Source organism: Aminobacter carboxidus, from assembly GCF_014863355.1.
Taxonomy (GTDB): Bacteria; Pseudomonadota; Alphaproteobacteria; order Rhizobiales; family Rhizobiaceae; genus Aminobacter; species Aminobacter carboxidus.
Genome location: NZ_JACZEP010000003.1, coordinates 230,687 through 286,601 on the forward strand (window position 1 = coordinate 230,687; position 55,915 = coordinate 286,601).

53 protein-coding genes (1 of these 53 only partly in view) are annotated in these 55,915 nt (G+C 63.5%); 22 read left to right on the forward strand and 31 right to left on the reverse strand.

What is annotated here, in order from left to right:
• Window positions 1-469, forward strand: partial view of an aldehyde dehydrogenase family protein gene (locus IHE39_RS12970; RefSeq protein WP_192566739.1) — the end only. Its footprint begins 941 nt before the window's first position; 469 of the gene's 1,410 nt are visible here — the last part of the coding sequence; its start codon lies beyond the left edge, outside the window; the stop codon is at window positions 467-469.
• 120 nt (window positions 470-589) lie between these two features.
• On the opposite strand, the gene hpaI is transcribed toward IHE39_RS12970, so the two are convergent.
• Genes hpaI through IHE39_RS13000 form a run of 6 tightly spaced genes read right to left on the reverse strand, consistent with a single transcriptional unit; the run spans window position 590 to window position 6,002 of the window.
• Window positions 590-1,396 carry a 4-hydroxy-2-oxoheptanedioate aldolase gene (gene hpaI, locus IHE39_RS12975; protein ID WP_192566740.1) on the reverse strand — a complete coding sequence of 269 codons (807 nt, stop codon included), beginning with the start codon at window positions 1,394-1,396 and terminating at the stop codon, window positions 590-592.
• Between the two features lie 10 nt (window positions 1,397-1,406).
• Complete coding sequence (gene hpaH, locus IHE39_RS12980) at window positions 1,407-2,213, reverse strand: 2-oxo-hept-4-ene-1,7-dioate hydratase (protein ID WP_192566741.1); 807 nt, start codon at window positions 2,211-2,213, stop codon at window positions 1,407-1,409.
• A complete protein-coding gene (locus tag IHE39_RS12985) occupies window positions 2,210-3,082 on the reverse strand; it encodes a fumarylacetoacetate hydrolase family protein (protein ID WP_192566742.1) in 873 nt (290 codons plus the stop codon). Before IHE39_RS12985 ends, hpaH begins: the two co-directional genes overlap by 4 nt.
• Before the next feature lie 8 nt (window positions 3,083-3,090).
• On the reverse strand, window positions 3,091-4,071 hold the full coding sequence (hpaD, locus tag IHE39_RS12990; protein ID WP_192566743.1) for a 3,4-dihydroxyphenylacetate 2,3-dioxygenase: 981 nt from the start codon (window positions 4,069-4,071) through the stop codon (window positions 3,091-3,093).
• A gap of 15 nt (window positions 4,072-4,086) precedes the next feature.
• Window positions 4,087-5,604, reverse strand: a complete 1,518-nt coding sequence (hpaE, locus tag IHE39_RS12995) for a 5-carboxymethyl-2-hydroxymuconate semialdehyde dehydrogenase (protein WP_192566744.1) — start codon at window positions 5,602-5,604, stop codon at window positions 4,087-4,089.
• A gap of 11 nt (window positions 5,605-5,615) precedes the next feature.
• Window positions 5,616-6,002, reverse strand: coding sequence for a 5-carboxymethyl-2-hydroxymuconate Delta-isomerase (locus IHE39_RS13000; protein ID WP_192566745.1), 387 nt, complete (start codon window positions 6,000-6,002; stop codon window positions 5,616-5,618).
• A 221-nt stretch (window positions 6,003-6,223) separates the two neighbouring features.
• On the opposite strand from IHE39_RS13000, the gene hpaR reads away from it, so the two are divergent.
• Window positions 6,224-6,622, forward strand: a complete 399-nt coding sequence (hpaR, locus tag IHE39_RS13005) for a homoprotocatechuate degradation operon regulator HpaR (protein ID WP_184770589.1) — start codon at window positions 6,224-6,226, stop codon at window positions 6,620-6,622.
• Window positions 6,623-6,688: 66 nt separating this feature from the next.
• Window positions 6,689-7,606 carry a DUF6929 family protein gene (locus IHE39_RS13010; protein ID WP_192566746.1) on the forward strand — a complete coding sequence of 306 codons (918 nt, stop codon included), beginning with the start codon at window positions 6,689-6,691 and terminating at the stop codon, window positions 7,604-7,606.
• Here the strand turns inward: IHE39_RS13010 and IHE39_RS13015 are convergent, their stop codons facing one another.
• Genes IHE39_RS13015 through IHE39_RS13050 form a run of 8 tightly spaced genes read right to left on the reverse strand, consistent with a single transcriptional unit; the run spans window position 7,607 to window position 15,477 of the window.
• Window positions 7,607-8,557, reverse strand: a complete 951-nt coding sequence (locus tag IHE39_RS13015) for an FAD-binding oxidoreductase (RefSeq protein WP_192566747.1) — start codon at window positions 8,555-8,557, stop codon at window positions 7,607-7,609.
• A 9-nt stretch (window positions 8,558-8,566) separates the two neighbouring features.
• Window positions 8,567-9,118, reverse strand: coding sequence for a pyridoxamine 5'-phosphate oxidase family protein (locus IHE39_RS13020; protein ID WP_192566748.1), 552 nt, complete (start codon window positions 9,116-9,118; stop codon window positions 8,567-8,569).
• Window positions 9,119-9,130: 12 nt separating this feature from the next.
• Entirely contained in the window at window positions 9,131-10,453 is a 1,323-nt protein-coding gene (locus IHE39_RS13025; protein WP_192566749.1) for an aspartate aminotransferase family protein, read from the reverse strand.
• Entirely contained in the window at window positions 10,450-11,232 is a 783-nt protein-coding gene (locus IHE39_RS13030) for an N-formylglutamate amidohydrolase (protein WP_192566750.1), read from the reverse strand. The genes IHE39_RS13025 and IHE39_RS13030 overlap by 4 nt, the downstream gene beginning before the upstream one ends.
• Window positions 11,232-12,554 (reverse strand): glutamine synthetase family protein, encoded by a 1,323-nt coding sequence (locus IHE39_RS13035; RefSeq protein ID WP_192566751.1) that lies wholly within the window; start codon window positions 12,552-12,554, stop codon window positions 11,232-11,234. Before IHE39_RS13035 ends, IHE39_RS13030 begins: the two co-directional genes overlap by 1 nt.
• Window positions 12,551-13,198, reverse strand: a complete 648-nt coding sequence (locus IHE39_RS13040; RefSeq protein ID WP_192566752.1) for a cysteine hydrolase family protein — start codon at window positions 13,196-13,198, stop codon at window positions 12,551-12,553. Before IHE39_RS13040 ends, IHE39_RS13035 begins: the two co-directional genes overlap by 4 nt.
• Window positions 13,195-14,127 (reverse strand): MurR/RpiR family transcriptional regulator, encoded by a 933-nt coding sequence (locus IHE39_RS13045; RefSeq protein WP_192566753.1) that lies wholly within the window; start codon window positions 14,125-14,127, stop codon window positions 13,195-13,197. Before IHE39_RS13045 ends, IHE39_RS13040 begins: the two co-directional genes overlap by 4 nt.
• A gap of 27 nt (window positions 14,128-14,154) precedes the next feature.
• A complete protein-coding gene (locus IHE39_RS13050; protein ID WP_192566754.1) occupies window positions 14,155-15,477 on the reverse strand; it encodes a M20 family metallopeptidase in 1,323 nt (440 codons plus the stop codon).
• A 258-nt stretch (window positions 15,478-15,735) separates the two neighbouring features.
• Between IHE39_RS13050 and IHE39_RS13055 the strand changes: the two genes are divergently transcribed.
• From IHE39_RS13055 to ocd, 6 genes are all read left to right on the forward strand, one after another.
• Window positions 15,736-16,977 carry an ABC transporter substrate-binding protein gene (locus IHE39_RS13055; protein ID WP_192566755.1) on the forward strand — a complete coding sequence of 414 codons (1,242 nt, stop codon included), beginning with the start codon at window positions 15,736-15,738 and terminating at the stop codon, window positions 16,975-16,977.
• A gap of 70 nt (window positions 16,978-17,047) precedes the next feature.
• On the forward strand, window positions 17,048-17,806 hold the full coding sequence (locus IHE39_RS13060; protein ID WP_192566756.1) for an ABC transporter ATP-binding protein: 759 nt from the start codon (window positions 17,048-17,050) through the stop codon (window positions 17,804-17,806).
• Window positions 17,803-18,531: an ABC transporter ATP-binding protein gene (locus IHE39_RS13065; RefSeq protein ID WP_192566757.1), complete on the forward strand. Its 729-nt coding sequence runs from the start codon at window positions 17,803-17,805 to the stop codon at window positions 18,529-18,531. The genes IHE39_RS13060 and IHE39_RS13065 overlap by 4 nt, the downstream gene beginning before the upstream one ends.
• Window positions 18,528-19,412 (forward strand): branched-chain amino acid ABC transporter permease, encoded by an 885-nt coding sequence (locus IHE39_RS13070; RefSeq protein WP_246485469.1) that lies wholly within the window; start codon window positions 18,528-18,530, stop codon window positions 19,410-19,412. Before IHE39_RS13065 ends, IHE39_RS13070 begins: the two co-directional genes overlap by 4 nt.
• Window positions 19,409-20,440, forward strand: a complete 1,032-nt coding sequence (locus tag IHE39_RS13075) for a branched-chain amino acid ABC transporter permease (protein WP_192566758.1) — start codon at window positions 19,409-19,411, stop codon at window positions 20,438-20,440. Before IHE39_RS13070 ends, IHE39_RS13075 begins: the two co-directional genes overlap by 4 nt.
• Entirely contained in the window at window positions 20,437-21,540 is a 1,104-nt protein-coding gene (gene ocd, locus IHE39_RS13080) for an ornithine cyclodeaminase (protein ID WP_192566759.1), read from the forward strand. Before IHE39_RS13075 ends, ocd begins: the two co-directional genes overlap by 4 nt.
• 27 nt (window positions 21,541-21,567) lie before the next feature.
• Here the strand turns inward: ocd and IHE39_RS13085 are convergent, their stop codons facing one another.
• Window positions 21,568-21,981 carry a VOC family protein gene (locus IHE39_RS13085; protein WP_192566760.1) on the reverse strand — a complete coding sequence of 138 codons (414 nt, stop codon included), beginning with the start codon at window positions 21,979-21,981 and terminating at the stop codon, window positions 21,568-21,570.
• A gap of 91 nt (window positions 21,982-22,072) precedes the next feature.
• Here IHE39_RS13085 and IHE39_RS13090 point away from each other — a divergent pair, with 91 nt between their 5' ends.
• Window positions 22,073-22,942, forward strand: coding sequence for a LysR family transcriptional regulator (locus IHE39_RS13090; protein ID WP_192566761.1), 870 nt, complete (start codon window positions 22,073-22,075; stop codon window positions 22,940-22,942).
• Between the two features lie 2 nt (window positions 22,943-22,944).
• Here IHE39_RS13090 and IHE39_RS13095 read toward each other — a convergent pair whose 3' ends face one another.
• Genes IHE39_RS13095 through IHE39_RS13110 form a run of 4 tightly spaced genes read right to left on the reverse strand, consistent with a single transcriptional unit; the run spans window position 22,945 to window position 26,871 of the window.
• Window positions 22,945-24,132: a hypothetical protein gene (locus tag IHE39_RS13095; protein ID WP_192566762.1), complete on the reverse strand. Its 1,188-nt coding sequence runs from the start codon at window positions 24,130-24,132 to the stop codon at window positions 22,945-22,947.
• Window positions 24,133-24,152: 20 nt separating this feature from the next.
• Window positions 24,153-25,166, reverse strand: a complete 1,014-nt coding sequence (locus tag IHE39_RS13100; protein ID WP_192566763.1) for a succinylglutamate desuccinylase/aspartoacylase family protein — start codon at window positions 25,164-25,166, stop codon at window positions 24,153-24,155.
• Window positions 25,167-25,177: 11 nt separating this feature from the next.
• The gene (locus IHE39_RS13105; RefSeq protein ID WP_192566764.1) at window positions 25,178-25,522 is read right to left on the reverse strand and encodes a RidA family protein; all 345 of its coding nucleotides are present in this window, start codon (window positions 25,520-25,522) and stop codon (window positions 25,178-25,180) included.
• Window positions 25,523-25,566: 44 nt separating this feature from the next.
• Entirely contained in the window at window positions 25,567-26,871 is a 1,305-nt protein-coding gene (locus tag IHE39_RS13110) for an alanine racemase (RefSeq protein ID WP_192566765.1), read from the reverse strand.
• Window positions 26,872-26,957: 86 nt separating this feature from the next.
• Here IHE39_RS13110 and IHE39_RS13115 point away from each other — a divergent pair, with 86 nt between their 5' ends.
• On the forward strand, window positions 26,958-27,902 hold the full coding sequence (locus tag IHE39_RS13115; RefSeq protein ID WP_192566766.1) for an amidohydrolase family protein: 945 nt from the start codon (window positions 26,958-26,960) through the stop codon (window positions 27,900-27,902).
• Here IHE39_RS13115 and IHE39_RS13120 read toward each other — a convergent pair.
• The 10 genes from IHE39_RS13120 to IHE39_RS13165 all read right to left on the reverse strand — a co-directional run bounded on the left by IHE39_RS13120 (window position 27,870) and on the right by IHE39_RS13165 (window position 40,140).
• Complete coding sequence (locus tag IHE39_RS13120) at window positions 27,870-28,802, reverse strand: ABC transporter permease (protein ID WP_192566767.1); 933 nt, start codon at window positions 28,800-28,802, stop codon at window positions 27,870-27,872. The two genes, IHE39_RS13115 and IHE39_RS13120, sit on opposite strands and share 33 nt — an antisense overlap.
• Window positions 28,803-28,840: 38 nt before the next feature.
• On the reverse strand, window positions 28,841-29,812 hold the full coding sequence (locus tag IHE39_RS13125; protein ID WP_192566768.1) for an ABC transporter permease: 972 nt from the start codon (window positions 29,810-29,812) through the stop codon (window positions 28,841-28,843).
• On the reverse strand, window positions 29,809-31,317 hold the full coding sequence (locus IHE39_RS13130) for an ATP-binding cassette domain-containing protein (RefSeq protein ID WP_192566769.1): 1,509 nt from the start codon (window positions 31,315-31,317) through the stop codon (window positions 29,809-29,811). Before IHE39_RS13130 ends, IHE39_RS13125 begins: the two co-directional genes overlap by 4 nt.
• A 19-nt stretch (window positions 31,318-31,336) precedes the next feature.
• A complete protein-coding gene (locus tag IHE39_RS13135; protein WP_192566770.1) occupies window positions 31,337-32,386 on the reverse strand; it encodes a substrate-binding domain-containing protein in 1,050 nt (349 codons plus the stop codon).
• Between the two features lie 441 nt (window positions 32,387-32,827).
• On the reverse strand, window positions 32,828-34,633 hold the full coding sequence (locus IHE39_RS13140) for an aminopeptidase P family protein (RefSeq protein WP_192566771.1): 1,806 nt from the start codon (window positions 34,631-34,633) through the stop codon (window positions 32,828-32,830).
• A gap of 34 nt (window positions 34,634-34,667) precedes the next feature.
• Window positions 34,668-35,681, reverse strand: coding sequence for an ABC transporter ATP-binding protein (locus IHE39_RS13145; protein ID WP_434781311.1), 1,014 nt, complete (start codon window positions 35,679-35,681; stop codon window positions 34,668-34,670).
• Complete coding sequence (locus tag IHE39_RS13150; RefSeq protein ID WP_192566772.1) at window positions 35,678-36,691, reverse strand: ABC transporter ATP-binding protein; 1,014 nt, start codon at window positions 36,689-36,691, stop codon at window positions 35,678-35,680. The genes IHE39_RS13145 and IHE39_RS13150 overlap by 4 nt, the downstream gene beginning before the upstream one ends.
• A 1-nt stretch (window position 36,692) precedes the next feature.
• A complete protein-coding gene (locus tag IHE39_RS13155) occupies window positions 36,693-37,562 on the reverse strand; it encodes an ABC transporter permease (protein WP_192566773.1) in 870 nt (289 codons plus the stop codon).
• Window positions 37,559-38,500, reverse strand: coding sequence for an ABC transporter permease (locus IHE39_RS13160; protein WP_192566774.1), 942 nt, complete (start codon window positions 38,498-38,500; stop codon window positions 37,559-37,561). The genes IHE39_RS13155 and IHE39_RS13160 overlap by 4 nt, the downstream gene beginning before the upstream one ends.
• 65 nt (window positions 38,501-38,565) lie before the next feature.
• The gene (locus IHE39_RS13165) at window positions 38,566-40,140 is read right to left on the reverse strand and encodes an ABC transporter substrate-binding protein (RefSeq protein ID WP_192566775.1); all 1,575 of its coding nucleotides are present in this window, start codon (window positions 40,138-40,140) and stop codon (window positions 38,566-38,568) included.
• A 227-nt stretch (window positions 40,141-40,367) separates the two neighbouring features.
• Here IHE39_RS13165 and IHE39_RS13170 point away from each other — a divergent pair, with 227 nt between their 5' ends.
• Window positions 40,368-40,988, forward strand: a complete 621-nt coding sequence (locus IHE39_RS13170) for a helix-turn-helix domain-containing protein (protein WP_184770473.1) — start codon at window positions 40,368-40,370, stop codon at window positions 40,986-40,988.
• Between the two features lie 3 nt (window positions 40,989-40,991).
• Here the strand turns inward: IHE39_RS13170 and IHE39_RS13175 are convergent, their stop codons facing one another.
• Window positions 40,992-42,023 carry a trans-3-hydroxy-L-proline dehydratase gene (locus IHE39_RS13175; RefSeq protein WP_192566776.1) on the reverse strand — a complete coding sequence of 344 codons (1,032 nt, stop codon included), beginning with the start codon at window positions 42,021-42,023 and terminating at the stop codon, window positions 40,992-40,994.
• Window positions 42,024-42,265: 242 nt separating this feature from the next.
• Between IHE39_RS13175 and IHE39_RS13180 the strand changes: the two genes are divergently transcribed.
• The 8 genes from IHE39_RS13180 to IHE39_RS13215 all read left to right on the forward strand — a co-directional run bounded on the left by IHE39_RS13180 (window position 42,266) and on the right by IHE39_RS13215 (window position 52,873).
• Window positions 42,266-42,940 carry a GntR family transcriptional regulator gene (locus IHE39_RS13180; RefSeq protein ID WP_192566777.1) on the forward strand — a complete coding sequence of 225 codons (675 nt, stop codon included), beginning with the start codon at window positions 42,266-42,268 and terminating at the stop codon, window positions 42,938-42,940.
• 110 nt (window positions 42,941-43,050) lie between these two features.
• Complete coding sequence (locus IHE39_RS13185; protein ID WP_192566778.1) at window positions 43,051-44,400, forward strand: ABC transporter substrate-binding protein; 1,350 nt, start codon at window positions 43,051-43,053, stop codon at window positions 44,398-44,400.
• Window positions 44,397-46,304 carry an ATP-binding protein gene (locus IHE39_RS13190; RefSeq protein WP_246485470.1) on the forward strand — a complete coding sequence of 636 codons (1,908 nt, stop codon included), beginning with the start codon at window positions 44,397-44,399 and terminating at the stop codon, window positions 46,302-46,304. Before IHE39_RS13185 ends, IHE39_RS13190 begins: the two co-directional genes overlap by 4 nt.
• Window positions 46,301-47,641 carry a sigma-54-dependent transcriptional regulator gene (locus IHE39_RS13195; RefSeq protein ID WP_192566779.1) on the forward strand — a complete coding sequence of 447 codons (1,341 nt, stop codon included), beginning with the start codon at window positions 46,301-46,303 and terminating at the stop codon, window positions 47,639-47,641. Before IHE39_RS13190 ends, IHE39_RS13195 begins: the two co-directional genes overlap by 4 nt.
• Window positions 47,642-47,905: 264 nt before the next feature.
• Window positions 47,906-49,225, forward strand: coding sequence for an ABC transporter substrate-binding protein (locus IHE39_RS13200; protein ID WP_192566780.1), 1,320 nt, complete (start codon window positions 47,906-47,908; stop codon window positions 49,223-49,225).
• A gap of 123 nt (window positions 49,226-49,348) precedes the next feature.
• Window positions 49,349-51,058: an ABC transporter permease gene (locus IHE39_RS13205; protein WP_192566781.1), complete on the forward strand. Its 1,710-nt coding sequence runs from the start codon at window positions 49,349-49,351 to the stop codon at window positions 51,056-51,058.
• 20 nt (window positions 51,059-51,078) lie between these two features.
• The gene (locus IHE39_RS13210; RefSeq protein ID WP_192566782.1) at window positions 51,079-52,179 is read left to right on the forward strand and encodes an ABC transporter ATP-binding protein; all 1,101 of its coding nucleotides are present in this window, start codon (window positions 51,079-51,081) and stop codon (window positions 52,177-52,179) included.
• Between the two features lie 61 nt (window positions 52,180-52,240).
• The gene (locus IHE39_RS13215; RefSeq protein WP_192566783.1) at window positions 52,241-52,873 is read left to right on the forward strand and encodes a histidine phosphatase family protein; all 633 of its coding nucleotides are present in this window, start codon (window positions 52,241-52,243) and stop codon (window positions 52,871-52,873) included.
• On the opposite strand, the gene IHE39_RS13220 is transcribed toward IHE39_RS13215, so the two are convergent.
• Window positions 52,857-53,327, reverse strand: a complete 471-nt coding sequence (locus IHE39_RS13220; RefSeq protein ID WP_395446550.1) for an Lrp/AsnC family transcriptional regulator — start codon at window positions 53,325-53,327, stop codon at window positions 52,857-52,859. The genes IHE39_RS13215 and IHE39_RS13220 overlap by 17 nt on opposite strands.
• 108 nt (window positions 53,328-53,435) lie before the next feature.
• Here IHE39_RS13220 and IHE39_RS13225 point away from each other — a divergent pair, with 108 nt between their 5' ends.
• Both IHE39_RS13225 and IHE39_RS13230 read left to right on the forward strand, forming a co-directional pair.
• Window positions 53,436-54,917, forward strand: a complete 1,482-nt coding sequence (locus IHE39_RS13225; RefSeq protein WP_192566784.1) for an aminotransferase class V-fold PLP-dependent enzyme — start codon at window positions 53,436-53,438, stop codon at window positions 54,915-54,917.
• Between the two features lie 3 nt (window positions 54,918-54,920).
• Entirely contained in the window at window positions 54,921-55,799 is an 879-nt protein-coding gene (locus IHE39_RS13230; protein ID WP_192566785.1) for an MBL fold metallo-hydrolase, read from the forward strand.
• Window positions 55,800-55,915 lie beyond the last annotated feature (116 nt).

Consider the following 55,915-nt stretch of genomic DNA (forward strand, 5'->3'; position numbering starts at 1 on the left):
GTTCGGTCCTTTGCAGAACAAGGCGCAGTTCGATCTGGTGCGCGCGCTCGCCGACGATGCCAGGGCCAATGGCGGGCGCTTCCTGGCAGGCGGCGAAGCCTCTGGCGAAGGCGGCTACTTCTTCCCGCTGACAGTCGTCACCGAGGTGACCGACGGCATGCGTATCGTCGACGAGGAGCAGTTCGGCCCGATCCTGCCGATCGTGCGTTACAGCGACGTCGACGATGCGATCGCGCGCGCCAACGCCAGTGAAAATGGCTTGGGCGGCTCGATCTGGTCGTCTGATCTCAAACGGGCTGAAGAACTGGCGCGGCGCCTCGAATGCGGAACCGCCTGGGTCAACGACCACAGCTCAATATCGCCGGCAGCACCTTTTGGCGGCGCAAAACAGTCGGGCATCGGCGTCGAATTCGGCCATTGGGGGCTCGAAGAGTACATGCAGATGCAGACGGTCCATATCACGCGCTGAGCGAGCGCCGGCTTCGGCTGTGCGATGCGGTTGCGGCTGGCGCCGGATGATCGCAGGGCAGCAAAACGAAAGGGCGGCTCCTGGAGCCGCCCTTTCTGCATTTCAGATGGGAGGGCCGGCTCAGTAGCCGGAGCCTGGTGCCCGAGTGTCGTCGCCGCCACCCACCTTGAACTTTGCCGCTAGTGTACTCGTTGCCTGCGCCAGCAGGCCGACATCGTTGCCCACTGCGACAAATGCCGCACCGAGCTCCAGATATCGCTGCGCCAGACTGGCGTCGGAGGTGAGGATACCGGCAGCCTTGCCTGATATGCCGATGCGCCGGATTGCATCCTCCACAGCTGCCTGCACCTCCGGCGCACCGGGCTTGCCGAGGTAGCCCATGTCGGCGGCGAGATCGGCCGGCCCGATGAAGATGCCGTCGACGCCGTCGACGGCAGCGATGGCTTCAAGCTCGGCGAGCCCAGCCCGGGTCTCCAGCTGCACCAGCAGGCAGGTCTGGTCGTTGGCGGTGGCCAGATAATCGGGGATGCGGTTGAAGGCGGAGGCGCGGGCAAGTGCAGCGCCCACGCCGCGCACGCCATGAGGCGGGTAGCGCATGGCCTTGACGAGTTCGCGCGCCTGGTCGGCGGTTTCGACCATCGGCACCAGGATGGTCTGTGCGCCGATGTCGAGCAACTGCTTGATGATCCAAGTTTCCCCGATCGGCGGGCGCACGACCGGATGTGAGCCGGAGGCGGCGATGGCCTGCAACTGCGCCGCCATGACGGGTATGTCGTTCGGTGCGTGCTCGCCGTCGATCACCAGCCAGTCGAATCCGGCGCCGGCGCAGATCTCCGCCGTATAGGCATTGGCAAGGCCGAGCCACAGGCCGATCTGGGCGTCGCCGTTCAGCAGGGCGGCCTTGAATTTGTTGCGTGGTGCGGGCATGACGATGTCCTCAGGCGAAGTAGGCGCTGACGGTTCCGAATGGGCCAAAGTCGGCCATGATAGTGTCGCCGTGGCGTGCCTCGACGGGACGGATGAACGAGCCTGAGAGCACGACGTCGCCGGCTGAGATCGAACCGCCGAACATGGCCAGCCGGTTGGCCAGCCAGGCGATGCCGGCTGCCGGATGGTTGAGCACGCCGGCACCCAGGCCGGTTTCTTCGACCTCGCCGTTTCGTGACACGATGGCGCCAATCCAGCGCATGTCGGCCTCGGTCGGGCGCATCGGCCGTCCGCCGGTGATGATGCCAGCATTGGCGGCATTGTCGGAGATGGTGTCGACGATGGTGCGGGTGCGGCCCGTTGCCGGGTCGCTGCGCAGGATACGCGTGTCGAGGATCTCGATGGCCGGCGCAATGAAATCGGTGGCGTTGAGCACGTCGAACACCGTCGTGTTCGGACCCTGCAGCGGCGCCTTCATGACGAAAGCGATCTCGGCCTCGATGCGCGGCTGGATGAAGCGGTCGGCCGGGATGGTCGCGGCATCGGCGAACATCATGTCGTCGAGCAGTACGCCTGAATCGGGGATGTCGATGTTGAGCGCATATTGCATCGCCTTGGACGTCAGGCCGATCTTCCAGCCGATCCGGCGGTTGCCCTGGGCAAGCTTGAGCTGTACCCACTGGGCCTGGACGGCATAGGCGTCCTCCATGTCCATCTCTGGGTGATCGAGCGACAATAGCCCGATCTGCTTGCGCTGCTTTTCGGCCTGGTCGAGCCGCTGCGCGGCAGCCTGATGCTGTTGGGGCGAGAGCTTCATGGTTGCTCGTCCATGATCGTGTTGCGCAATGTGCCGATGCCTTCGGCTTCGACTTCCACGATGTCACCCGGCACCAGCCAGCGCGGTGGATCGAAGCGCGCGCCGGCGCCAGTCGGTGTTCCGGTGACGATCACATCGCCTGGAACAAGTGTTGTGAAGGTCGATATGTAGCTGATCAGCTTGCGGAAGCTGAAGATCATTCGGCTGGTGCGGTCGTCCTGCCGCAACTCGCCATTGACCCTGGTCGTCAGGCGAATGTCGGCAAGCTGGGATTCGTCGGTATAGGGCACGAGCCAGGGGCCGATGGCGCCGGTGGCGTCGAAGTTCTTGCCCTGGGTGACGTTGAACTTGGCGTGCCGCACCCAGTCGCGGATCGTGCCTTCGTTGCACAGCGACAATGCTGCGATGTGGTCGAGCGCATCGCCTTCAAAAATGCGACGTCCGCCTTTGCCGATGACGATGACGATCTCGCCTTCATAGTCGAGTTGCGGCGATTCCGGCGGCCGTACGAGGGCTGTGCCATGTCCCACGAAGGAACGCGGAAAACGGATGAACAGCGACGGATTGCCGGGCGCAGCCTGGCCGTCCTTGTACTCCTCATTGCGGTCGGGGAAGTTGACCCCGACGCAGATCAGCTTCTCCGGCGTGGAGATCGGGATCTGATAGCTGACCCCGGCTTCGGCAATGTCGGCCGCGCGCTTCGATGCGGCTTCCGCCAGTCGACTAAACCCGTTGTCCGCGATGACCTCGCGCAGCGTTGGCCATTGTGGGAAAAGGGGGGCGAGGTCGACAATGCCTTGGTCGGTTACAGCACCGTAGCTGGTCCTGCCGGCGTGGGTATAGGTGGCGAAACGCGGTCGCTCGGTCATGTCACTGCTCACGGTGCGATAATCGGCGACGCGGCGAGTGCCGATGGCCGTGGCTCGGTGCCGGCGAAGGTGCTGCCTTCCTCGAACCACGAGCGTGGGGCAGGGGCGCCCCACAGCGTCTGGCGCTGTGGATCCTTGAGGTCCCACTTGATCGGCTCAAGGTCGGGATCGACCGTCTGGTAGTCCGAGCAATAGATCTCGATGCGGTGACCGTCAGGATCGCGGATGTAGAGGAAGAAGGCGTTGGAGATGCCGTGACGGCCGGGGCCGCGCTCGATGTTGCCGACGTAACCCGTGGTTGCCATCAGGTCGAGCAGGTCGATGATGTTGAGCGGCGTCGGCACCCAGAAGGCGACGTGATGCAGGCGCGGGCCGAGGCCGTTGGTGAAAGCGATGTCGTGCACGCCGCCCTTGCGGTGGGTCCATGCCGCCCACAGGCGGCCGGTCTCTGCATCCTCGGTGAATTCGGTCACGCGGAAGCCGAGTTCATTGTAGAAGGCGACCGACTGGTCGACATCGGGCGAGAAGCAATTGAAGTGGTCGATGCGCAGGGGCTTCACGCCCTTGTAGAGTGCGTATTTCTGATGGATCGGCGCCAGCCGATCCATCCGGGAATAGAACTCCAGCGGAATGCCGTGCGGGTCGCGGGTGCGCAACGTGCGTGACTGGTAGGGCCGCTCGACCCATTCGACCGGCAGATCCTTGGCCTTGAAGAAGTGCTCGGCCTTGTCGAGATCTTCGTCTGAAAATACCTTGAAGCCGAGGTCACGGGCTTCGGCGTGGTCGCTCTGCTTCAGCACGATGCAATGATGGCCACGCTCTTCCATGGCGCGCAGGTAGATCGTATCAGCGGTCTCGTCAGTGACCTGCAGGCCGAGCGTGTCGACATAGAACGCACGGGACTTCGCCAGATCCGTCACGGCCAGCTCGACATGGCTCAGCCGTACGATGTTGAAGGCGGGATAGAGGTTGGGTGTGGGCAATGGCATGATGTCTGTTCCCGCTCAGCCGCCGAGCTTCTGGATGTTGTGGGCCGTCGTGGCGAAGGCGATGTTCTTGGTTTCCATGTAGAAATCGAACGACCAGTCGCCGCCGTCGCGACCGATACCTGAGTTCTTGACGCCGCCGAATGGCGCCGGCAGGTGGCGAACGTTCTCCGAGTTGACCCAGATCATCCCCGCTGCCAGCCCTTCGGTGAAGCGCAGGGCGCGCGTCACATCAGATGTCCACAGATATCCGGCAAGACCGTATTGGGTGTCGTTGGCGATCGAAAGGGCTTCGGCCTCGTTGTCGAACGGGATCGCCGTCAGCACCGGCCCGAAGATCTCCTCCTGGGCGATGCGCATGTCGTTGCGCGCGCCGGTGAACAGCGTTGGCGCGACGTAGCAGCCACCTCCCGGAGCCTCGACCTTGCTACCGCCAGCAGCAATGGTTGCGCCTTCCGAACGGGCGAGCTCGATGTAGGACAGCACCTTTTCCTCATGGATCGGGTGGATCAGCGGACCGACGACGGTCTGCGGATCGAGCGGATGGCCGACACGGATGCGCTTGGCCTTCTCCGCCACGATGGCGGTGAACTTGTCGTAGATCGAAGCTTCGACAAGCAGGCGCGAGGACGAGGTGCAGCGCTCGCCGTTGAGCGAGTAGATCATGAACACAGCGGCATCGGCGGCACGTTCGAGGTCGGCGTCGGCGAAGACGATCACCGGGTTCTTGCCGCCGAGCTCGAAATGCACGCGCTTCAGCGTTTCGGCGCCCTGGCGCATGATCATCGAGCCGGTGCGGCTTTCTCCAACGAAGCCGATCGCCTTGATGTCAGGGTGTTCTGTCAGCGCCTTGCCGGCATCTTCGCCCAAGCCGTTGACCAGGTTCCACACACCCTTCGGCAGGCCAGCCTCTTCGGCGATCTCGACAAGCAGCCGCGCGGTCAGCGGCGAGAACTCAGCCGGCTTGTGGACGATGGTGCAGCCGGCGGCGAGCGCCGGCGCGATCTTCCACGTCGAGAGCATGAAGGGCGTGTTCCACGGCGTGATGACGCCGACCGGGCCGATCGGCACGCGGGTGGTGATGTTCAGCTGGCCGGGCGCCTGCAACGTGCGGCCGTCGCGTGCTTCGGGTGCCTTGTCGGCGTAGTAGCGGAAGTTCTCTGCGCCGCGCAGGGCTGCCTTGGCCATGAATTTCAGCGACTGGCCGGTATCCATGCATTCGATGAAGGCGATTTCCTCTGCCCGCTTGACGATGGCGTCGGCGATCGCGTGCAGCACCTTCTTGCGGGCATCGCCCGACTGGGCGGCCCAGGCGGGGAAGGCTGCCTTGGCTGCCTTGGCGGCCATGTGGATGTCCGCCGCCTTGCCGTGTGCCACCCGGGCGAGCGGCTTGAGGTCGACAGGGGAGATGGTCTCGAAGGTCGTGCCGTCGAGCGCCGGAACCGCCTCGCCATTGATGTGGTTGCTGACCCCACCGGATTTGAAGCGTTCAAGATAGGCTTCAGCCTTGCGCAGGTTGTTTTCGAAATCTGACATTGAGGTTTCCGTCACTTGTTCCGCAGGCGCGGGTGGATGGCGTTGTTTTTCCAGCTCAGCTCGGCATCGATCTCGCGGATCTCGAGTGAAAGCGCGAAATGAGGCGTGGCAAAAAGAGGTGCGAGAGACGCGTTCGCGGCGGCGAAGATCGCTGCGCCGGCCTGTTTCTTTTCTTCAGTGGAGCGGCCTGCGCCGATTCTGAAGCTCATGTCGATGAAGCCGTTTTCGGGTAGGCGGTCGGCAATCGCATAGGCGTCGCAGCGCAGCGCCCGCACCCTGACTGCGCCGTGTTCGAACAGGCCGGTGTCGAGGATCGCCTGCGACAGCTCTCCGCACAGCGCCGGCATGTCGACGCGGCCGTCGAGATTGGCGGAATATTCGAGCGTGAGGTGAGGCAAGGTTTGTCTTCCTGCACAGGTGGCGCTTTGATATTTAACATGTTAAATAGTTTTGCCGATCGCTGTCAAGGCGCTTATGTCGTCAGAATTTGGCTGATTGCCGCCGCGCGGCGTTGATCCGTCGGGGCGCGGGTATTATCGAAAAGAAGTGGAATGCCGGCCAAGCCGCCACCTGCCATCAGGAGTTGCCCTTGCTGCAAAGCACCCGACGCTCGTTGCCGATGTCACTGCTGCGCGCGCGCGAGGTGGTGATGGCCCAGTTCCGCCCCATACTCGCCCAGCATGGCGTTTCGGAGCAGCAATGGCGTGTTATCCGCGTGCTTGGAGAACAAAGCCCGCTCGACGCGACGGAACTTGCCGAACGGGCCTCGATCCTGGCGCCGAGCCTGACGCGGATCATCAAGGCGCTGGAGGAACGCAAGTTGATCACCCGCGGCAAGGTCGAAGGCGATGGCCGCCGTGTGATACTGTCCATCGCGCCGAAAGGGCAGGTTCTGATCTCGCAAGTGTCGCCGGAGAGCAGCGCCATCTATGACGAAGTCCAAAGGCGCATCGGTCACGAGCGCTACGAACAGCTGCTCGACCTGCTGGAGGGGCTGATCGATCTCGAAAAGAAATGACGGTCGCGTGGCGGCAATGTCCCGGCAGGTAGGAGCCATTCGCGCACAAGCTGCTATGACTACCGCATGATCGCCCTAAAGAAGCTGCGCGAATTGACCCTGACGGCTGCGACAAGTGCTGAGCGGCCATTGCATCTCAGCGCCGCAAGCGGCCTCGTCTGCCTCGCTGCGACGATGTATGTCATCGCCGACGATGAACTCCATCTTGGTATCTTTTCGACCACCGACGACGGCCCTGGCCGGCTGGTCAGGCTGTTCGACGGTGTGCTGCCGGAGGAGAAAGCCGCGCGCAAACGGCAAAAGCCCGACCTCGAAGCACTGACCTTTCTGCCTGCTTTCGAGGATTTTCACCATGGCGCACTGCTCGTTGTCGGCTCGGGCTCGGGGCCTAACCGGCGCCGGGGTGCCCTGCTCGGACTTGATCCGTTGGGTCGCATTTCAGGCGAGCCGCGAAGCCTTGACCTGTCGGCCATGCTTGTTCCGCTTGCCGCCGCCTTCGCCGAGGTCAATGTCGAAGGCGCCGTTGTTGCCGGTGACGAACTGTGTCTGTTCCAGCGTGGTAACAAGCAGCACGCGGACAATGCAATCATCCGCTATCGCCTTGCTGAGGTCGTCGAAGTCGTGACCGGCCGTCGTACCGATGTGCTCCGGTCTGTGAAGATCGGCAGGCTCGATCTCGGCCATGTCGAAGGTGTGCCGCTGTGCTTTACGGATGCCACAGCGCTGCCCGGTGGCGACATGGTGTTCAGTGCGGTGGCCGAAGACACGGACGATGCCTTCAACGACGGCGCATGTGTCGGGGCTGCCATCGGCATCGTCGGGAACGACGGGCGGCTGCGTTTCGTTCGCCGGCTCGATCGGCCGTACAAGATCGAGGGCATTCACGCTGAGCTCGACGGCAACCGCCTCGACCTGCTGGTAGTCACCGACGCCGACGATCCGGACATTGCAGCTGCGCTCTATGCGGCGACGATCGCGATCTGATCACGCCGGTGGCGACTGGTGCACGAACTCTTCGTTGAAGATGTCGTCCTGGCGCAGGCCAAGCTCGCGCAACGCCGTTCGCGCCGCGCCCACCATGCCGGGAGGACCGCAAAGATAGGCTTCGGTGCCTTCCTGCAACGGCACAGCGGTGACATGACCGATGCCGGCAACCGGATTTCCCATCTTGCCTGACCAACCTTGATTTGCCGTATCGGCCGTCAGTACGATTTCGAGTGGCAGTTCGGTCGCCAGTGCCTTCAGTTCGTCGATCGCATAGGCGTCCTGTGCTTCGGCGAAGCCCACGACAAGGCTCAGCGGTGGTGCTGAAGACCGGTCGATGCCGCGCAGCATGGCGATCACCGGCGCAAGTCCCGTACCGCCGGCGACGAACAATTTCGGTTTCGGGTTGGCACGTAGATAGAAGATGCCGAAAGGACCGCGCACGGTGAACGCGTCCTGTGCTTTGGCGCGTGTCGCCAGATAATCCGCCATCGCCCCGCCGGGAATGTCGCGGACATGCAGGATTTGTTCTGCTTCAGCAGGGCCATTGGCCATGGAGAAGCGCCTGGGACCATCGATGCCGGGGAATGTCGCTTCGACGAACTGGCCCGGCAGGAATGGCAGCGGAAACTGCAGCCGATACCTGATCTCCCAGACCGAGCGGGAGAGCTTCTGGAAGCTGTTGATCTTGGCGCGGCGCAGCGTCGGCGGCGACACGTCGGCCCGGCGATAGGGAACGACCGCCTCAAATCCGCTCTGCGCCGGCTCGACGCAGAGCAACACCTCGTCACCGTTGGGGCGGCGCGCGACACAGGTCCGGCAGGTACCTTCCCGGCAGCTGTGGGCCAGCGCGTTGCCTGCCTGTTCGGCGGAGGTGAGCACCGAGCCGCCAGGCGCCGGTGCAAAACTCATGACCTCGCCATCGGCGAAGGTGATCGAAATCCTGTCCATCGTGCCGGCTTAGAAGTCGTCGGAGACGTAGCCGGTCGACAATCCGTCGATGCTGACGACATTGTTGCTGAGGCGATAGGCTTCGAGATTGTCCTCGCCCTTGGTCTCGGCCCACTCGATCAGCTCGTTGCGTTCCTGCATCTCGCCGATGACGGGGATGCTCCAGCCGCACGATGTCGCCACGCTCTCGACATGGAGCCGGAAGATCTGGCGCGTGCCAGGCAGGCGGGGGAACAGTGCCAGCATGGCGTCCCATTCCGGATGGTCGGGGCGGATCAGATCGGCCTTGCCGTAGAGCCTGAGCGTCATCGCTTCGCCGGTGAAGGCACAGAACAGCATCGTCATGCGGCCATTCTCGGTGACGTGGGCGGCAGTTTCATTGCCGCTGCCGGTGAGGTCGAGATAGGTCACCGTGCGCGCATCCAGCACCCGGAGCGTGTCCAGGCCCTTGGGCGACAGGTTCACCCGACCGTCCATCGGAGCGGTGGCGACGAAGAACAGCTTCTGCGCCTCGATGAAGCTACGGATGTCAGGTGGAATTTCCTTCCAGTTCAGGCCCATTCTGCTCGCTCCTCACCACATCATGAACGAGGCCACGTCCTTGTCGGACACCTTGCCGGCAAGCACGTCCTCGATCGATTGTCCGACGATGGCGACACCTTCGGCGGCCTCGTCCTCGCTCAGCGTCAAAGGCGGCATGAATTCGAGAACGTTCGCCTTGAGCCCGACATAGGTGAAGGCGGCACCCAGCTGATAGCCGCGGTAGATGATCTTGGCGGTGGTCGTGGCCGGCACAGGTTCGCGTGTCTGGCGGTCCGCAACGAGGTCAACACCGACAGCGAGGCCGCGGCCTCTGACGTCACCGATCATCTCGTATTTCGCGCCGAGCGCCCGCAATCCATCGGTGAACAGTTTGCCTGTCCGTGCAGATCTTGCAGCCAGGTTTTCACTGGCGATGGTCTTCAGCACGGCACCGCCAGCGGCGGTGGCGACCGGGTTGCCTGCTGTGGTCAGCAGCGCGAAGGCGGGAGCATGGTCCATGATCTCGCTCGGCCCGACGACCGCCGAAAGCGGCAGCCCGCCGCCGAGTCCCTTGCCGAACACCACGAGATCGGGCGTCAGCCCTTCGTGCTGGAAGCAGTGCATCAACCCGCTGCGACCAAGCCCGACCTTGACCTCGTCGACGACGATCTTGATGCCATGTCGCCGGCAGCGTTCCTGAAGTCCGAAGAGGAAGCCGGGCGGCGGCACGATCAGGCCGCCGTCCGACATCAGCGGCTCGATGAAGATTGCCGCGACCTGGTCGGGCGGGCAGGTGGTCTCGAACTGATAGTCGAGCAGGGCAAGGACGTCGTCGGCGCTGAACTGTGGCCGGAACGGATCGGGATAGGGCAGGAGCACGACACCCGGCCGTGGCAAGGTATGGGTCATCGCCGTATGGCCGCTGATGCCCATCGAGCCCGAAAGGTTGCCATGGTAGGAGCCGATGAACGAGATGAAACGCGAGCGTCGGGTCGCCGCTTGCAGCACGCGCACAGCGCAATCGTTGGCGTCGGAGCCGGAATGCCCAAACCAGACGCGCCGTTCGCCTTCGCCCGGCGTGATCGCCAGCAGTTCCTCCGCCAGCGAGACGGCAGGCTCGTTGGGGTAGAGCAGCAGGCTGGCACCGGCCATGTCGCGGACCGAGCGTTCGACGGCCTCGACGATCGCCGGATGACCATAGCCCAGGATTGCCGGACCGGCCGATCCCGAGAGATCGAGCACTTCGCGCCCGCCTTCCTCGATCAGGCGATTGCCGCGGCCACCGACAAGGCTCAGCGGCGAGAATCTCAGCCTGCCGATCTCGGCGATGACCCTGGCGTCGCGTTCGCGCAGCGAAAGCTCTGACGTGTTCATGCCACCATTTCTCCGCGGAAAGCCGGCAGGGCAGAAACCAGGCGGTTCGCCCATGCGTCGATGTCGTCAGAAGATGTCAGAAGGTCCTGGCGGATCTCGATGAGTACCGCGTCATGGCCGCGGTCGTCGCCGTGGACCGGTATGGCGTAGTCTGAATCGCGGTTGATGACGTAGGGCACGTTGGCATCGACATTGAGCCCTTGGCCATTGTTGCGCAGGCCGTCGACAAGCCTCGTTCCCAGCTCGGTCGCGCCGGCAAACAGCACGCCTGCATGCCAAGGCCGGGATACGCCGAGATAGGTTGGCGTGAAGCTGTGCACGGTGACGATGCGGGTTGGCCTTCCGTCCTTCTCACGGTCGGCGAGATGGCTGCTCACCTTGTCGTGGAAGGGCTTGAACATGATGGCCACGCGGCGCGCCCGTTCGGCTTCGTCGATATCGCTATTGCCGGGAATGGTCGTGTCCTCGGAGAGTGTAGGAATGCTTCCTTCCGATCCGAGTGGCCGGTTGAGGTCGATCAGCAGCCGCGAATAGGTACTGAGGAAGGCTGGAGCGTCGAGCAATGCCGACAGCCGTTGCGTCAACAGGGCAGCGCCAATGTCCCAGGCGATGTGCCGTTTCAGGTCTCTTTCGGTGAGCCCCAGACGGCTGTATTCGGCAGGCATGTGGTTGGACGCGTGCTCGCACAGCAGCACTGTGTCCGAGCGGCCGGCTTCGTTGAGCACGACGACGGCTTCGGGCCAGTCATTAGCCCGGTTATGCAATGCAGCCGATGACATCAGTAAAGCGTCCGGTAGAGCTCGCAGATCGCCGCCGCGTCCTGGCTGGCGAGCCTGGCGATCTCGGCGCGCTTGACGCCGACGAAGGTCTCGATGAACACCGGCGTGAACCAGCCGGTCACCGTAGCGCTGTCGAGCAGCACGTCGAGAGCGGCATCAAGCGTCTGCGGAAGCCTGACGAGGCCGAGCGCCTCCCGCTCGCCGTCACTCATCAGCGTTGGGTCGTCGGAGACGAGCGGCGGTACCGGAAGCTTGTGCGTCATGCCGTCCAGCCCAGCTCGGACGATGGCCGCCAGCGCCAGATAAGGATTGGCGGTGGCGTCTGCCGCGCGGTACTCGATGTTGAACTGCTTGGCTGGATCGCGGCCGCCAATGGTCACGGTCGGGCAGATGCGCAGTGTTGCCTCGCGGTTCTTGTCGGCGAGCCAGGTGTAGGACGAGCTCCAGTTGTGCGGCGTGAGGCGATAATAGGACGGCACGCTGGAAGCGGTCAGGCAGGTGATCGCCGGAAGGTGCTTGACGATGCCGGCGCAGAACGAGCCGGCCGCGGCTGACAGCCCACCTGGGCCGCCCCGGTCGTAGGTGACCGGCTGGCCTGCTTCGTCGACGAAGCTGAAATGAATGTGGACGCCGTTGCCGACGGCGGTCGGTGCCGTCTTGGGTGCGAAGCTGGCGCGCCAACTGAAATTGCGCGCCACTTCCTTGGTGATTTCACGGATCGCCACGGCGCGGTCCGCCGCGCTCAGCGCGTCGGTCGGCGCATGGGTGATCTCGAACTGGTCGCTGCCGAACTCGGCGATGATCACCTCAGGCGCGACGCCGGCCTCCTCGAGTGCTGCCATCAAATTGGGCGCGAAAGGGTCCGTTCGGCGCAGTGCATCGACGGAGAACGAATGCGCGGTCGGGAAATTGGCGCCGAAGATCTGGAACTCCTGCTCGAAGGTCGCCACCACCGACAGGCCGGTTGCCGCCTTGAGTTCGGCAAGGGCCTGCTGCAGCATGGTGCGGGTGCAGCCGAGCCACGGCGTGCCGTCGAGCTCGACGATGTTGCCGGCAACGATATCGAACGGCGTGGCCGAGCCGGTCAGGTCGGTCTTGTAGCGCGCCTTGAGGTCGGGAAGGATTCTCAGGTCGCCTTCCGACCCCCATGGATTTGGGTCGGCGATCGAGTTGAACGGTGTCAGCGACAGGTTGGCCTGGAGCCAGCCGATGCCGGTTTCGGCGACCTTGCCAAGCTTGCTTTCGACGACCGAGCGCCCGCGCGTCACCGCGGCAAGGTCGGTCGTCACAACTGCGACCAGGGGTTCGAAGCGGTTGGTCATGCGTTACGTCCCAAAGCATTGAAGCGAGCGACGACCGTTGCCGTGTCGGCGGTCCAGCAGTAGCCCTTGAAAGCGGAGAGTGCAGTGTCGTGGCGCTGCTGGGTGAAGGATGCGCAGGCGTCGGAAACACAGGTGACGAGGTAGCCCCGGTCGGCAGCGTCGCGCACGGCCATGTCGACGCACTGGTCGGTCATGATGCCGGCAATGACGAGCTGGCGAATGCCGAGATTGCGCAGGACGTAGTCGACATTTGTCGAGTTGAAGATGCCTGAGGAGGTTTTGGGAAGCATGATCTCGTCGCCGACTGGGACGAGGCTCGCAACGGGCAAACCCTCGGCCATGCTTGGCGGCACATGCATCGGGGTCAGCTTGTGGTCGAGCGAGCGGTCACGGCCGTCCTCGGTCAGGCTCTGGATGATGGTGTGCAGGACCTCGACGCCGTTGGCGCGTGCTGCTGCCAGCAGCCGTTCGGCGTTGGGAATGGTCCGCGTCGCGGTCTCGCGATAGAAATAATGGTCGGCGGTCAGGTCGGCATGGTCGGGGTCGCAGCCGGGCTCAAGCCAGATCCGCTGCATGTCGACGATCAGGAGCGCCGTGGCTCCCGACTGATAGGGCGCGTCGCGCCCGGGCAGTGTTTCGGTCATTGCTTGGGTTCTTTCTTCGAATGTTTTGGACCGAACGAGCCGGGGCCGCTGTCGGGCTCGGTTGTGCTGCGTCTTGTGCTGTCGAGGGTGACGGCATTGGCGTGCCGTACGTTTTCGAGATCGACGATGCGGGTACGGTTGGCCTCGCTCATCGTCGAAACGATGTGGGCGACAAGCGCTTCGATCTGGGCAACCGCTGGCGCCATCGAGTCGTAAGGGGACTCGACTTCGAGCTGGCTGACGATGACCACTTCGGCTAGGTCGGCGACCGGCGACAGCCACGGGTCGGTGAAAAGCACGATGCGCACGCCACGGGCAGCCGCTTGCCTGGCGTAGGCGACGACGTCGAGCTGGTAGCGGCGGTAGTCGAGGACGACCAGCACGTCACGCTTGTCGAGGTCGACCAAGGTGTCGAAATCCTGAGCCGAAAGCGATGCCACCTCGCGGATGCCGGGGCGGAACTGCATGAGATAGCCGGCCAGCATGCCGGCGACATGGCGGCTGAAGCGGCCGCCGATCAGGACAACCTGGCCCTTTGCCTCCATGATCAGCTTGGCGGCACGGTCATAGGTCTGCGGCGGTGTCGCCGTGGTCGACTTGTCGACGCAGGCCGTTACCGATTTCAGGTAGGAGATGATGACGCCGTCCCGGCTGCCGTCGGGACTTTTTGCCCCCATCATCTCCAGTGGCGAGTGAAGCCGCGCCTCGACCTCGGCGAGCAGCTTCGACTGGAAATCGGCGATGCCGTCGAAGCCGAGCTTCATCACCAGCCGTACGACTGTCGGGTCGCTCACCCCGGCGCGGCGCGCCAGGCTTGTCGCCGTCCCCAGACCCGACGTTGGATAGTCGGTCAGCAACAGCCGCACGATCTTTTCCTCGGAAGGCGTCAGGGAGAGGTCCTCCCGCATCAGAACGTCTCTAATGGCCATCAATGCCTCCAGCGCTCGACAGCGCGATCAGATTTCGCGCAGGCCGCAGAATTCCGCGATCGTTGCCGCCAGTACCTTGGTGGTTTCGACGAGACTGTCGATCTCTACGTATTCATCGATGCCGTGCAGGCCATCGCCCGCGCAGCCATAGATGACACAGGGAACTCCGGCGCCGGAGTAATGTGCCGCATCGCAGACGCCGGCCATTGCCGAGATCTCGACCGGCAGGCCGAGCGCCTTGCGCTGGCTGACCAGCGACTGGACGATGGCGTGGTCGACGGGCGTGTCGAGCGGCGGGAAATGCAGGCCCTGCAGTTCCCAGATGACGCGCGGCGGGTTCTGTCTGAGGAAGCCGTGCTGCGACGCGAAGGCATGCACAAAAGCTTCGAACTCGGCGCGGACGTTTTCCTTCTTCTCCTGCGGCAGGAATTTCAGGTCGAGATCGACGACGAACGCATCGGGAATGATCGCCGGGTTCGAAAGCAGCGTCGGCTTGCCGTCGGCGTCGGGCGACACGCCGCCGATGACCACGCCGGGATTGATGGTGGTGATGCCAGGTGGCAGCAGCGGGTGGAACTTGTTCATGCCCCATTCGCGCTCGAACTCGCGCAGCGCCATGATGAACAAGGTGCCGAGCTCGATGGCGTTGACGCCAGGTTCGAGCCGCTTCGGGTTGTCGTGGCGCTGCGGGTAGATCGTGTTGTAGCGCCAGCCGGCATGCGCGCTCTTGCCCGGGATGGCAACGCGCACCCATTCGAGACCGCCTGCCGCCGGCAGGATATCACCCCATGTCGGTTCGGTGACGATTCCGGCGCGGGCCTTGGGCATTGTCCTTGCCGCGTGCGCTGCACCGAAACCGCCTGCCTCCTCGTCGACCACGGCGTGGAAATCGATCCGGCCGACAGGGCGATAGCCGGCCTTGCCGATGGCCCGGATGGCGGCGGCCATGGTGGCAATGCCGCACTTCATGTCGATCGCGCCACGGCCCCAGACCCGGCCGTCGCGGATTTCGCCGCCGAACGGATCGACGGTCCATTTGGCTTCGTCGACCACCGGCACGACGTCGACATGGCCATTGAGGAGCAGGCTTCTCTCGTCACTGCCGGCAAGCGTGCCGATCAGATTGGGGCGGTTGGGGAAGACTTCCTGCTGCTGCGTCGTCAGCCCGATTTCTTCCAGCACGCGCGCCAGATGCGCCTGCACCTCGGGCTCGCGGTTGAGCTTTTCGTTCGCCTCGAACTTCGGATTGACGGAGGGAATCCTGACCAGGTCACGTGTCAGGCCGACGACAAAATCGCGTTCCTGCTCAACGACTTGCTGGATGCTCTCGATGGCTTTTTCGATGCTCATGTGTCTCCCCGTTCATGCTCTCAGGCGTATCTGAGCTGTAGCCTAATGACGAAGAGAATTCTACAAGAAAATAATATCTCGTCAATCTTGAAGAGATATTGACATGATCGTGACGATGGTCTTACCTCACGTCAAAGCGAGAACCCGCAAGCAAGAAAAGCCGTCGGCAAAGGCGGCCCCAGCGCATCCAGCACGTCAGATCGCCGGTGGTCTCGACCGTCGGCGTCGCCAATTCTGTTTCAACAATGGGAGAGTGAAATGAGTACCAAACGTCTGATGGCGGCCTTGCTGGCAACATCGATGCTCGTCGGCGGCGTGGTTGCCGGAAATGCTCAGGACAAGACCACCAAGATCGCATTGCTCGCGCCGGTTTCCGGCAAGGCGGCGGCCGACGGCGCCGAGATGGTCAATGGTGCGCGCATGGCGGTGGACGAGATCAACGCCGCCGGCGGCGTCGCCGGATTCAAGCTCGAACTCGTCGTTGGCGACATCCAGGATTCGACGCCCGATGTGGTCACCAGCGTGTTCGAACGTCTGGCCGGCGACCGCGAGGTCAACGCCATGGTCTCGGGCTACACCAGCACGACCAATTTCGAGATCGAACTGATGGCCGAGCAGGAGATGCCCTACATCATCGCCGGCAACACGGCGGAGACGCGGGCCATCATTTCGGCGGCGCCCGACAAGTATCCGACCGTCTGGTCCTATATGCCGACTTACGACGCCTATGAATCGGAGCTGGTCTCCGTTGTCGATGGCCTCGAAAAAGCCGGCAAGCTGCCGCTCGACAACAAGAAAGCAGCGCTGATCTCCTCGGACAATCCCTACTCCAAGACGATCATGGACGGGCTGAAGAAGAACTTCGAGGCTGCTGGCTGGACCGTGACGTCGACGGATCTCCTGCCGTTCGGCGAAATCAACGACTGGCGGCCGTTCCTCGCCAAGGTCCGCGAGGCCAAGCCCGCGGTGATCGTCAACACCGACTACATCTCGGCCAATGCCGCGACCTTCCTGACCCAGTTCCTCGAGCAGCCGACCAAGAGCCTGGTCTTCATCCAGTACGCGCCGTCGGTTCCCGAGTTCATGGAGCTGACCAAGGATAAATCGACCGGCATCATGTACAACATGATCGGCGGGCTCTACGGGACCACTGGCGAAAACAAACGCGCCACCGAGGTGGTGTCCAAGTACAAGGCCAAGTATGGCGCCGAGCCGGGCGGTTATGGTGCCCATCTCTACGAGCAGGTCTACATCTACGCCGATGCACTGGCCAAGGTCGGTGACCCGACCGATCGCCTGGCGATAGGCAAGGCCATCGGGGAGACCGACAAGCAGGTCGCCATCGGCCGCATGGCGTTCGATCCCAAGACGCATCTCGCGCTGCAGGGTGCGGACACGGTGCCGATCCTGTTCTTCCAGCTGTGGAACGGCGAGCGCAAGCTTGTCTATCCGGCCAACCTTGCCGGCGCCGAGTTCCAGACGCCGCCCTGGATGAAGTGATCCGTCACGACGTCCGACGGCCGGTGCTACCATCATGCCCGGCCGTCGCCCCTCATCGAGGAAATGAGACATGAACGCATCGCCAGATCAAAATGGCGCTCTCTTGCAGGCACGCAATGTCACCCGTCGGTTCGGCGAACTGGTCGCCGTCAACGACGTGTCGTTCGACGTGCTCAAGGGCGAGATCTTCGGCATTGCCGGCCCCAATGGCAGCGGCAAGAGCACGCTGTTCAACATCCTGACCGGCATTCCCTTCGGTCCGTCCGCCGGCCGGATCATCTTCATGGGGGAGGAAATCCAGCGCCTGCCGGCCTACCGGATCAGCCAGGCTGGCCTCGTCAGGACGTTCCAGAAGGACGCCGAGTTTCCGACCATGACGGCGCGTGAAAATGTCGTCTGCGGAGCGGTCTATTGCGGCGGATTGCGACGCGATGCCGCCCAGGCCGCCGCCGATGACGCGCTCGACGCCGTCGGTTTCGACAAAAGGCGCCAGTCGCTGCCGGCGATGGACCTGTCGGTTTACGAGCGCAAGCAGCTGATGATTGCGTCCGCCGTTGCGGGCAGCCCGGCGATGCTGTTGCTCGACGAGCCGGCCGCTGGCCTGACCAAGCCCGAGATCAAGGAGCTCGGCGATCTCGTGCTCAGCATCCGCGACCGGGGCGTGACGATCGTTCTCATCGAACACGTCCTGACATTGCTGCTGAAGGTGTCGGAACGGCTGATGGTTCTCAACCAGGGTGCCGTGCTGGCACATGGCGATCCGCACGAAGTGGTGCGCGATCAGCGCGTCGTCGAAGCCTATCTCGGCAAACGGGAGCTCGTCCTATGACGCCAGATCTTGCACTTGAGGTCTCAGGCGTCCGTGCCGGCTATGACAGCTACGACGTGCTGATGGGGGTATCGCTCAAGGTCGGCATCAACGAGCGCGTCGGACTGTTTGGCCCCAACGGCCATGGCAAGACAACCCTGCTGAACGCGATATCAGGCGTCATCAAGCCGCGCGTTGGCAATGTCCGCTTCATGGGCGACGAGATTGCTGGCAAGTCGCCGCAAGCCGTCGTCGATCGCGGCCTGATTCATGTTCCCCAGGCCAACCTGCTGTTCCCGCAGATGGAAGTCATGGAGACGCTTGAGCTCGCCGCTTTCTGCAAGCGGGCCAAGCCGGAGAAGTCGGCCAATCTCGACAAGGTGCTGCAGCTGTTTCCGCGCCTGAAGGAGCGGCGACGCCAGCAATGCAAAACCCTGTCCGGCGGCGAACGGCAGATGCTGTCCATCGGCGTTGGGCTGATGTGTGCGCCGAAGATGCTGATGCTCGACGAGCCGACGCTCGGCCTGTCGCCCAAGCTGAAGGACGAGCTTGCGGTGGCGATCGGTGAAATTTCGCAGACCGGCATTCCGCTCCTGCTCGTTGAGCAGGACATTTCATTCGTCCTGTCGCTCGCCGACCGGATGTATCTCGTCGACCATGGCGAGATCACCCGTGAGGTCAGCAAGGGCCAGGACGTCGACCACGAACAGATAATGCAAATGTATTTCGGCGAGGAGCACGCATGATGAGCCTTGATGCTTTCAGCGCCCTGCTTGTCAGCGGGCTCGTGCTGGGTTCGATCTATGCGATGATGGCCAGCGGCCTGTCGCTGGTCTGGACAACGCTCGGCATTTTCAACTTCGCCCACGGCGTGTTCATGGCGCTCGGCGCTTATGTCGCCTGGACGGTTTCGGACGCCGCCGGCCTCAACCTGTGGCTCGGCTTTGCCATCGCCATGTCGGTGGCCTTCATGGCCGGCCTTGGCATTCTCATCGAGCGCACCGTGGTGCGGCCCTTCTACGGCCAGCGTGACATGCTGCTGATCACTGTGATGACGACACTCGCGGTCATGATGTTCCTGGAAAAGGGCATCCAGATGCTGTGGGGACCGCGCCTCAAGCAGCTGCGCCCGATCGTCGAAGGCAAGGTTTCGCTTCTCGGCATCACGATCTCCGCCCAGGAAGCGTTCATCATCGTCATCGCACCGCTGGTGCTGGCGGCGCTGTGGGCATTCTTGCGCTGGACATCGACGGGCAGGGGCATCCGCGCCGTCGGTCAGAACCCCGATGCAGCCAAGCTGATCGGCATCAACGCCTCGGCGATGTTTGCCGTCACCTTCGCGCTATCTGCCGTGTTGGCCGGCTTCACAGGCATTCTGCTCGGCTCGCTCAGATTGCTGACGCCGGGGCTTGGCGCCGAGCCGCTGATCAAGGCCTTCATCATCGTCATCTTCGGCGGCATGGGCTCATTGGCTGGTACCATCGGTGCTGCCTACATCATCGGCCTTGTCGAAGCGTTCCTGATCACCACGGTTGGCTTCTACTGGGCGCCTTCGGCACTGTTCATCATCCTCATCGCGGTGCTTCTGGTGCGGCCCGAGGGACTGTTCGGAAGGAGGGTCGCATGATCCGCTCGCTCTCTGGCAATCGCGCGTTCGTCCTCGGGGCGGCACTCGTCATTGCGGTGCTGATGCCTTTCGTCGTCCAGGACACCTATTGGCGGCACCTGTTCATCATCGCCTTCATCTACGCGATGGTAGCGTCGAACTGGGATCTCAGCCTTGGTTATGCCGGCATCTTCAATTTCGGCCATGTCGCCTTCTTCGGCGTCGGCGTCTATGCGGCAGCCCTGTCGACCAAGTTCCTCGGCGCCGATCCGTGGATCGCCATTTTTCTCGGCGGTGTTGCTGCTTCGCTCGCCGGCGCGCTTGTCGCGCTGCCGGTGATCAGGCTCAAGGGCATCTACGTCGTGCTGGTGACTTTCGCCTTCGGTCAGCTCGTCCTGCAACTGGTGCTGAGCCAGTCCGAGATCACCGGTGGCACGCAAGGCATCGTTCGCATCCCGGCGCTTGAGGCCTTCGGCTACAACTTCCTGCGCGATTTCAAGTTCGGCTACTACTATGTGGCGCTCGGCCTGCTTGTCATCTCGACGATCTTCCTGCGTTTTGTCGTCAGGTCGGATTTCGGCATGTCGCTGCGTGCTCTGCGCGATAACGAGGAATATGCAGTCGCCCGCGGCATCCCGACCGGGCTGCAGCGCCTCAAGGTGCTGGTTGTCAGTGCCTTCTTCACTGGCGTCGCCGGCGGGTTCTTCGCCATCTACCTGCGTGTCGCCTCGCCTGAGATCTTCGGCTTTCCGGTCCAGTCGTTGGTCCTGTCGATGGTGCTCGTCGGTGGCACCGGTACGATCTACGGGCCGATTGCGGCGGCTGTTATCCTCACATTCGCCTCGGAGATGCTGGGCAGCATCGAAGGGCTCGACGAAGGCCGCGTCATGCTGATCGCCGTGGCGATGATCATTGTACTGCTGTTCTTTCCCAATGGACTGGCATCGATCTGGCGCAGGCGCGCGCAACGCGCAGCGCTCGCAGACAGTGCTGATAAGGCCGTCGCCGAAACCCGCCTGATCGAAAATTCCGCAGGAGCTTCGCGATGATTTCATCCTCCGTTACCCGCCCGGCGCAACCTCCCAAGACGTCCGCGCCGGGCACGCTGGCCATCGTTCCCTTCGTCAGCGTCGACAACATGATGAGGCTGGTGCTGGCCATCGGCGTCGAACGCTTTCTGGTCGAGCTCGCCGGCTACATCGAGGAGGACTTCAAGCGCTGGCCACTGTTCGACAAGACGCCGCGTGTCGCCTCGCACAGCCTGGAGGGCGTCATCGAACTGATGCCGACCAGTGATGGCAGCCTCTACGGCTTCAAATATGTCAACGGCCACCCCAAGAACACGCGCGACGGGCGCCAGACGGTGACCGCATTTGGTGTGCTGTCCGATGTCGGCAGCGGCTATCCGATGCTGCTGAGCGAGATGACGATCCTGACGGCGCTGCGCACGGCGGCAACCTCGGCCGTCGCGGCCAAGTATCTCGCTCCGCAGGATGCCTGCTGCATGGCGCTGATCGGCAATGGCGCGCAGTCCGAATTTCAGGCCCTGGCGTTCCGGGCGCTGCTCGGCACCGACAAGTTGCGCCTCTACGACATCGATCTCGCGGCTTCACAGCGTTGCGCTGCCAATCTTGCCGGGCTGGGGTTTGACATCACCATCTGCGGCTCGGTGCAGGAGGCGGTGGAAGGCGCGCAGATCATCACGACCGTCACCGCCGACAAGCAATACGCGACGATCCTCACTGACAACATGGTCGGCAGCGGCGTCCACATCAACGCCGTTGGCGGCGATTGTCCTGGCAAGACCGAGTTGCACAGGGACATCCTGCTGCGGTCGGGCATCTTCGTCGAATACACCCCGCAGACGCGGATCGAAGGCGAGATCCAGCAGCTCGATGCCGACCATCCGGTGACGGAGCTATGGCAGGTGATCGCGGATCAGGCTCCTGGCCGCACCAGCGCGCAGCAGATCACCCTGTTCGACTCGGTCGGCTTTGCTACCGAGGACTTTTCGGCGTTGCGTTACATCAGAGACCAGCTTGCCGCCACCGGGCTCTATTCAGAGCTCGATCTCATCGCCGATCCTGACGAACCGCGTGACCTGTTCGGCATGCTGCTGCGCATGCAAGGCAACATCGCCGCGCACTGATCGCGGCGATGACCCGGTTGGGTCTGCCTACACGGCGAAGACGCTGTCGAAATCCTTGAAGCCCTTGACCTCAATCGGATTGCCGGAGGGGTCGAAGAAAAACATCGTGCGCTGTTCGCCGGGTTCGCCTTCGAAACGGATGACAGGCGGAATGTCGAACGCAATGCCGCCCTGTTTCAGCCGATCGGCGAGCGCGAACCAGTCGTCGAGCGGAAGCACGATGCCGAAATGCGGCATCATCACGAGGTGAGTGCCGACCTTGCCGGTGCGGGTGACCTCGAACGGCTTGCCGAGATGCAGCGACAGCTGATGGCCGAAGAAGTCGAAATCCACCCAGCTGTCGGTCGAGCGCCCTTCGACACAGCCTAGCACGCCGCCATAGAAGCCACGCGCCGCGTCGAGGTCGGTGACGTGGATGGCGAGATGGAACAGTGATTTCATTGCGGGTCGTTCCTGCTGTTTGACCGACATCTAGAACGTCGGATAGGAAAGGAAAACTACGGAATTCTGTTTCTCAGCCTAAGGAAATCCATTGGACATCCGGTTTCTGCAAAGCCTGGTGGCAGTGGTCGAGACGGGCTCGATCGTTGCCGCTGCGCGGCGGGAGAGGCTGACGCCGGCGGCTGTCAGCCAGCGCATTCAGGCGCTGGAGCGAACCCTCGGCTGCCCGCTTCTCGTACGTGGCGCCCATACCGCGCGGCCGACGGAGGCCTGCCTTTCGCTGCTGCCGCGGGCCCGGGCCCTGGTTCGCGACGCCTCGCTGCTCGTCGATGACCTCGACGCCACCGGCCTGTCCGGAGATCTCAGGGTGGGTGCGATCTCAACCGTCCTGACCGGCCTGGTGCCGGTGGTGCTGGGCAGGCTTACAGAGCGCGCGCCATCGTTGAAACTGCGGCTGACGCCCGGAACGTCCGAACATCTCTACGATCAGAAGCTTGCCGGCCAACTCGACGTCGCCGTTCTCGTTGAACCGCCCTTCGCGCTTCCGAAACTGCTCGCCGCCACCTGCATATCGCGCGAGCCCCTGGTGTATCTGACGCGCGATGACATTGCGCCGGCTGATATCATCGACCACGCGCGGAACACGCCGTTCATCCGCTACGACCCATCGTCCTGGGGCGGTAGGATCGTTGCCGGCTACATGGACAAGGCCGGGCTGTACCCTGACGTACGTTGCGACATGGATGCGCTGGAAACGATCGCGATCCTGGTGGCAAAGGGCATCGGCAGTTCGCTGGTGCCCCGTTGGCCAGGGCTTGTCGCCAATGGGTTCAACATCGTCCCGGTACCGCAGGCTCATGCTCACGAACGCTCGCTGTCGTTTCTGTCGTCGAGCGTTCCGCAAAAGCCCAACGCCATCAGGCTCTTGCACGACCTGTTTGTCGAGGCTGCGAACGCCTGAGCCTAGACGTTGCTTCGCCCGATCGCGGCGCCGATCCAGTCCAGCCGTGCCGCCGGGATCAGGCCGTAATTGTAGAAATTGATGCCGTCGACTTCGGCCGCAAGCGCCGGCGCTACCTTGGCGGCGAGCACATCCGGCCCCGACATTTCGGGGTAGTAGAGCCGGTAGCAGGTGCCGAGAAATTTGTCGGGACCGAGCGCCCGGCGTCCGGTTGCGAGGAGCTCTGGCACTTGGTCGGCCTCCATGCCGTAGGCCGACAGGATGACACCGTCACAGGCCTTGCCGATCGAGGCGAGGTCAGAGCCGCCGAGCCAGCCTTCCTTGAGGTCGATGACGACGACGTGGGTGGCTGGATGGGCAACTTCTCGCAGTTCGGCGACAAGGCTGGTCACCGGTTCGAAGCGCCAGGCGAAATAGGCATGCAGCTGCGGCCAGGGCGCGAAGGTATCAAGACCCCGCGCCGGGAAATCCGGAAAGCGCGGTGAGGGTGTAGCGCGCTCGCAAGCCTCGTTGATCCATTCGCAAACCAGCCGGCGCGCCGCCTCGCCATCGACGCCGGCCTTTGCTGCACCCGCGAGGCAGGACGGGCAAAAGCAGAGCGAGAGCAGGAAATCGTCCTCCGCCATCAGTCCGACACCGTCCTTCTCATGATGGTATTCGTGGGCGAAACCCATGAAGGTCGGCGTTTCGAGCTCGATCATATCAGGCCGATAGCGATGGCTGATGTCTGCGATCAACGCTCTGACATAGGCGCGGGCATCGGCATTGGACGGACACAGGCTGTAATAGTTCGGATCGCCGAAGGCATTCCGGGTGACGGCGCGGGGATGCAACATGCCGAGCCGGGTGTTGTGCAGGCAGACAGTCCAGCACGACACTTTCCGGCCGCTGCCGTCACGCCGCCGGATCAGTTCGGCAAGCACGTCCCCGCCCTCTGAGATGACATCGGCAACCTTTGGCTGGATGGCGAGCCCGTCCCAGCGCTTGGGCGTCGGCTGGAAATAGATGGTGCCGTCTTCGGGAAAATAGGCCTTGCGGCGTGGGCTGCGCGGCTGCAGGAAACGGCCGGCGTGATAGGACGTCGCCAGGCTGATCGTGTTCATGCCGGCGCGCTCGGCGAGTTCGCGTGCGACCGTGTCGTGGCCGATATCCTGGATGTCCCAGGGGTAGGTCCACATCGAAAGCTGCATGGGGTTCCTCGCGGGTTGCGTCATGCCTGCACCGGCTCGGCGACCTGCAACAAGCAGTCGCCGGCTTCGCACATGGTGTGCAGCCGACGCGAGATGACGATGCCGGCCTCGGCAAAATGCAGCGCCTCTTCCGGCAAATCCAGGCGTTCCAGATCGTGATACCAACCGGCCAGCTGTCCCGCCGTGACGCGGTCGCCGAGCCTCGTTGCCGGCTCGAACCAGCCGCGGCGGGTAGCGTAGATACCCTGGCTGTGGCGCGACAACGACAGCAATCGCGTTTCGTCGACTGGCCCGGAGGGCGATGCCAGCACAGGCTCGCCGGTCACGTCGGCCGCAATGAGAAGGTTGTCGATGGCACGCGCGGTAATGGCCATGGAATCGATGGTCGCCGTGCCGCCGCCGCCGAATTCGCCTGAAATGCCGATGGCACCGGCACGTCGCGCAGCGCCCATCGAAGTGGGAGACGCCGCACCATTGTCGGCGATGAAACCGTAGGGCATGCCGAGCGCCTGCATCAGCGCCACGGCGCGCTGGTGACGTGCAGGGTGGTCGGCGTTGCGTTCGACAAGTGCCGTCGGCAGGTGCTCCATCGAGGTGCCGCCCGAATGCAGGTCGAAGACGATGTCGTGGCGCGGGAACAGCTCTTTCTCGAGGAAATGCGCCAGCCGGCCGGTCGGTGTACCCGCCAGGTCGCCGGGAAAGGCGCGGTTGAGGTTGCCGCCGTCGAGTGGCGAGCAGCGTTTGGCCGCCATCACTGCCGGTGTATTGGCCATCGGCAGGATAGTGATGCGCCCCTTGATACGAGCCGCATCGAGCTTGCGGATCAGCCGCGCCAGCGACAGCTCGCCTTCATATTCGTCACCATGATTGCCGGCCATCAGCAGGACCGAAGGCCCCTCGCCATTGCGGACCTGGCAGATTGGCACCTTGACCTGGAAATAGGGTGAGCGGTCGATCGAGAACGGAATGCTCAGATGCGCGAGCGTCTTGCCGTCGCGGTCGAAATCGAGGCTGTGGACGAGGCCGGAATGCATGGACGATCCTCTCAGACGGCAGCGACGGCGGTGATCTCGATCCTGAGATCCGGATCGGCGAGGCGTGCTTCGACGCAGGCACGGGCAGGCAGGCGGTCAGGATCGACCCAGGCGTCGTAGATACTGTTCATCGCCTCGAAATCGCCGATCTGCGGTAGGAATACATTGACGGCAACAAGCTTGGACTTGCTGGTGCCGGCTTCGGCCAGCAACTGGTCGATCTTTGCCAGCACGTCCCTCGTCTGGCTCTCGATGCCAGCCTTGCGGTCGTTTGCGACCTGTCCGGCAATATGGACCATGCCGCCATAAGCGACAGCCTGCGACATGCGCGACCCCGACTGGAAGTATTGTATCATTTCAGGTCCTTTCAGGTTTTCTCGGTTCGGCGTGTCGGGGGCGGTCAGCCGAAATAGGTTGGGAAGGCGTTGCGCACGTGCCCTGTCTCGTCGATGCCGAAGATGACGCGGTAGCGATCGAGGCACGTGCAGGGGTGGGAAATGCCCAACTCGACGACATCACCGACGGCGAGATCACTGTCCGATGCGAGCGAAAGAAACGCATGCTGGTCGTTGAGCTTGGCCACTGTCGGGAGCGAGCCGGTCAGCGGCAACGGCACGCCGGCGCGATAGCGGCCGAGCACGACCGGAAAACCTTGGTCGAAAGACACGTCACGCATGCCCATGCCGCAGATGACGGTGTCGGGTTCGGGGCGTGACAGCACTTCCGCCCAGAGCCGAAGGGCAGGGCGGAACGACTGCCGAGCCGAGACGGCGACACCGTCGAGTGCGAAACCATGGCGCTCATCGATAGCGGCCATGGCGCGGTCGTAGACGCCGTTGTCGTGGAAGAAGATCGCGCCGCTGCGCAGCACGAGCTTGGCGCGGCCGTCGCGGGCAATGACTGGTGCCAGGGCCGAAACGACCTTGTCGAAGAACACCGAACCGCCGGCGCTGAGGATCAAGTGGGCCTCGGCGCCAACCTGCTTGCGCAAAAGTGCAAAGACATTGGCGGTCAGTTCGAGCAGGCCCGAAATCGCCGTGTCGGTCTCGGCCTGGGTCTGTCGTCCGGCTGCACCCTCATAGGTCGCCACCCCTGCGGCGACGAGGCGGTCGCCGCTGCCAATGATCGCGTCGATGATGGCTTCGGCATCGCCGAGCGTGCGCGCGCCGCCTCGCCCGGCGCCGGTCTCTACCAGTACGTGCAGTGGCGGCAGGGCGTCATTGGCGCGCCATGTCGCGGCCAGTGCGTCGACCGCTGCGACAGAATCGACAAAGACATGGAGGTCGGCTTGCGGGTTGGCCGCAATCAGCATGGCGAGCCGACGAGCACCGCCCTCACCGCCGACTTCATTGGCGAGGATCAGCCTGTCGAGCCCGGCCCTCAGCATCACCGCGGCTTGCCTTATGTCGGCGACGGTCGTGCCCCAGGCACCCGCTTGCAACAGCGAGCGCGCCAGATCGGGAGCCATCGGCGTCTTGGCGTGTGGCGCGACCTCGACCCCGGCCTGCCTGGCATACCGGAAGAACAGGTCGCGATTGCTGACGAAAGCCTGTTCGTCGAGGGTCAGCACCGGCAACGACATCGCGCCGTCGGCGGGGTGCCAGCCCTTGGAGCTGACGAGGCTGCTGGCGAACGCCGTTGTGCCTGACGGAACGCCACGGATGCGGTCGTCGAGCATGAAATTTTCGCGGGGGCCTGTCAGCATGGCTGGTGCTTCCGTTTCATCTGGTGCTACCCCTTCGCGCGGCGGGCGCCGGCGCCTTGCCGTTCGGGGCGAAAAAAGGGGCACACGTGGCGCATTATTCCGGTCCGATCATCGATGCCCATCACCATCTGTGGGATCTTGGCATGGACCGTCATCCCTGGCTGGTCCCGGCGACCAATGGGCGCGACAGCCTCGGCGATCTTGGCCCGCTGCGCCAGAACTACCTTGCGGACGACTACCTGCGCGACGCGCATGGACACAATGTCGTTGCCACCGTCCACGTCGAAGCCGGCTGGGCCAGCGACGACACGACTGGCGAGACACGCTGGCTGGAAAGCCTCGACAAAACTGGTGGCGTGGCGGCGCGCTATATCGCGCAAGTGCCGCTGGCCGGCAAATATGTGGAAGCGCGGCTTGAAGAGCAGGCGGCCTTTGCCCGCGTCGTTGGCGTGCGCGACATACTGAGCTGGGACACCGATCCGGCGCGGCGTTTTGCGCCTCGCGATGGCATCATGGACGAGCCCGGCTGGCGTGAGGGCCTGAGGCTTGTGCAGCGCCATGGTTTCGTATTCGACCTGATGGTTTTTCCGCGGCAGCTGGCAGGCGCCGCTCGACTGGCTTCCGAATTCCCAAACCTTCTCTTCGTCCTCAATCATTGTGGCAGCCCGATCGACAGGGATGCCGGGGGCATGCAGGTCTGGCGCGACGGGCTGCGAACACTTGCGCACCTCGACAACGTCGCCATCAAGATTTCGGATCTCGTCGCCTACGATCATGACTGGACGCTCGACAGCCTGTGGCCGGTGGTCATGCACTGCATCGAGTGTTTCAGTCCCGGGCGCGCAATGTTCGGCAGCGACTTTCCCGTTGCCGGCCTGCATGCGACGTTCAGCGAGGTGTATGACAGCTTCAAGGCGATCACCTCGGACCTATCGGCCGCAGAGCAGAGCGCACTGTTCTTCGATACCGCCAAGAGGGTCTACCGGCTTGATGACATCTCATCGGCGGGCGGCCTCGCGGCCGGAGAGTAGCAGAAGACCAAGGATCAGCGAGCCGAACAGGATGCTGCGCCAGCCGGGCGAAGCGTTGACGACGGTGATCAGCGCGGTGATCGTGACCAGCAGGATCGAGCCCGGAATGGTGCCGGCATAGGTGCCGAGCCCGCCGAGGATCGACGTGCCGCCGAGCACCACGGCGGCGATCGAAGCCAAAAGATACGGATCGCCGATGCCGACATAACCCTGGCCGTTCATGCCGAGCACGAGCACGCCGGCGAGCCCCGCGGTCAGGCCGCTTACACCGTAGATGGCGATCGTGGTGGCAGGAACCGGCACGCCCGACAGTTCGGCAGCGCGCGGATTGGCGCCGATGGCAAAGATGCGGGCGCCGAACGGCGTCGCATGCATGACGAACAGTACGATCGCTGCGAGCGCGATCCAAAGCACGACACCTGCCGGGATGCCGAGTGGCCGTGCGTTGCCGAGCCAGCCGACCAGCGGATTCTGCAGCGACACAGCGCTGCCGCCGGCGATGATGATGAGCAGGCCCTGGAGGAAGGTCGCCATGGCGAGCGTCATGATCATCGGGTGGACGCGGAGATAGGCAACGCCAAGTCCGTTCACCAGGCCGATTGCGGTGGTCATCGTCAGCACCAGCAGGATCGCCGACAGTCCGGTCGGATCGGCCGACGAAGAGACCAAAGGCAGGCCGACGGCGGCGACGGTGACGATTGCCGCCACCGACAGGTCGATACCGCCAGCGATGACGACAAAGGTCTGCCCGGCGGCAACCAGCCCGATGACGGCGGCAAGCTCGACCAGGTAGCGCAGATGGCCGAAGGCGCCAAAGCCGCGCGTGGCAAAGCTGGCGACGATCCAGACAGCGGCAACCACCAGCAGCGTCAGGAACGGGCGGCTTCCTAGCACGGTCATGATACGTGCCTTGGGCGACATGGATTGGCTCGCGCTACTCATCTTTGCACCTTGCGGAATTGCGGCAGCGCGACAGCGCCGATGATGATCAGGCCCTGCGCGACATATTGCGCGACCGGGGTGAATCCGAGGAAGAACATGACCGAGATCATCAGGCTGAGCAGCAGAGAGCCGGCGAGCGCACCGCGCATCGTGCCCTGCCCACCGAGGAAACCGATGCCGCCAAGCACGGCGGCGGCAATGGAGTTCAAGGTGAAAGCCGCGCCGATGACCGGATCGCCAGAGCCGGTCTGGGCCGCGACGAACAATCCCGCGCCCGTCGACAGCAGGCCACTGAGCGCATAGGCAGCGATGCGCGCGGCATCGACCGGCACGCCCGAACGATAGGCGCCGACGGGATTTTCGCCGGCTGCATAGAGGCTGAGGCCGAGCGGCGTCGCGAGATAGAGTTTCCACAACAGCACGACCACCACCAGCAGCAGGAATGCCGCCGGGGTATTGCCGGCCAAAAGGTCGGACAGCCATTCGGGCATGGCGCCGCCGGGGCGCGGCAGGATGAGAAGGGCCGCGCCGCCGATGATGAACGAACCGGCGAGCGTCACGACGATGGCCGGCAAACGCAGCTTGACGACGATGAAGCCGGTGATGGCGCCGATGCCGAGACCCGTGGCGGCGACCAGCGCGGATCCGCCGGCGACGCCAAGCGGGCCAACCATCGTCGTCGCCGCGATGACGGCGCCGAGGCTGACTGTCGCGCCGATGGCGAGGCTGATGCCGCCGGTCAGCATCAGCAGGGCTTGTGCCATGGCGACAAGAGCCAGCGGGAACCAGCTCTGGGTGAATTTGGCGAAACCGGCCATGGTGAACAGGCCCGGGAACAGGAAGCCATATGCGACGATAAAGGCGAGCACGACCAGGAAAAGGCCGCGTACGCCGACATTGCGGCCGGCCTGAACCGACCAGTAGAGCCGGCCTGTGCGTTGCCCTGAATTGGATGGGACGACGCTCATGCGGCTACTTTCGGTTTGTCGGCGGCGACGGCTGCGGCAACGATGGCTTCTTCACTTAATGCGCCATGCTCCAGCATGGCGGCGACGCGGCCCTCGCGCACCACCGCGACGCGGTCGCATAGATGCACGAGCTCGGGCGTATCGGAGCTCATCAGCACGACGGCCTTGCCAGCTTGGGCCAGTTGGCGGAGCATGATGTAGATCTCGCGCTTGGTCTCGACGTCGACGCCGCGTGTCGGATCGTTGAGCAGAAGCACCAATGGCTCGTGCGGCATCCATTTTGCCAGTGCCACCTTTTGCTGGTTGCCGCCCGACAGCGCCTGGGCCGCCCGGCCAAGGTCGCCCTTGATACCGAGCTGGGTCGCCAGGCTATGCGCCAGTTCGCGTTCGTTGCCGCGGTTGCGCGGCTTGAGTGCCGGCAGCCGCGCGAAGGCGGGCAGCATCAGGTTGGTGATGATCGGATGGATGAGATGCAGGCCCTCACGCTTGCGGTCGGCAGGCACATAGGCAAGGCCAAGCGCATTGGCCTTGGGCACGCCGCTAGGCAGGGCTTGATTTCCATTGACCATCGCCGAGGCCGCCTTGGCGGGGATCGCGCCATAGAGGCCGAGCAGCAGGTCTTCCTGTCCCTGGCCGACCAGACCGCCAATGCCGAGCACCTCGCCGGTCCTGATGTCGAGGTCGACATCTCGCATCAGCCCGGCCGAAAAGCCGCGAACTGAAACGGCCGCCGCGGTCGATGGCGAGGGCTGCCATTTGGGAAACAGGTCGCCGGGGTCACGGCCAACCATCAAGCGCACGAGGCCTGCCGCATCGGTTCCCTCCAGCGGCTGATCCGACGTCACCGAGCCGTCCTTCAGCACGGTGACATGCTGGCACAGCGCCATCACTTCATTGAGCCGGTGCGAGATGTAGAGGATGGCCGTTCCTTCGCTGCGAAGCCTCTCCAGCAGATCGGTCAGAATACGGGTTTCGGTTGCCGACAATGACGATGTCGGCTCGTCGAGGATCAGTACCCGGGGTTTGCGATAGAGCGCCTTGGCGATCTCGACCATCTGGCGCCGGCCAAGCGAAAGCTCGCCGACCGGCGTCGACAGCGGTTCGTGCAGTCCGACCAGCGCGCATGCCTCGCGGGCCCGCGACGCCAGCTCGGCATAGTCGACGAGGCCGAAGCGGCGCGGATAGGCGCCCAAGCCGATGTTTTCGGCAATCGACAGATTGGCCGTCAGCGAAAGTTCCTGCTGCACGACGGCAATGCCTGCCTGTCGTGCCTCCGGCGGTGTCATGTGCGACACCGCCTTGCCGTCCACTTCGATGGTGCCGCCGTCCGGCCGTAGAGCGCCGGACAGCATGTTGATGAGGGTCGATTTCCCGGCGCCGTTCTCGCCGAGCAGCGCATGCACGCGCCCCGGCAGGAGTGCGATGGAAACGTCGCGCAGGACGGGGTTGCCGAAGAAAGCCTTCGACACCCCCCGCGCGGTAAGAAGCGGAGCCGTATTCGCCACGTCTGGTTGCCCCCGAGACTTACTTGCCGGCCAGGATCTTTTCGAACAGGGCCTGGTCGTAGGGCGAATAGATGTAGCCGTCGGCCGGGAAGTCGGCGGCGCGCGCCAGGTAGTCGCCGATGTTGGCGTTGTCGATCACCGGCAGCGGGATCTTGACAAAGGCCGGCACATCCTTGCCTTCCAGCGCCTGGACGGAAAGCCAGGTGGCGAAGGCACCGAGCCAGTTCGGCTGCATGGTTGCCCAACCCTTCAGGTCCTTTTCCTTCCACAGCTCAAGAAACTGGCGGGCATTTTCGCCGGTAATCGGCACCTGCGTGCGGCCTTGCTTGTCGAGCGCAAGCACGGCACCCGCCGAGAGCGCGCCGCCGAGCGACAGGATGCCGTCGATCTCGGGATTGGCGAAGAGCAGGCTGGTGACGGCTTCCTGTGCCGGGGCGACGTTGTAGGCGGTGTTGGTCTCGGCCAGGATCTTCACATTAGGGTTGGCTTCGAGCACTGGCGTCGCGCCCTTGCGGCGGTCGTCGCTGACCGAAACACCGGCTGGGCCGTTGAGCACCAGGATGTTGCCCTTGCCGCCCATCTGCTCGACCAGGAACTTGGCCGCCTGCTCGCCCCACTGGGCCGAATCCGTGTTGACCTTGGCGGTGACCTGGTCGGTGTCGACGAGGCTGTCGAAGTTGATGATGGCGATGCCCTTGGCGCAGGCATCGGCCAACACGCGTGCCGGAGCCGTCGACGAGCCGGCGATCAGGATGATCGCATCGACGTCGGAATCGATCATCGACTGGATCTGCTGGATCTGGACGTTGGCATCGCCCTGCGCGTCGGTGATGACGAGCTTGTCGACGAGGCCCTGCTTCTTCAGATCCTCGATCTGGGCTTCGAGCGTACCCTGGGTCTGCTTCATCCAGGTCGGAACGGAATAGATGTTGGCCCAGCCGATCGTGTAGGGCGCCTTGCGGTCGCCCTTGATGCAGTTGGCGGCTGCCTCGGCTGCGGACGTCGCGCTAAAGCTGAGTGCCAGGCCCAGGCAAAGGGCGCTCGCGGATGCAAAATATGACAGTTTCATTGTTTTCTCTCCCTCCAAAGATTGTGCCTTGGGGCACCGGCAAAGACAGCTCCGCCCTCCGACTGCCGCGTCGCGGAAGTCGCCGGTCCGTTTGTCTTGTTTGTTCGGTTCGCTCTAAGACCTTGCTTGTCTGCTATATTGGACAGTATTGCTATATAGTGGACAGCAACGCATGCTACACACAGCTGTGGCCAACTTTCAAGCTACTTGGCCTGAGAGGTCGAGAAAAATTCGGAGTTTGGGCAGGGGAGGTTCGATCTGTTCGAACCGCGCGGGCGTGTTGATGCTGTCAGCTTAGGGCAGGGCAACACCTGCTGAAGTAGGGGCAATGTTGGTTCTCTCGGGCGTTTTCTGCTTTGCAGCAACAACAGTCCTGAACGCACACAGGCCTCCGGATGGAGGCCTGTGTCGAGTCATCCGCCAAAAGGGTTGCGACCGGGGTCAGACAGCCTGACAAGGCGCGCACATTCGCTGCAACCATTCGCGATCGTCGGCGGCCAACTTCGGGCTCAGCACCGATCTGACCTCGTCATGATAACAGTCGAGCCAATGCTTTTCCGTCGGGCTCAGCAGCCCGATATCTGCAAGGCTGAGGTCGAGCGGCACCAGTGTCAGGCTCCTGAACGTCATGAAGCCGTCGCCGGCCTCAACCACCTCGACCTGGTTTTCAAGGCGGATGCCGTACTGACCGGCCTTGTAATATCCGGGCTCGATGGTGGTCACCATGCCTGGTTTGAGTGCGATCTCGTTGACGCGCTTGTCGAAGCGCTGCGGCTGCTCATGCACGGACAGGAAATGGCCAACGCCATGGCCGGTGCCGTGGTCGTAGTCGAGGCCGAGCTCCCACAGCGGGCGGCGGGCAAAGGCGTCGACGTGGTGGCCGCAGGTGCCGTTGGGAAATTTTAGCATCAGCATCGAAATCAGCCCCTTGAGCACCGCCGTGTAGGCGCGGCGGATTTCCGGGCTTATGTCGCCGAGTGCGGTCGTGCGCGTGGCATCCGTCGTGCCGGTGAGATACTGGCCGCCTGAATCAAGCAGGTAAACGCCGGCCGAGGTGATCGGTGCATTGGTCGCGGCGGTGGCGTTGTAGTGGCACATCGCGGCGTTGCCGGCGGATGCCGAAATGGTGTGGAAGCTCGGCTCGACGAACAGCCTGCTGTCGCGGCGATAGGTCAGTATGCGCTCTTCCGCTTCCAGTTCGCTCACCGGCATGCCTTGTGCCTCACGGGTTCGACCGTAGCGATCGAGCCAGGCCAGAAAACGCACCCAGGCCGCGCCATCGAGGCGATGACAGTCGCGGAAGCCTTGCAGCTCGATTTCGTTCTTCAGCATCTTGGTTAGCGTCATCGGGCTTCTTGCCAGATGGACCTCGCCGCCTGCCGCCCGAACGGCATGGACCACGGCCGAAGGCGCAAAGCCGGGGTCGACGATCGCCGTCCGCCCCTTGGCCATCGCGCCGATACGTTCGATCAGCGCTGCCGGTTCGGCCATCGCGATGCCGTCCAGTTCGAAATCCGACAGGTCGTTTGGCAGCTTGCGGTGGTCGACAAGCCATTCGGTGCGGCCGTCCTTGTCGAAGATCAGGAAGGAATGCGGCATCGGGTTGAAAGCGACGTCGCGGCCACGCACGTTGAGAAACCAGGCGATGTTGTCGGGCTGCGCCTCGACCAGGAAATCGGCTCCCTGTTGGGCAAGCATGCCGGCGATGCGGCGTTTCTTGTCGGCGACGCTCTCGCCCGCATAGGCGCGCGAAAACGCCACGATTTGCCCAAGCGGCTTTTCCGGCTGGCCGGACCAGATGGCATCGACAAGATCGCCTGGCGTAGCGACCCAGCTGCCGCCGGCCGCCGCCACCGCCTGGCCGCAGTCCTGATCCCAGCTCGAGGGCAGCAGCATGGCATTGAAGCCGATGCGCTGTCCCGGGCGCACATTGTTGGCCAGCCATTGCTTGAGCGGCGCGTCGTGAAAGTGCTCGATGGCGAACATGTCGAGATCGACCTCGTCGCGGACCTGCACCTGGTAGCGGCCATCGACGAAAATCGCCGCTTTGTCGGCCACTACGATGGCGACGCCGGCCGAGCCGGTGAAGCCGGTGACATAGGCCAGCCGGCAATCGTGCGGCGCGCAATATTCGCTCTGGTGTTCGTCGAAGCGCGGGATGACGTAACCGTCGAGCCCTTCCTCCGCGAGCTTGTGGCGAAGCGCTTCAACTCGGCCGGATATGCCCGGCTTGCCGGTCGATGTCATGTCGTCTTTCCCTGAATGAAGATGGTGGCGGCGTTCACGCCGCGGAGATGGTTTCGGCAAAGTGGCAGGCCGCCATGCCGGCGCCGACGGGCCGCAGCATCGGCTTTTCGATGCGGCAGCGCTCGGCTGCATGCGGGCAGCGCACGTGGAACGGGCAACCCGGCGGTATGTCGAGCGGGCTCGGCAACTCGCCTGACAGTGCCGGCGCGCGTTTTCGGTCGGCAGGATCCAGCGACGGCGCAGCAGCGAGCAAGGCCTGCGAATAGGGGTGGCGCGGCCGCGAAAACAGCGCCTCGGACGGACCGACCTCGACGATGGCACCGAGATAGATGACCGCGACGCGATGCGAGACATGGCGCACCAGCCTGAGATCATGCGCGACAAACAGCACCGTCAGCCCGAGATTGTCCTGCAGCTCTAGCAGCAGGTTGACCACCTGCGCCTGCACCGACACGTCGAGTGCCGAGACCAACTCGTCGGCCACCAGGCAGGTCGGCTCGAGCGAAAGCGCCCGGGCGATGCCGATGCGCTGGCGCTGTCCACCCGAGAATTCGTGCGGATATTTGTCCGCTGCGCCCTCCGGTAGCCGCACCAGATCGAGCAGTTCGTCGATGCGCCGGTCGATCGCCGCACCTTCGCGCATCCGGTGTACCGAGATCGCCTCGCGCAGCGTATCGCGCACCGTCATGCGCGGGTTGAGCGAGGTGTAGGGATCCTGGAACATCATCTGCACGCGCCTGTTGTAGGCGCGCCGGTTCGCGCCCTTGAGGCCGATGACGCTTTCACCCTCGAAGCGGATGTCGCCGCTGCTCGGCCGGTGCAGGCCCGCGATGCAGCGGGCGAGCGTCGACTTTCCGCAGCCGGACTCGCCGACGATGCCAAGAGTTTCGGCAGGCATGACGTCGAGATCGACGCCGTTCAGCGCCGACACGATCTGGCGCGGCCTGCCGGCGATCGTGTCGGACAGTGACCGGTTCTTGGCAAACCGCATCGACAGGTCGCGGATGGACAGCAGCGGCGCGGCGGGCTCCATGGTCAGCATGTTCATTGCGCCGCCTCTTGTTGTCTGAAATGCGCAAGCGCCTCGACACGATGGTGGCAGGCCACCTCGTGAAACTGGCCGACGGTTTCAAGCGGCGGCCGCAGGTCGCGGCATTCCGGTCCGGCGACGGGGCAGCGCGTGGTGAAGGCGCAACCTAATGGCAGCGCATTAAGCGCCGGCGGCGCCCCGGGGATTGAGTAAAGCGGCGTGCGCGGCGCGACATCGCGCGGGATCGAGCGCAGCAGCCCCAACGCATAGGGATGGCGCGCGTCAGCGATCACCTGGCTGGTGGTGCCCACCTCGCACAGACGCCCGCCATACATCACTGCCACGCGGTCGCAGGTCTGGGCGACGACGCCCATGTCGTGGGTGACGAGGATCACCGCCATGCCGAGATCGCGGCTCAGCGACTGGATCAGCCTCAGGATCTGGTCCTGGATCGTCACGTCGAGCGCGGTCGTCGGCTCATCGGCCAAGAGCAGTTGCGGGTTCGACGCAAGCGCGATGGCGATCATCACGCGCTGGCGCATGCCGCCTGAGAACTCGTGCGGGTAGTCTCCGAGCCTGTCGCGGGCGCTGGGAATACCGACCATCTCGAGCAGTTCGATCGCCCGCGCCTTGCGGGCTTTGGCATCGAGGCCGGTATGGGCGACAAGGTTTTCCGATATCTGCAAACCGACAGTCAGCAGCGGGTTGAGCGACGACATCGGCTCCTGGAAGATCATCGCGATCTCGCGCCCGCGCACCTTGCGCAGAGCTGCCTCGTCAAGCGCTGCGAGATCGCGACCTTTCCACAGGATCTCGCCGCCGACGCGGCCGCGCGGGCGGACGATGCCCAGGATCGAGCGCAAGGTGATGCTCTTGCCCGAGCCGGACTCGCCGACGAGACCGAGGATTTCGCCTGCCTTCACAGCGAACGAGACGTCGTCGACGGCGACCAGCGGATGCTGGCGCGAGCCGAATTCGGTCCTGAGATGGCGCAATTCGAGCACGGTTTCTTGTTGGGGATTGGCCATCTCAGCGTCCCTTCGGTCGAAGCAGGTCAGCAAGCGCATCGCCGAGCAGGCTGAAGCCGAGGCCGGTAAGCACGATGGCGAGGCCGGGCATCAGGCTCATCCACCAGGCGGTGAGCAGGAAGTTGCGCCCCTCCGAGATCAGCACGCCCCATTCGGCCGCCGGCGGCTGCGCGCCGAGGCCGAGATAGCCGAGCGACGAGCCAAGCAGGATGGCCAGCGCCATGTCGGTCATCCAGTAGACGATGATCGGCGACATCGCATTGGGCAGCAGGTGGCGGAAGATGATGCGGCGGTCGGAATAGCCGAGCACACGACCGGCGGCGGCGTAGTCGTTGGCCTTCTGCGTCATGATCTCGGCACGGGTGAGCCGGGCATAGTAGACCCAGTTCACGATGGTGATGGCGATGTACATGTTGACCAGGCCCGGCCCGAGCACAGCCACGATGGCGATCACCAGCACCAGAAACGGAAAGGTGATGATGGCATCGACGCAACGCCCGAAGATCGTGTCGGCGATGCCGCCATAATAGCCGACGAAAGCCCCCACGGTGACGCCGATGGTCAGCGCGAAGATGGTCGCGAAAAGCGCCATCTGCATGTCGACGCGGTAGGCCCAGATGACCCGCGACAGCACATCGCGGCCGAAATTGTCGGTGCCGAAGGGATGCGCAAGACTCGGTGCCTGCTGGATCGCCGTCATGTCGAAGGCGAGCGGATCGTAGGGTGCGAAGATTTGCGGAAACAGCGCCAGCGCGATCGACATCACGATGATGGTGAAGCCGATGACGAAGGATGGCCGCGAAAAGGCACGGCCGATGAAAACGCGGAAGCGGCCTGGCCGGTGCGGCTGGATCTGGGTAACGACGCTCATGCCTTGCGAAGCCTCGGATCAAGCATTGATTGGACGATGTCGGTGAGCAGGAAGACGACCGACACCAGCACGGCAAAGGTCAGCGTCAGTCCCTGGATCAGCGGATAGTCGCGGGCGAAGATCGCCTCCAGCATCAGCCGGCCAACGCCGGGAATGGCGAACACCGTCTCGGTCACCAGCGTGCCGCTCATCAGATTGCCGATCGACAGCCCGAGCAGCGTGACGGTTGAGACCAGCGCGTTGCGCAGCACGTGGCGGGTCATGATGATCCGAGTAGACAGCCCCTTGGCGCGGGCGAACTGGACGTAATCGGCATCGAGCACCTCGATCAGCGAAGCCCGCAGGTTTCTGAGGATAATCGCCGAGGTGTAGAGCGCGACGCTCAGCGCCGGCAGGATCAGGTGGTGCAAATTGTCGAGGAAGTTTTTGCCGTAGCCGCCAACAGGGAACCAGCGCAACTGCGCCGCCAGCACTGTCAAAAGCACCAGACCGATATAAAACACCGGCATTGACAGCCCGATCTGGAAGACGCTGCGGATGACGACATCGGTCGTGGTGTTGACGCGTGATGCCGCCAGAAAGGCGAGCGGGCCGGCAAGTACAATGGCGAGGACCACGGAATACAGCGCGAGGAAAATCGTCGTTGGCAGCCGGTCGAGAATGACTTCGGTCACCGGCGCCTTCAGCATGATCGAGCGACCGAGGTCGCCGGTCAGCGTGTTCTTGACGAAGATGACGAACTGCACCGGCAAGGGCTGGTCAAGACCGAGATTGTGACGGATCTGCTCGACCTGGGCGTCGGTCGCCTTGGCTTCCGCCATGGCGATGGCGGGGTCTCCGGGCAGCATGCGCACGAGCAGGAAGATGAAGACCATGACCAGTAGAAAGGTCGGGATGATCTGCAACAGCCGCGCCACGAGATATGAAATTGAAGCCATTTGCCAAACCTTGTGCCGGATACCGGGCAGCGCGGGCCGCCCGGTGTCCACCGATCATGCTGACGTCACTTGGCGCGCCATGCGGCCGAGAAATCGTTGGCGCCGAGCGGGGTCTGGACATAGTCCTCGATCGACTTCGACACGGCGACGGCGAAGGGCGTTTCATAGAGGAACAGCAGCGGCGCGTTCTCCGCATAGATTTCCTGCATGCGCTTGTATTCGTCCTTGCGCTTGGCAGGATCGACCTCGGAGTTCGAAGCCTCGAACAGCGTGTTGAACTCGTCGTTGTTCCAGCCGGTGCCGACGGCCTGGCGCTGTTTGTAATAGCCGAGCCAGCCGGTCACCTGCGCCGGGTCGTTGACGTCGTTGGCCCAGCCATAGGTATGGATGTCGAACTCGCCGGAACGGTTCTTGGCGCCGCGTGTCGGGTTGTCGACCTGCTCGACCTTGAGGTTGACGCCGAGAGGCGCCCACATCTGCTGCAGGGCGGTGAACAGCGTCGCATCGTCGGCGCTGCCGGCAAGCGTGGTGAAGGTGATGTCGAGGCCGCCGTCGATGCCGGCTTCGGCGAGCAGTTGCTTGGCCTTTTCCGGATTGTAGGGGTAGAGCGGCTCCGGCCCGTAATGCAGCTGGGTTGCCGCAGACATCAGCGAGGTCATTGGCTTGCCGGTGTCGAAGGTCACCAGCTTGATCAGCATGGTTTTGTCGGTGGCGTAGTTCAGCGCCTGGCGCACCTTGATGTCGGCGAGCGGGTTCTTCGAGCCGTCCTTGCGGGTGTCGCGGGTGTTGATCGGCGCGTAGATGATGCGGGTCGAGGGGAACAGCTCCATCTTCAGATTGGCGTCGCCACGCAACTCGCCGACGCGGGCGAACGGGATGAATTCGGCGACATCGACCTCGCCGGCCTGCAGCTTGAGTATGCGGGTGGCGTCGTCGGGGATGACGACGAAATCGACCTCATCGAGATAAGGCAGCGGCTTGCCGTCTTCACCGGCACGCCAGTAGTTGGGATTGCGCGCGAAGCTCATGCTTGAACCGGCAACCCGGCTCTTCATCGTGAAGGGCCCTGACGTCACCGGGTTGTTGTCGAAATAGGCCTTGGCCTTTTCCTGGTCGTTGGCGCCTGCTGCCTTTTCGAATGCCGCCTTGGAGATGATCCCGGTGTTGAAGGTGGCAAGGATCGAGGGGATGGTTGGATCGGGCTGCTTCAACGACAGCGTGAGCTTGCCGCCTTCGGCCGTCACTTTTTCGACCGAGCCGAGCAGGCCGGCCCAGGGGCCATCGGGGTTGCGGGCGCGGTCGAGCGAAAACACCACGTCGTCGCCCGTGATCGGCGAGCCATCGGAGAATTTCAGGCCGTCGCGCAGCTTGAGCGCAATCGACTTGCCATCGGCGGAGACCTCGTAGCTCTCGGCAAGGCCGGGCTCGATCACACCATCCGCGCCGTTGCGCAGCAGCGTTTCATACAGGCTGGTGATCATCCACAGGTCGGGATTCCGGTCGGCCCAGACCGGGTCGATGATCGACGAGTCGTCATAGCGTGCGAAGCTCATCGAACCACCGCGCTCGATCGCCAATGCCGATGTGGCAGCGCTCAATCCCAGTGCTGCGCCGAGCAAGAACGGCAACAAACGTTTCATGTCTTCTCCTCCTGTTGGCCTGCCGGCAGTGCCGGCGCTACGCCTCAACGGTCAGTTTGGATATTTTATCCAATTTTGCCGGACAATTTTCTTTGCGTCCGGATTGCCGCGAAGGCATTGTGCAGTTCCCCATCAAAGCGGCTGTGCGGCGGCGATCTACGCTTGCGCAACCAACTTTAGCTGGACTAAAGTTCATCGAAATAATGAAGTCAAGCGGAAACACAGTGATGCCCCTCGATATCGATGATGCGGTTGCAGCCGACGGGGATGCATCGCATCCGGACATGCCTGCCGTCGCCTCGATCGGGCAGATGCTGCGGGCACGCCGCAAGCTGATCGGCAAGACGATGAAGCAGGTAGCGGCCGAGGCGGGGCTGACCGAGGGCTTCATCAGCCAGATCGAGCGCGGGATTTCGACGCCCTCGCTGATTTCGCTCTACAATGTCGCCAACGCGCTCGAAACCAGCGTCGACACCTTCCTGTCGCAGCCGCCGGAACATGCCCACTCGATGGTTTCGCACGCCGGCGCGCGCCGCGGCTACAATGTCGAAACCAAGGAACGCGTCTACGAGCTGCTCGAGCGTGGCTTTCCCGGCGCCCAGCTCAATGGCTGCATCACCCACATGCCGCAAGGTTATGCCTCGGAGATCACGACCCATCAGGGCGAAGACTTTCTCTATCTGATCGAGGGCGAGATGCTCTACGAGATCGACGGCAAGGAGTATCTGCTCAAGGCCGGCGACACGCTGCACTTCCCTGCCTCGCTGCCGCACCGCGCCCGCAATGTGGGCCCGGGGCCGGCCCGCGAGCTCTGGGTTGGCACCACGCGCATCATCTCCGAGACCTGACCGCTACTGCTTGCGCGGCCAGGTATCGGCGAGCCGGTAACCGGCCGGCCAGGGATCGTCGGGGTCCAGCATCACTTGGTGCGTGCCGGTGATCCAGGCGCGGCCCGAAATTTCCGGAATGATCGCCGGCCGGCCGGCGACGGTGGTTTCACCGAGGATGCGGCAGTCGAAGGTCGAGTCGATGATCGAATACCCGCTGAAGCGCTGGCCGATGTTCATCAGGCCGCGGGCGTGCAGCACCGCCATGCGCGCCGAACAGCCGGTGCCGGTCGGCGAGCGGTCTAGCTTGGCCGGCTGGATCACGACCGTGTTGCGGCCATGCAGCACGCCACCTCGCTCCTCGATCGGAAGCGCCAGCTGGCAAAAGGAGATATGGTCCCATTCGGGGTTTTCCGGATGCGAAAAGCCGAGCTGCTCGTTGGCGGCGCGGGTGATCCTGATGCCGGTTTCGGCAAGTTCGCGTGCCTCGTCCGGCGTCACCGAAAAGCCCAGCGCCCGCGCATCGGCAATGACAAAGCTGTCGCCGCCATAGGCGGTATCGACCGTCAGCGTGCCCAGGCCCTCGATTTCCAGCTTGGCGTCCAGCTTGTCGGCGAAGGACGGCACATTGGTGACCGCGATCCGCTCTGCCTTGCCATTGCGGCAGGTCGCAACGACGTCGACCAACCCGCCCGGCGCTTCCAGCACAAAACGCGTCTCGGGCTCCTGCATCGGCACGATGCCGGAGTCGAGCAGGACGGTGGAAACGCAGATCGAGTTGGAGCCCGACATCGGCGGGGTGTCTTCCGGCTCCATGATGATGAAGCCCATCGCGGCACTGGGATCCGTCGGTGGCACCAAGAGGTTGATGTGGCGGAACACCCCGCCGCGCGGCTCGTTGAGTACGAAGTTGCGCAGGGCCTTGTCTTCGGCGATGAAGCGGCGCTGCTCCCACAGCGTCTTGCCGGGTGGCGGCGCAACACCGCCGACGATGACGTCACCGACCTCGCCTTCCGCGTGGCACGAAACGATGTGGATCACCTTGCTTGTGCGCATCCTTCGCCTCCTCGCGAACTCGCCATACCCGCGCCAAGACCTTTGCCGGGGTTCGTCCTGCAAGCATTCCGACGCTCCTCGGGCCGCAATGCAAGCTCGGCATCCATAGAAAAATCGGATCCAATATACAATCTGAAATATTCGATTGTATGGGAAGAGAAAGCTGGCATGTTGCCCCTCGCGCGCAATGCACCTATCACCTGAGGCTGGCCGTTCGCCGAAATCCCGCGAGGTTGACCTTCATGAAACTGGAAACCGTCGATATCAGGCAGGCCGCGTCGGCGGCCGATATCGTCTATGAGGCGCTGCGCAAGGCGATCATCGAGGGTGATCTCGCCGAAGGTGAAAATCTGAGGCAAGACCAGATTGCCTCGATGTTCAACACCAGCCGCATTCCGGTGCGCGAGGCGCTGTCGCGGCTCGAGCAGAACGGCCTGATCACCACCGAGCGCTACAAGGGCGCGGTTGTCGCTGGCCTGTCGATCGAAGAGATCGAGGAGATCTTCGAGTTTCGCGCCTTGGTCGAGGCCGAGGTCATCCGGCTTGCCGTGCCCAACATGAATGCGAGGACGCTCGACATCGCCCGCCGTCATTGCGAGGAATTCGGCGGTGAGCCCAACTCGGCCAAGTGGGGCGAGATCAATCGCAATTTCCACTACAGCCTCTACGAGGCGGCGCGGCGGCCCTATTACCTCCAGATCGTGCGTGCCTCGCTCGACCGCATCGACCGTTACCTGCGTGCGCAGCTGACATTGACCGACGGCATGAACCGCGCCCGCCGCGAACACCAGGGTATCCTCGACGCCTGCATCGGTGGCAACGCCGACAAGGCTGCCGAACTCACGCGGGACCATATTCTTGGCGCCGGCCGTGCCCTGGTGGCTTTCCTCGAGCAAACGCGCGGCAAGAACGACTGAGGGTCGAGGGTTTGCCGTTGCCGGCGCCGTCCGCGCTGGCTTCCCCAAACGGCCAAGCAATGGACTGACGCGTTTTCTTGCATGAAGGCGGTCACAACGATGAGGGTAGATTGGCCACGATAGGTTTCTTCTCGGCGCTCGCGCTATCGGCCTTTTGCGCGCTCGCATCGCTTTCAGGCGGTGCCTGGGCAGCGGAGCGCCGCGACCTTGTCATTGTCACGTCTTACCCGCCTTCCTTCATCGAGCCGTTTCAAAAGGCATTCGAGAGCCAGAATGCCGATATCCGTCTTGTCGTGGTCCAGCGCAACACGGCGAGTGCCAGCCGTTTCATCATCGAAAAGACCGAGGTTGCCGCCGATATCTTCTGGGCCTCCGCCGCGGATGCGTTCGAACTGCTGAAGCGCACGGGCGAACTGCGCCCGATCGCGCCAAGGGCCACCGGTGCGCCCGACAAGGTGCTCGGCTATCCGGTCGACGATCCAGGCGGCTACTATCTCGGCTTCGCCTTGTCGGCCTACGGCTTCGTCTACAATCCCTCCTATCTCGCGCAATACGGCCTGCCGGTCCCGCGCGACTGGCAGGACCTGATCAAGCCTATCTATTCCGGGCATATAGGCATCACCTCGCCATCGCGCTCGGGCACGACGCACCTGATCGTCGAAGCCCTGCTGCAGACCTATGGCTGGGACCGTGGCTGGGCGCTGCTGTCGCAGCTCGGCGGCAACCTGTCGACGGTCACGGCGCGCAGCTTCGGCGTTGCCTCCGGTGTCGCCCAGCGGCGTTTTGGCATTGGCATCACCATCGATTTCCTGGCGCGGGCGCCGGATTTTGCCAGTGCCGACAATGTCTTCATCGTTCCGCGCGATGCGGTCTTCGTGCCGGCGAGCATCGCCATACTTTCGCGCGCGCGCAACGTTGAGGGCGCCGAGCGTTTTGTCGACTTCGTTCTCTCGGAGGAGGGGCAGAAAATCCTGCTATCCCCGGCAGTCGGACGCATCCCGGTATTTGCGTCGTTGAACGGCGGGCTGCTGCCTGAGGAGTCCGGCAACGGCCTGCTGAAGTATCACAGCTTCGACCCATCCGCCTCGGCGGCGCGATATGGACTCGTCAATCTGATGTTCGACGATTACATCGTGCGCCGCAGGGCAGTGCTGGCGCGGTTGTGGAAGCGGCTGACCGATCTGGAGACGGCGAACATTGACGATCCGCAAAGGCAAGACATGCTCGAGAGGGCACGGGCCCTGTTGAGCATGCCACCGCTCTCGGCCGACGAGATGACCAGCCTTGCCGAGCCGCTGAAGACCGAGTGGCCGCGTGGTGCCGTGCGTTCGCCCGAGCAGCAGGCCTTTGCCCGCGCCTTGCGCAGCACCATCGAGCAAAATCTGGCTGCCGCCGAAACCCTGATCCTGACCGCATCGCGCGACCCCGCCAGCATGCGTTACCAGCCGTGGCGGCAATGATGGCGGTAGATGATCCCGGCACCGTCTCGACCAGAAACTGGCGCTTTGGCATCGGCGCCCGTCTCGCGCTGGCCTTCGTTGCCATTGTCGGCCTCGCAGTCGGGGCCTGTGTCGTCGGTTGGCTGTCTTACGAGCGTCTTTCCGGAGAACTGTCGCGCATCGCCAACGAACAGATGCCGCAGCTGGCATATGCCTCCCGGCTCTCGAAGGCGGGTGCCGACATCGGCTCGGTCACGGCCGTGCTCGCCGGTGCCGAAACGCGCACCGAGTTCAACGAGATCCGCGGCATCTACGCCGAACGACTGAAGATGCTGCAGTCACTGCTGGCCGAAAGCGACCCGAACTCGCCGGTCGGCGCGTTGCTGCCGCTGGCCAACGGCATCAACGACAATCTGCGCCAGATCGATGTCGCTGCCGGCAAGCGTTTCACGCTGCTGGAGGCCATGCGCTCGGACATCGACGAGCTCAGATGGGTGCAGGCTGATCTGCTCGACGAAGCCGAGCCGCTGGTCGAGGATATCAGGTTCAACATCGAGGCTGAGACACGCAACAGCCAGGGCACGGCGGCACTTGCCGAACAGCGCAAGAGCGAAGCGCTGCTGACCGCCGTGTCGCAGGCCAATCTGGCGACAGGTCTCATCGGCCGGCTGGTCAATGCAACGACCGCTGAAGAGGTGCAGGAAACCAACGCCTTCCTCGGCGACAGCGCCGACGAACTGGCGAGCCGGCTGGGGACACTCGTCAACTGGCCCGACAGCATCACCGTGCGCCAGCTGAGTGGCCGCATCCTGCAACAGTCCAACGCCCAGACCGGCATCCCCAACCGCAAGCGCTCCGAGATGATCCAGGCGGCCAAGCTGACCGAGCTTGCAGGCGAAAATGGTCGCCTCGTCGACGAACTCGGCCGCAAGATCGCAGCCGAAGTGGTGTCGATCGAGGCGAGCGCCAATGCCGCCGCCAAGCGGGCCACTGCTGCCATCGACACCGGGCGCAAGCTGCTTGCGGCGATCGCGGTATTGTCTGTCGTTCTGGCGCTGGTGATCGGCATCTTCTATGTCCAGCGCAACCTGCTCAGCCGCATTCGCCTGCTTGCCGACGAGGCCGGAGCCATCAGCAGCGGCCGCCAGGCTGCCGCTGTGCTGCCTGGCGGCGCCGACGAACTCGGCGATCTCGCCCATGCGCTGACGATGTTCCGGCAAACCCGTGACGAGCTCGTTCAGTCGGCCAAGCTTGCTGCCCTCGGCCAGATGGCGGCTGGTATCGGTCATGAACTCAACCAGCCACTGGCGGCCATCCGCGCCCATATCCACAGCGGCTCGACACTGATCACACGCGGCAAGGGCGAACAGGCGCTGGTCAATCTGGACAAGATCAAGGCGCTGACCGGCCGTATGGCCGACCACATCAGCCACATCCGTCGCTTTGCCCGCCGCCCGGATTCGAAACTCAGGCCAACAGACCTGTCCGCTTGCGTGCGCGATGCTCTGGCGCTGCTCGAGCATCGTTTCGAAGAGGAAGGTGTGGTTCTCGAGATGAGCCTGCCGGCTGCTGGCCAGGCCGCAGTGATGGCCGAGCCGGTGCGGCTAGAACAGGTTGCGATCAATCTGATTGCCAACGCACTCGACGCGGTCAAAGGCCGGCCTGAGAAGCATATCAGTGTCGTGGTGGAACCAGACGTTGCCGGCGCTCGGCTTATCGTCGGCGATACCGGCGTCGGCATTGCACCGGCCGATGTTGCCGCGGTGTTTGACCCGTTCTTCACCACCAAACCAGTCGGATCCGGCCTGGGTCTTGGCTTGTCGATCTCCTATAACATCGTCAAGGATTTCGGCGGCGACATCTCGATCATCGAGACCGGTACGCAAGGCAGCCGTTTTCTCGTCACCCTGAAAGGACCGGAATGACGCCCGATACGGACATCATCCTGATCGACGACGACGCCAATGTGCTGGACGCGTGCCGTGAAGTGCTGGAACTCGAGGACCTGCGCGTCGCCGCGCATGGCTCGGTCAATTCGGCCCTGGCGGGGCTGAGGGCGGATACAGCCGCCGTCATCGTTTCGGATGTTCGCATGCCCGATCATGACGGCTTCGACCTCGTGGCGGCGGTGCGCAAGATCGACAGCGAGATTCCGATCATCCTGATGTCCGGACATGGCGACATCCCGATGGCGCTGCGCGCGCTGCGTGCCGGCGCGTGGGATTTCCTGGAAAAGCCGGCGGACCCGCTGCATCTGATCGAGACCGTCCGCCGCGCCCGCGAACACCGGCATCTGGTACTCGAAAACCGGCAACTTCGGCTGTCGTCGGACACCGATGCCTGGGAGACGCGGCTGATCGGCCATTCCGCGCCGATGGTCGTCTTGCGCGAGAAACTGAAGCGGGTTGCGGGTGCTGCCACCGACGTGCTGGTGATCGGCGAAACCGGCACGGGCAAGGAAGTGACGGCCCGCGCCATTCATGATTTCAGTGGCCGCAAGGGCAACTTCGTCGCCGTCAATTGCGGCGCCATCCCCGAGACGATGCTCGAAACGGAGCTTTTCGGTCACGAGGCCGGTGCCTTCACCGGTGCCCGCGAGCGGCGGATCGGCAAGATCGAACATGCCAGTGGCGGTACGCTGTTCCTGGACGAGATCGAATCCATGCCGCTTGTCGCCCAGGTGCGGCTGTTGCGCGTGTTGCAGGAGCGGGTCATCGAACGGCTCGGCTCCAACGTCGAGCTTGCGGTCGATATCCAGGTAGTCGCCGCCACCAAGGCGGACCTGCATCTGCTGGCACGGCAAGGCAAGTTCCGTGAGGATCTCGCTTACCGCCTCGACATTGCGCGCATCGAGATACCGCCGCTTGCCGCCCGCAAGGGCGATGTCGGCCTGCTGTTCCGCCACTTTCTCGGGCTCGCCGCCAAGCGCCAGGGGCGGACGCCTCCCAAAGTGGAGGCTGCCTGGCTGGCCGAGCTCGAAGGCCGGCCATGGCCCGGCAACGTGCGCGAATTGCGCAATGTCGCCGAACGTTTTGTGCTTGGCCTGGAAGATGGTGCGGTGTTCGATCGGCCTGCAGGCAACGCCGAAAGCCTGGAGGCCCAGATGGATCGGCACGAACGGGCTGTGATCCTGGATAGCCTGGCTCATCACGACGGCCGGATCGGCGCGACCGCCGACACGCTTGGCATCTCGCGCAAGACGCTTTACCTCAAGATGCGGAAATTCGGCATCACCGCGGCCGGCGAGGCCGACGAGGAGTAGTGCATGAACCCGAAAATCGGCTTCGATTTTCGGAAAGGGATCATGCACCACTTCAAAAGCGTCACAGCGTCCATTGTGCGTGCAAGTGGACGCGCGGCGCTGTGATGTTACCTTCCTGACCCAGGCCGGGCAGGCCTGATGTTACCCTTGTTTCCCATGTCTTACCTGAAAAGCCCGGAATTCCGGGCTTTTCGCAACTGGCACGCACCTTGCTCTCCATGAATTGGCCGCCGGTATTTGGCGGTGTCATTGGGAGGAATACCTATGTTGAAGACCATTGCCGCGGCGATGCTGGTTTCGGCCGCTGCCATTTCGACCGTCTACGCCCAGGATGGCGGCAAGGTGACCGTCGTCACCTCATTTTCCAAGGACGTGACCGACCCGTTCAAGGCCAGCTTCGAGGCGGAAAACCCCGGCTTCACGCTTGACGTGCAGAACAAGAGCACCAGCTCGGGCGTGAAATATCTCGACGAAATCAAGGCCAACAACCAGGTCGACCTGTTCTGGGCCTCGGCGCCCGACGCGTTCGACAGCCTCAAGGGCAAGAGCCTGCTGGCGAAGTTCGCGCCTTTGGTGACTGGCCTGCCGGAGAAGGTCGGTTCCTATCCGGTCAATGATCCGGAAGGTTATTATTTCGGCTTCGCCGCTTCCGGCTACGGCATCATGTGGAACGACCGCTACCTCGAGGCCAACAACCTGCCCAAGCCGGCCGAATGGAGCGACCTGACCAAGCCTGAGTTCCACGACCACGTCGCGATCGCTGCACCCTCGCGTTCGGGCACGACCCATCTCACCATCGAAACCGTGCTTCAGGGTGAAGGCTGGGACAAGGGCTGGGGCACGCTCAAGGGCATCGGCGGTAACCTGCAGCAGGTGACCGAGCGCTCCTTCGGCGTTCCGGATGCCGTCAATTCCGGCCAGACCGGCATCGGCATCGTCATCGACTTCTTCGCCTTCTCGGCACAGGCCGGCGGCTTCCCCGTCAGCTTCGTCTATCCGTCGGTGACGACGGTGGTTCCGGCGAACATCGGCATCGTCGCCAATGCTCCGAACCAGAAGGGCGCTGAAGCCTTCGTCAACTACCTGCTGTCGGAAAAAGGCCAGGCCGTCCTGCTCGAGCCATCGATCCGTCGTTTGCCGATCAATCCGGCGCTCTATGCAAATGCGCCTGAAGGCTTCCCGAACCCGTTCAAGGATCCGCGCTTCCAGTCGATGATCACCTTCGACTCGGATGTGTCGAAGAAGCGTACCGATGTCGTCGATACGCTGTTCGACCAGCTCATCTCGTTCCAGCTCGATCCGCTGAAGGGTGCCACCAAGGCAATCTACGCGGCCGAAAAGGCACTGGCCGCCAAGGACGTGGCGGAAGCACGCACGCTGGTCAACGAAGCGCGCGGCCTGATCTCGGCAATGCCTGTCACCGCCGATGAAGCTGCAAGCCCGCAGATCCGCGATGCCTTCACCGGCGGCGAGCAGAAGACCGCCCGCCAGGCCGAGCTCGAGCAGCAGTGGGCATCGTTCGCGACCAAGAACTACGCCGAAGCCAAGGCCAAGGCTGAAAAGGCCCTGTCGCTCGTCGACTGACGTTTGGGCCAAAGCGGCCGCCTGCCTGGCGCGGGCGGCCAACCCCCTTCACATCCTTGATAGCAGGCGATCCTGGCGCATCGATGCAGCCGGGCCAGCCGATATCATTTCGGAGTCTGCCTCATGGCATCAGTTGCATCCATCCCGTTTCGGCGGGTTACGGCCAAGCCCGGCCAAATCGCCGCGGTGGCATTGATCGGCCTGTTTCTGGCGATCTTCCTGATCGTCCCCGCGGGAACCGTGATCTACACGGCCTTCACCGAGAAGGGCACCGGCGCCCTGACCTTCGTCAACTTCCTGGATTTCTTCCGCACTGACCTGTTCCGCCGGTCGTTCTTCAACTCGGTCTATGTCGCGGGCATGTCCGTCGTCTGGGCGACGCTGATCGCCTTACCGCTCGCAGTGCTGACCACCCGCTTCGATTTCCGCGGCTCGATGGTGATCCAGACGCTGGGCTTCGTGCCGCTGATCATGCCGCCCTTCGTCGGCGCTGTGGCCATGCAACTGCTGTTCGGCCGCAACGGAACCGTCAATCTGATGCTGTACGACTGGTTCGGCGTTCGCATCCCCTTCATGGAAGGGTTGAACGGCGTCATCTTCGTCCAGTCGCTACACTATTTCCCGTTCATCCTGATCAACCTGTCGACCAGTCTGCGCAACATCGACCGGTCGATGGAGGAGGCGGCACAGAATCTCGGCTCGTCGGGCTTCCGCCTGTTCCGCCGCATCGTGTTTCCGCTTTCGATGCCCGGCTATCTCGCTGGTGCGTCGCTGGTGTTCGTCAAGGTCTTCGACGATCTCGCCACGCCGCTGCTGCTCAACGTCAAGGACATGCTGGCACCGCAGGCCTATCTGCGCGTCACCTCGGTCGGTCTGACCGATCCGATGGGTTACGTCATCTCGGTGATCCTGATCATCGTTTCGGTTTTTGCCATGTGGCTGTCGGCCGTGGCGATGCGCGGCAAGGACTATTCGACCGTACAGCGCGGCGGCGGCGGCTTGATGCGGCGAAATCTGAGCCGTGGCGAAAGCATCGTCGCTTATGGCGTCGTCGGCTTCATCCTGCTGCTGGTGCTGTCACCACATATCGGCCTGCTGCTGCTGTCCTTCGCGACCGTGTGGTCCTACAGCCCGCTGCCGGACGATTTCACAATGGTCCACTACGCCAGGGTGTTCGACGAAAGCTCGATCTACATCAAGAACACGCTGATCTACGCTTCGCTGGCCGGACTGATCGACGTCGTCATCGGCGGCGCCATCGCCTATCTCCTCCTGCGCACCAAGGTCGTCGGCCGCCGCTGGCTCGATTGGGCCGCCACCTCGGCTCTGGCGATCCCGGGCGTCGTGCTCGGCATCGGCTATCTCCGCACCTTCTACGGCGTGACGCTGCCTGATGGCACGCCGCTGGCGACGCTGTGGGTGATGGTTGTCCTGGCACTGGCCATCCGCCGCCTGCCATACGCGTTGCGTGCCTGCTACGCCGCCTTGCAGCAGGTTTCGGAGTCGCTCGAGGAAGCCGCTGAAAATCTCGGTGCGACCAAGCAGCGGACCATCCGCCGCATCGTGCTGCCGTTGATGACCGGCGGTCTGCTTGCCGGTTTCGTCACCAGCTTCTCGACCGCGGCAGTGGAGCTATCGGCGACGCTGATGCTGATCCAAAGCAATTCGGACGCACCGATCGCCTACGGCATCTACGTCTTCATGCAATCGCCGGCAGGGCGTGGGCCAGGTGCGGCACTCGGCGTCATCGCCGTCATCATGGTGGCACTGTGCACGCTGCTTTCGCACTACGTCATCGAGCGCCGGCAAAAGGCTATCGGGTCGGCCAAATAGGAACTTGGGGAGAGAGAACAATGAACATGAACACCACCACCGCCGGCCTTGCGCCAAGCCCCGCCAAGGCGATCAGCATTCGCGACGTCAACCTGTTCTATGGCGACCTGCAGGTGCTGAAGGACATCAACCTGGACATCCAGCCGGGCGAGTTCTTCGCCTTTCTGGGACCATCGGGCTGCGGCAAGACCACCTTGCTCAGGTTGATTGCCGGCTTCAATACCGCCCGCCAGGGTAGTGTCGTCGTCGGTGGCGTCGACGTGCTCGACATGCCACCATGGAAACGCGACATCGGCATGGTGTTCCAGTCCTACGCGTTGTGGCCGCATATGACGGTGGCCCGCAACGTCGCTTTCGGACTGGAAGAGCGCCGGCTGCCGCGCGCCGAGGTCGAGCGCCGCGTCGATGCCGCGCTCAACCTGGTCGGGCTGAAGCACCTGGCCGAGCGCCGGCCGTCACAGCTGTCAGGCGGACAGCAGCAACGCGTCGCCCTTGCCCGCACCATTGCCATCGAGCCGAAGGTGCTGCTGCTCGACGAGCCGCTGTCGAATCTCGACGCCAAGATGCGTGTCGAGGTGCGGCGCGAACTGCGCGAGCTGCAGCAGCGCCTGCAATTGACGACGATCTTCGTCACCCACGACCAGGAGGAAGCCAACACCGTTTGCGATCGTATTGCGGTGTTCAACGAAGGCCGCATCCAGCAGGTCGGCACGCCGATGGGGCTCTACGAGAAACCGGCAAACCTGTTCGTCGCCAACTTCCTCGGCACCGCCAACATCCTGGATGGTCACGTCGTCGGCGCCGGTGCTGACCGCCTGTTCGAGGTGCCTGGGGCCGGCAGCATCCCGATCCCGGCCGGTACCTCCGTGCCGCGTGGCGCCAAGCTCGTCTTCCGTCCGCAATATGCCACGATCGGCAGCGTTGCGCCTGGCGCGGTCGCGCTTGCCGGCACCGTCACGCACCGGGAGTTCCTCGGCGCGACCGTGCGCTATGGCGTGCAGGTCGGTACGGCTTCGGTGCTGGTCGACGTGCCCTTCCATTCCGGCGACGCGTTGCTCGAGACGGGTACGCGCACGTCCGTGGGGCTGCAGCCGTCATCGGCCCAGTGGCTTGCCGAATGACATCGTGGCCGCCGGCTCAGCCCGGTGGCCATTTCCTCCCATTTTCATCACCTAGAAATTTATGCCCTTTCATTTTCCCGACATGCTCGTCATCCGTCATGGCGAAACCCAATGGAATGTTGCCGGCCGCCTGCAGGGCCACAAGGACACGCCGCTGACGGCCAATGGCGTGCGGCGCACCCTTGATGTCGGCGCCTATCTCGCGGCACGCGTCGCCGCATGCCAGGGCGCCCGGTTCTGGGTCAGCCCACTAGGCCGCGCCCGCCAGACGGCATCGATCCTGGCCGATGTCTGGGGCGTCCAGTTCGATCGCTTCGTCGATCAGACATCGTTGGTTGAACGTGCCTTTGGCGTCTGGGAGGGCCGCTCATACGATGAAATCGAGAGGGTATTTCCCGAACAATTCCTGGCTGACCGTGCCAATCCCTGGAGCTATGCGATGCCCAGCGGCGAAAGCCATGTCGAGTTGATGGCGCGAATGCGATCCTGGCTCGTGGGTCTCGACCGTTCGATACCGCACGTCGTCGTTGCCCACAGTGTCAGCCTGCGGGCGCTGCGCGGTGTCTACACTGGCGCCGCACCCCAGGACATTCTCGGCTACTGCGAACCACAAACCGCAGCATACTGGCTGTCAGGCGGCCGTGAGACCTTGCTGGACGCACTGGCCGAGCGGGCCATCAGCGTAGCCGGCTGAGATCGGCGGCGCGGTTTTCGATGATTGCTTCCATGGAAAAGAAGCCTGTCACCGTTGCCAGGTCGAAATTGGTGATCAGCTTCTGGTAAAAGGCGTCGTAGCCCGACATGCCCCTGGTCACCACCTTGATCAGATAGTCCCAATCGCCGCCGATGCGGTAGAAGTCGGTCACTTCGGGCATGCGCTCGACGTGCTTGCGGAAATTGTCCGCCCATTCCTTGGAATGGTGGCGGGTGCGGATCATCACGAACACCGTCAGGTCGTAGCCGAGTGCCGCGAGGTCGATGTCGGCATGGGTGCCGCGGATCAGGCCTGACGCGTTGAGCCGCTGCAGGCGACGCCAGCAGGCGTTTTGCGACAGCCCGACGCGCTCGGCCAGATCGCGTTGGGAAATGGCGCCATCCTTTTGCAGACACGCCAGAATCTTGTGGTCGATTTCGTCGATTTTTTCCATTGTTCCGATCATATGACCCAAGTCTTCGGCAAAGTCGCGCGAAAACGATAAGGTTTCATCTGCCATATCCGATTAGAATCGTCCCCTGTTGATTGCGGGAGAGTTTCGATGAAGACCGAGCGCTGCGAAAAGCCTGGCGGCACCGGCTTGCTGGACAAGTTCAAGGAATGCCTCGCCGTACGCGACGTCGTGACCGAGCTGAGAAGCGGTCTCGTCGGCAAGGACGCCACTGTCGACGGGCCGTTCGGCCCGAAGGCCATGGTCTATGCCGACTATGTCGCGTCGGGCAGGGCGCTGATGCAGATCGAGCGCTTCGTCCTCGAAGAGGTCTTGCCCTACTACGCCAACAGCCACACCGAAGCTTCCTACTGCGGTGGCATGATGACCCGTCTGCGCCGCGAGGCGCGTGCGGCGATCGCTCGATGCTGCGGCGCGAGCGACGCGCATGCCGTCATCTTCGCTGGGTCGGGTGCGACGGCTGGCATCAACCGTCTGGTCAAGCTGCTGGGCGTCACTGATGCCGTAGCCGCCGGCAAGCAGGTCCGCGTCATCATCGGACCCTATGAGCACCATTCCAACATCCTGCCCTGGCGCGAAAGTGGGGCAGAGGTGATCGAGATCGCAGAATGCGCTGCTGGTGGGCCTGATCTCGCCGCACTGGACGAAGTTCTGCAATGGCAGGCCGACCTCACCGTCTGCGCGTTCTCGGTTGCCTCCAACGTCACCGGCATCATCACCGATGTCGCTGCCGTCACCAGGCAGGTCAAGGCGGCGGGCGCAAAGATCGTCTGGGACTACGCCGGTGCCGGGCCTTATATGCCGATCGCCATGTCGCCGGCTTCCGAAGCCGAGATCGATGCGGTGGTCATCTCGCCACACAAGTTCCTCGGCGGTCCCGGCGCTTCGGGCGTGCTGATCGTGCGCCGCGATGCGGTTACGACGGACAGACCGTCATGGCCGGGCGGTGGCACCGTCAAATTCGTCTCGCCCTCGGGTCACGACTACAGCACCAGCCTGGAAGCTAGGGAGGAGGCGGGCACGCCCAACGTGATTGGCGACATTCGTGCCGCCCTTGCTTTCCTGGTCAAGGAGGCGCTCGGCGCCGACGCAATGCAGGCTCGCAACACTGATTTGGCCAGCCGCGCAATGTTGGCGTGGAATGGCGCCGAAAACATCGAGTTGCTCGGTGCCCTGGCACCGCAAAGACTGCCGATCTTTTCCTTCCGGGTGAAGGACGGCAAGGGTGGCTATGTTCACCAGCAGCTCATCACCCGCATGCTCAGCGATCGCTTCGGCATCCAGGCGCGCGGCGGCTGCGCTTGTGCTGGCCCCTATGTCCATCGCCTGCTGTCAATCGGTGAGGCGGAATCGCAGCGCATGCGCGAAGCGATCCTCGCCGGCGACGAGATCAGCAAGCCGGGTTTTGTCAGGCTCAATTTCAGTGTGCTGTTGCCGGAAGACAAAGTGCAGTTCATCCTCGATGCGGTCCTGAAGCTGGCTTCGGACGCGGTGCAGTATCAGGAGCGCTACGATTTCGATGCCAGCCGCGCGATCTTCTACCCGCGTGCTGCCGAAATGGCGGAGGCTTGAGAAATGGCAAGACCGGATGTCGCCGCCTTTTTCGATCCACGCACCTGGTCGGTTCAGTACGTCGTTTCCGACCCGCGAACCCGCAAATGCGCGATCATCGATCCGGTTCTCGACTTCGACGAAAAGTCGGGTGCGACGGCGACCGCCAACGCCGACAAGCTGCTCGATTTTGTGCGCGAACAGGACCTCGAGGTCCAGTGGGTCCTCGACACACACCCGCATGCCGACCATTTCTCCGCAGCCTCCTACCTGAAGGCGAAGACGGGCGCGCCGACGGCGATTGGGTCGCGCATCGTCGACGTCCAGAAGCTGTGGGCCGGCATCTACAACTGGCCGGACCTGCGCACCGACGGATCGCAATGGGACCGCCTGTTCGACAAGGGCGAAACGTTTGCGATCGGCGACATCAAGACGGGCGTGATGTTTTCGCCTGGCCATACTTTGGCCTCCGTCACCTATGTCGTTGGCGATTCAGCCTTCGTGCATGACACCGTCTTCATGCCGGACTCGGGCACCGCGCGCACCGATTTCCCCGGCGGCAGCGCCAATGCGCTATGGTCGACGATCCAGGACATCATGGCGCTGCCTGGGGATACCCGCATCTTCGTCGGCCATGATTACCAGCCGGGCGGGCGCACCCCGCTGTGGGAGAGCACCGTCGCTGCCCAGAAAAGCCAGAACATCCACCTGACGCGTTATGCACGCGAGGAGGAATTCGTAGCCTTCCGCAACGAGCGCGACGCCACCTTGCCGATGCCCAAGCTGATCCTGCATGCGCTGCAGATCAACATCAACGGCGGGCGGCTTCCCGAGCCCGAAGCCAATGGCCAGCGCTACCTCAAGTTTCCTCTCGATGCGCTGAATGGGGCCGCCTGGGGCTGAGGCTCAGTCGAGCAGCGACCATGCAAACTGGGCCGACACGGCAAGCAGAAGGCGCTTAGGGCACAAACGACATCGCCCGGCCGCGCCAGGACAGCGCGGCACGTGCTGTCACATGC

What these genes read in the sequence shown, in the direction of transcription:
- hpaI (WP_192566740.1), bottom strand. Translation starts at nt 1,396, where the DNA reads ATGCCCGCACCACGCAACAAATTCAAGGCCGCCCTGCTGAACGGCGAC.
- hpaH (WP_192566741.1), bottom strand. Translation starts at nt 2,213, where the DNA reads ATGAAGCTCTCGCCCCAACAGCATCAGGCTGCCGCGCAGCGGCTCGAC.
- IHE39_RS12985 (WP_192566742.1), bottom strand. Translation starts at nt 3,082, where the DNA reads ATGACCGAGCGACCGCGTTTCGCCACCTATACCCACGCCGGCAGGACC.
- hpaD (WP_192566743.1), bottom strand. Translation starts at nt 4,071, where the DNA reads ATGCCATTGCCCACACCCAACCTCTATCCCGCCTTCAACATCGTACGG.
- hpaE (WP_192566744.1), bottom strand. Translation starts at nt 5,604, where the DNA reads ATGTCAGATTTCGAAAACAACCTGCGCAAGGCTGAAGCCTATCTTGAA.
- hpaR (WP_184770589.1), top strand. Translation starts at nt 6,224, where the DNA reads ATGTCACTGCTGCGCGCGCGCGAGGTGGTGATGGCCCAGTTCCGCCCC.
- IHE39_RS13010 (WP_192566746.1), top strand. Translation starts at nt 6,689, where the DNA reads ATGATCGCCCTAAAGAAGCTGCGCGAATTGACCCTGACGGCTGCGACA.
- IHE39_RS13015 (WP_192566747.1), bottom strand. Translation starts at nt 8,557, where the DNA reads ATGGACAGGATTTCGATCACCTTCGCCGATGGCGAGGTCATGAGTTTT.
- IHE39_RS13020 (WP_192566748.1), bottom strand. Translation starts at nt 9,118, where the DNA reads ATGGGCCTGAACTGGAAGGAAATTCCACCTGACATCCGTAGCTTCATC.
- IHE39_RS13025 (WP_192566749.1), bottom strand. Translation starts at nt 10,453, where the DNA reads ATGAACACGTCAGAGCTTTCGCTGCGCGAACGCGACGCCAGGGTCATC.
- IHE39_RS13030 (WP_192566750.1), bottom strand. Translation starts at nt 11,232, where the DNA reads ATGTCATCGGCTGCATTGCATAACCGGGCTAATGACTGGCCCGAAGCC.
- IHE39_RS13035 (WP_192566751.1), bottom strand. Translation starts at nt 12,554, where the DNA reads ATGACCAACCGCTTCGAACCCCTGGTCGCAGTTGTGACGACCGACCTT.
- IHE39_RS13040 (WP_192566752.1), bottom strand. Translation starts at nt 13,198, where the DNA reads ATGACCGAAACACTGCCCGGGCGCGACGCGCCCTATCAGTCGGGAGCC.
- IHE39_RS13045 (WP_192566753.1), bottom strand. Translation starts at nt 14,127, where the DNA reads ATGGCCATTAGAGACGTTCTGATGCGGGAGGACCTCTCCCTGACGCCT.
- IHE39_RS13050 (WP_192566754.1), bottom strand. Translation starts at nt 15,477, where the DNA reads ATGAGCATCGAAAAAGCCATCGAGAGCATCCAGCAAGTCGTTGAGCAG.
- IHE39_RS13055 (WP_192566755.1), top strand. Translation starts at nt 15,736, where the DNA reads ATGAGTACCAAACGTCTGATGGCGGCCTTGCTGGCAACATCGATGCTC.
- IHE39_RS13060 (WP_192566756.1), top strand. Translation starts at nt 17,048, where the DNA reads ATGAACGCATCGCCAGATCAAAATGGCGCTCTCTTGCAGGCACGCAAT.
- IHE39_RS13065 (WP_192566757.1), top strand. Translation starts at nt 17,803, where the DNA reads ATGACGCCAGATCTTGCACTTGAGGTCTCAGGCGTCCGTGCCGGCTAT.
- IHE39_RS13070 (WP_246485469.1), top strand. Translation starts at nt 18,528, where the DNA reads ATGATGAGCCTTGATGCTTTCAGCGCCCTGCTTGTCAGCGGGCTCGTG.
- IHE39_RS13075 (WP_192566758.1), top strand. Translation starts at nt 19,409, where the DNA reads ATGATCCGCTCGCTCTCTGGCAATCGCGCGTTCGTCCTCGGGGCGGCA.
- ocd (WP_192566759.1), top strand. Translation starts at nt 20,437, where the DNA reads ATGATTTCATCCTCCGTTACCCGCCCGGCGCAACCTCCCAAGACGTCC.
- IHE39_RS13085 (WP_192566760.1), bottom strand. Translation starts at nt 21,981, where the DNA reads ATGAAATCACTGTTCCATCTCGCCATCCACGTCACCGACCTCGACGCG.
- IHE39_RS13095 (WP_192566762.1), bottom strand. Translation starts at nt 24,132, where the DNA reads ATGCAGCTTTCGATGTGGACCTACCCCTGGGACATCCAGGATATCGGC.
- IHE39_RS13100 (WP_192566763.1), bottom strand. Translation starts at nt 25,166, where the DNA reads ATGCATTCCGGCCTCGTCCACAGCCTCGATTTCGACCGCGACGGCAAG.
- IHE39_RS13105 (WP_192566764.1), bottom strand. Translation starts at nt 25,522, where the DNA reads ATGATACAATACTTCCAGTCGGGGTCGCGCATGTCGCAGGCTGTCGCT.
- IHE39_RS13110 (WP_192566765.1), bottom strand. Translation starts at nt 26,871, where the DNA reads ATGCTGACAGGCCCCCGCGAAAATTTCATGCTCGACGACCGCATCCGT.
- IHE39_RS13120 (WP_192566767.1), bottom strand. Translation starts at nt 28,802, where the DNA reads ATGACCGTGCTAGGAAGCCGCCCGTTCCTGACGCTGCTGGTGGTTGCC.
- IHE39_RS13125 (WP_192566768.1), bottom strand. Translation starts at nt 29,812, where the DNA reads ATGAGCGTCGTCCCATCCAATTCAGGGCAACGCACAGGCCGGCTCTAC.
- IHE39_RS13135 (WP_192566770.1), bottom strand. Translation starts at nt 32,386, where the DNA reads ATGAAACTGTCATATTTTGCATCCGCGAGCGCCCTTTGCCTGGGCCTG.
- IHE39_RS13140 (WP_192566771.1), bottom strand. Translation starts at nt 34,633, where the DNA reads ATGACATCGACCGGCAAGCCGGGCATATCCGGCCGAGTTGAAGCGCTT.
- IHE39_RS13145 (WP_434781311.1), bottom strand. Translation starts at nt 35,681, where the DNA reads ATGAACATGCTGACCATGGAGCCCGCCGCGCCGCTGCTGTCCATCCGC.
- IHE39_RS13150 (WP_192566772.1), bottom strand. Translation starts at nt 36,691, where the DNA reads ATGGCCAATCCCCAACAAGAAACCGTGCTCGAATTGCGCCATCTCAGG.
- IHE39_RS13155 (WP_192566773.1), bottom strand. Translation starts at nt 37,562, where the DNA reads ATGAGCGTCGTTACCCAGATCCAGCCGCACCGGCCAGGCCGCTTCCGC.
- IHE39_RS13160 (WP_192566774.1), bottom strand. Translation starts at nt 38,500, where the DNA reads ATGGCTTCAATTTCATATCTCGTGGCGCGGCTGTTGCAGATCATCCCG.
- IHE39_RS13165 (WP_192566775.1), bottom strand. Translation starts at nt 40,140, where the DNA reads ATGAAACGTTTGTTGCCGTTCTTGCTCGGCGCAGCACTGGGATTGAGC.
- IHE39_RS13170 (WP_184770473.1), top strand. Translation starts at nt 40,368, where the DNA reads ATGCCCCTCGATATCGATGATGCGGTTGCAGCCGACGGGGATGCATCG.
- IHE39_RS13175 (WP_192566776.1), bottom strand. Translation starts at nt 42,023, where the DNA reads ATGCGCACAAGCAAGGTGATCCACATCGTTTCGTGCCACGCGGAAGGC.
- IHE39_RS13180 (WP_192566777.1), top strand. Translation starts at nt 42,266, where the DNA reads ATGAAACTGGAAACCGTCGATATCAGGCAGGCCGCGTCGGCGGCCGAT.
- IHE39_RS13190 (WP_246485470.1), top strand. Translation starts at nt 44,397, where the DNA reads ATGATGGCGGTAGATGATCCCGGCACCGTCTCGACCAGAAACTGGCGC.
- IHE39_RS13195 (WP_192566779.1), top strand. Translation starts at nt 46,301, where the DNA reads ATGACGCCCGATACGGACATCATCCTGATCGACGACGACGCCAATGTG.
- IHE39_RS13200 (WP_192566780.1), top strand. Translation starts at nt 47,906, where the DNA reads ATGTTGAAGACCATTGCCGCGGCGATGCTGGTTTCGGCCGCTGCCATT.
- IHE39_RS13205 (WP_192566781.1), top strand. Translation starts at nt 49,349, where the DNA reads ATGGCATCAGTTGCATCCATCCCGTTTCGGCGGGTTACGGCCAAGCCC.
- IHE39_RS13210 (WP_192566782.1), top strand. Translation starts at nt 51,079, where the DNA reads ATGAACATGAACACCACCACCGCCGGCCTTGCGCCAAGCCCCGCCAAG.
- IHE39_RS13215 (WP_192566783.1), top strand. Translation starts at nt 52,241, where the DNA reads ATGCCCTTTCATTTTCCCGACATGCTCGTCATCCGTCATGGCGAAACC.
- IHE39_RS13220 (WP_395446550.1), bottom strand. Translation starts at nt 53,327, where the DNA reads ATGGAAAAAATCGACGAAATCGACCACAAGATTCTGGCGTGTCTGCAA.
- IHE39_RS13225 (WP_192566784.1), top strand. Translation starts at nt 53,436, where the DNA reads ATGAAGACCGAGCGCTGCGAAAAGCCTGGCGGCACCGGCTTGCTGGAC.
- IHE39_RS13230 (WP_192566785.1), top strand. Translation starts at nt 54,921, where the DNA reads ATGGCAAGACCGGATGTCGCCGCCTTTTTCGATCCACGCACCTGGTCG.